At 60.0% G+C, this 57,004-nt stretch carries 55 protein-coding genes and 1 riboswitch (1 of these 56 cut by a window edge); of the genes, 16 read left to right on the top strand and 39 right to left on the bottom strand.

Annotated elements, in window-relative coordinates:
• From FHT29_RS30570 to FHT29_RS30560, 3 genes are all read right to left on the bottom strand, one after another.
• A protein-coding gene (locus tag FHT29_RS30570; protein ID WP_168595891.1) for an ABC transporter substrate-binding protein crosses the window boundary here: on the bottom strand, positions 1-1,416 show its 5' portion. The gene continues 279 nt to the left of window position 1, outside the view; the window shows 1,416 of its 1,695 coding nt (coding positions 1-1,416); the start codon lies at positions 1,414-1,416; its stop codon lies beyond the left edge, outside the window.
• A gap of 523 nt (positions 1,417-1,939) precedes the next feature.
• A complete protein-coding gene (locus tag FHT29_RS30565; RefSeq protein WP_113108377.1) occupies positions 1,940-2,335 on the bottom strand; it encodes a RidA family protein in 396 nt (131 codons plus the stop codon).
• 180 nt (positions 2,336-2,515) lie between these two features.
• On the bottom strand, positions 2,516-4,441 hold the full coding sequence (locus FHT29_RS30560; RefSeq protein ID WP_210255593.1) for a S9 family peptidase: 1,926 nt from the start codon (positions 4,439-4,441) through the stop codon (positions 2,516-2,518).
• A gap of 231 nt (positions 4,442-4,672) precedes the next feature.
• Here FHT29_RS30560 and FHT29_RS30555 point away from each other — a divergent pair, with 231 nt between their 5' ends.
• Both FHT29_RS30555 and ligD read left to right on the top strand, forming a co-directional pair.
• Positions 4,673-5,467 (top strand): SDR family NAD(P)-dependent oxidoreductase, encoded by a 795-nt coding sequence (locus FHT29_RS30555; RefSeq protein WP_168600863.1) that lies wholly within the window; start codon positions 4,673-4,675, stop codon positions 5,465-5,467.
• 90 nt (positions 5,468-5,557) lie between these two features.
• Positions 5,558-6,445, top strand: coding sequence for a non-homologous end-joining DNA ligase (gene ligD, locus FHT29_RS30550; RefSeq protein WP_047555842.1), 888 nt, complete (start codon positions 5,558-5,560; stop codon positions 6,443-6,445).
• On the opposite strand, the gene FHT29_RS30545 is transcribed toward ligD, so the two are convergent.
• The 5 genes from FHT29_RS30545 to FHT29_RS30525 form a co-directional block, all read right to left on the bottom strand.
• Positions 6,442-7,026 (bottom strand): isoprenylcysteine carboxylmethyltransferase family protein, encoded by a 585-nt coding sequence (locus tag FHT29_RS30545; protein ID WP_168600862.1) that lies wholly within the window; start codon positions 7,024-7,026, stop codon positions 6,442-6,444. The genes ligD and FHT29_RS30545 overlap by 4 nt on opposite strands.
• Entirely contained in the window at positions 7,023-7,760 is a 738-nt protein-coding gene (locus FHT29_RS30540) for a glutathione S-transferase (protein ID WP_168600861.1), read from the bottom strand. The genes FHT29_RS30545 and FHT29_RS30540 overlap by 4 nt, the downstream gene beginning before the upstream one ends.
• A 239-nt stretch (positions 7,761-7,999) precedes the next feature.
• Complete coding sequence (locus FHT29_RS30535) at positions 8,000-8,314, bottom strand: hypothetical protein (protein WP_037191651.1); 315 nt, start codon at positions 8,312-8,314, stop codon at positions 8,000-8,002.
• A 60-nt stretch (positions 8,315-8,374) separates the two neighbouring features.
• A complete protein-coding gene (locus tag FHT29_RS30530) occupies positions 8,375-8,548 on the bottom strand; it encodes a hypothetical protein (protein WP_167669566.1) in 174 nt (57 codons plus the stop codon).
• Positions 8,549-8,824: 276 nt separating this feature from the next.
• Positions 8,825-9,097 carry a DUF2934 domain-containing protein gene (locus tag FHT29_RS30525; protein ID WP_168600860.1) on the bottom strand — a complete coding sequence of 91 codons (273 nt, stop codon included), beginning with the start codon at positions 9,095-9,097 and terminating at the stop codon, positions 8,825-8,827.
• 349 nt (positions 9,098-9,446) lie between these two features.
• On the opposite strand from FHT29_RS30525, the gene FHT29_RS30520 reads away from it, so the two are divergent.
• From FHT29_RS30520 to FHT29_RS30510, 3 genes are all read left to right on the top strand, one after another.
• Positions 9,447-10,910 (top strand): phosphatidylserine/phosphatidylglycerophosphate/cardiolipin synthase family protein, encoded by a 1,464-nt coding sequence (locus FHT29_RS30520; protein ID WP_037191654.1) that lies wholly within the window; start codon positions 9,447-9,449, stop codon positions 10,908-10,910.
• A gap of 124 nt (positions 10,911-11,034) precedes the next feature.
• Positions 11,035-11,874 carry an endonuclease/exonuclease/phosphatase family protein gene (locus FHT29_RS30515; RefSeq protein WP_168600859.1) on the top strand — a complete coding sequence of 280 codons (840 nt, stop codon included), beginning with the start codon at positions 11,035-11,037 and terminating at the stop codon, positions 11,872-11,874.
• A gap of 170 nt (positions 11,875-12,044) precedes the next feature.
• Positions 12,045-12,842, top strand: a complete 798-nt coding sequence (locus FHT29_RS30510) for an NAD(P)-dependent oxidoreductase (protein WP_168600858.1) — start codon at positions 12,045-12,047, stop codon at positions 12,840-12,842.
• 28 nt (positions 12,843-12,870) lie between these two features.
• Here the strand turns inward: FHT29_RS30510 and FHT29_RS30505 are convergent, their stop codons facing one another.
• The 13 genes from FHT29_RS30505 to FHT29_RS30445 form a co-directional block, all read right to left on the bottom strand.
• Positions 12,871-13,917 carry a sulfate/molybdate ABC transporter ATP-binding protein gene (locus tag FHT29_RS30505; RefSeq protein WP_168600857.1) on the bottom strand — a complete coding sequence of 349 codons (1,047 nt, stop codon included), beginning with the start codon at positions 13,915-13,917 and terminating at the stop codon, positions 12,871-12,873.
• 11 nt (positions 13,918-13,928) lie between these two features.
• Positions 13,929-14,801 carry a sulfate ABC transporter permease subunit CysW gene (gene cysW, locus FHT29_RS30500; RefSeq protein WP_037191662.1) on the bottom strand — a complete coding sequence of 291 codons (873 nt, stop codon included), beginning with the start codon at positions 14,799-14,801 and terminating at the stop codon, positions 13,929-13,931.
• A complete protein-coding gene (gene cysT, locus FHT29_RS30495) occupies positions 14,791-15,648 on the bottom strand; it encodes a sulfate ABC transporter permease subunit CysT (protein WP_037191664.1) in 858 nt (285 codons plus the stop codon). Before cysT ends, cysW begins: the two co-directional genes overlap by 11 nt.
• Positions 15,649-15,654: 6 nt before the next feature.
• On the bottom strand, positions 15,655-16,683 hold the full coding sequence (locus FHT29_RS30490; RefSeq protein WP_037191666.1) for a sulfate ABC transporter substrate-binding protein: 1,029 nt from the start codon (positions 16,681-16,683) through the stop codon (positions 15,655-15,657).
• A gap of 161 nt (positions 16,684-16,844) precedes the next feature.
• Positions 16,845-17,300 (bottom strand): PTS sugar transporter subunit IIA, encoded by a 456-nt coding sequence (locus FHT29_RS30485; protein ID WP_037191668.1) that lies wholly within the window; start codon positions 17,298-17,300, stop codon positions 16,845-16,847.
• Between the two features lie 101 nt (positions 17,301-17,401).
• Positions 17,402-18,094, bottom strand: a complete 693-nt coding sequence (locus tag FHT29_RS30480) for a response regulator transcription factor (protein WP_037191670.1) — start codon at positions 18,092-18,094, stop codon at positions 17,402-17,404.
• A complete protein-coding gene (locus FHT29_RS30475; protein WP_168600856.1) occupies positions 18,091-20,802 on the bottom strand; it encodes a sensor histidine kinase KdpD in 2,712 nt (903 codons plus the stop codon). The genes FHT29_RS30480 and FHT29_RS30475 overlap by 4 nt, the downstream gene beginning before the upstream one ends.
• A 59-nt stretch (positions 20,803-20,861) precedes the next feature.
• Complete coding sequence (locus FHT29_RS30470) at positions 20,862-21,467, bottom strand: K(+)-transporting ATPase subunit C (RefSeq protein WP_047555476.1); 606 nt, start codon at positions 21,465-21,467, stop codon at positions 20,862-20,864.
• Positions 21,468-21,478: 11 nt separating this feature from the next.
• A complete protein-coding gene (kdpB, locus tag FHT29_RS30465) occupies positions 21,479-23,566 on the bottom strand; it encodes a potassium-transporting ATPase subunit KdpB (protein WP_168600855.1) in 2,088 nt (695 codons plus the stop codon).
• A 47-nt stretch (positions 23,567-23,613) separates the two neighbouring features.
• The gene (locus tag FHT29_RS30460; RefSeq protein WP_156143622.1) at positions 23,614-23,775 is read right to left on the bottom strand and encodes a hypothetical protein; all 162 of its coding nucleotides are present in this window, start codon (positions 23,773-23,775) and stop codon (positions 23,614-23,616) included.
• Positions 23,776-23,787: 12 nt separating this feature from the next.
• Positions 23,788-25,491, bottom strand: a complete 1,704-nt coding sequence (gene kdpA / locus FHT29_RS30455) for a potassium-transporting ATPase subunit KdpA (RefSeq protein WP_037191684.1) — start codon at positions 25,489-25,491, stop codon at positions 23,788-23,790.
• Positions 25,492-25,523: 32 nt separating this feature from the next.
• On the bottom strand, positions 25,524-25,613 hold the full coding sequence (gene kdpF / locus FHT29_RS30450) for a K(+)-transporting ATPase subunit F (protein WP_034509905.1): 90 nt from the start codon (positions 25,611-25,613) through the stop codon (positions 25,524-25,526).
• Between the two features lie 315 nt (positions 25,614-25,928).
• A complete protein-coding gene (locus FHT29_RS30445; protein ID WP_168600854.1) occupies positions 25,929-26,837 on the bottom strand; it encodes a TIGR03571 family LLM class oxidoreductase in 909 nt (302 codons plus the stop codon).
• A gap of 241 nt (positions 26,838-27,078) precedes the next feature.
• On the opposite strand from FHT29_RS30445, the gene FHT29_RS30440 reads away from it, so the two are divergent.
• Complete coding sequence (locus FHT29_RS30440; RefSeq protein WP_047555473.1) at positions 27,079-28,098, top strand: LacI family DNA-binding transcriptional regulator; 1,020 nt, start codon at positions 27,079-27,081, stop codon at positions 28,096-28,098.
• Positions 28,099-28,148: 50 nt separating this feature from the next.
• Here the strand turns inward: FHT29_RS30440 and FHT29_RS30435 are convergent, their stop codons facing one another.
• The 6 genes from FHT29_RS30435 to FHT29_RS30410 all read right to left on the bottom strand — a co-directional run bounded on the left by FHT29_RS30435 (position 28,149) and on the right by FHT29_RS30410 (position 34,304).
• Positions 28,149-29,159: a zinc-dependent alcohol dehydrogenase family protein gene (locus tag FHT29_RS30435; protein WP_047555472.1), complete on the bottom strand. Its 1,011-nt coding sequence runs from the start codon at positions 29,157-29,159 to the stop codon at positions 28,149-28,151.
• A gap of 110 nt (positions 29,160-29,269) precedes the next feature.
• Positions 29,270-30,331 carry a carbohydrate kinase family protein gene (locus FHT29_RS30430; RefSeq protein ID WP_168600901.1) on the bottom strand — a complete coding sequence of 354 codons (1,062 nt, stop codon included), beginning with the start codon at positions 30,329-30,331 and terminating at the stop codon, positions 29,270-29,272.
• A 2-nt stretch (positions 30,332-30,333) separates the two neighbouring features.
• A complete protein-coding gene (locus FHT29_RS30425) occupies positions 30,334-31,002 on the bottom strand; it encodes a D-lyxose/D-mannose family sugar isomerase (RefSeq protein WP_168600853.1) in 669 nt (222 codons plus the stop codon).
• Positions 31,002-32,156 (bottom strand): Gfo/Idh/MocA family oxidoreductase, encoded by a 1,155-nt coding sequence (locus FHT29_RS30420; RefSeq protein ID WP_047555836.1) that lies wholly within the window; start codon positions 32,154-32,156, stop codon positions 31,002-31,004. Before FHT29_RS30420 ends, FHT29_RS30425 begins: the two co-directional genes overlap by 1 nt.
• A 21-nt stretch (positions 32,157-32,177) precedes the next feature.
• The gene (locus tag FHT29_RS30415) at positions 32,178-33,002 is read right to left on the bottom strand and encodes an aldolase (protein ID WP_047640870.1); all 825 of its coding nucleotides are present in this window, start codon (positions 33,000-33,002) and stop codon (positions 32,178-32,180) included.
• A gap of 309 nt (positions 33,003-33,311) precedes the next feature.
• Complete coding sequence (locus FHT29_RS30410; protein WP_168600852.1) at positions 33,312-34,304, bottom strand: Tim44 domain-containing protein; 993 nt, start codon at positions 34,302-34,304, stop codon at positions 33,312-33,314.
• Between the two features lie 490 nt (positions 34,305-34,794).
• On the opposite strand from FHT29_RS30410, the gene FHT29_RS30405 reads away from it, so the two are divergent.
• Complete coding sequence (locus FHT29_RS30405) at positions 34,795-35,511, top strand: hypothetical protein (RefSeq protein ID WP_168600851.1); 717 nt, start codon at positions 34,795-34,797, stop codon at positions 35,509-35,511.
• Between the two features lie 49 nt (positions 35,512-35,560).
• Here the strand turns inward: FHT29_RS30405 and FHT29_RS30400 are convergent, their stop codons facing one another.
• Positions 35,561-35,782 carry a hypothetical protein gene (locus tag FHT29_RS30400; RefSeq protein ID WP_037191705.1) on the bottom strand — a complete coding sequence of 74 codons (222 nt, stop codon included), beginning with the start codon at positions 35,780-35,782 and terminating at the stop codon, positions 35,561-35,563.
• A gap of 375 nt (positions 35,783-36,157) precedes the next feature.
• Between FHT29_RS30400 and FHT29_RS30395 the strand changes: the two genes are divergently transcribed.
• The gene (locus tag FHT29_RS30395; RefSeq protein WP_037192047.1) at positions 36,158-36,436 is read left to right on the top strand and encodes an HU family DNA-binding protein; all 279 of its coding nucleotides are present in this window, start codon (positions 36,158-36,160) and stop codon (positions 36,434-36,436) included.
• A 125-nt stretch (positions 36,437-36,561) separates the two neighbouring features.
• Here the strand turns inward: FHT29_RS30395 and FHT29_RS30390 are convergent, their stop codons facing one another.
• The 5 genes from FHT29_RS30390 to FHT29_RS30370 are packed head-to-tail and all read right to left on the bottom strand — an operon-like array spanning position 36,562 to position 40,814.
• Positions 36,562-37,533, bottom strand: a complete 972-nt coding sequence (locus tag FHT29_RS30390) for a biotin-dependent carboxyltransferase family protein (protein ID WP_047555467.1) — start codon at positions 37,531-37,533, stop codon at positions 36,562-36,564.
• A complete protein-coding gene (locus FHT29_RS30385; protein ID WP_168600850.1) occupies positions 37,523-38,398 on the bottom strand; it encodes a carboxyltransferase domain-containing protein in 876 nt (291 codons plus the stop codon). Before FHT29_RS30385 ends, FHT29_RS30390 begins: the two co-directional genes overlap by 11 nt.
• Positions 38,398-39,783, bottom strand: a complete 1,386-nt coding sequence (locus FHT29_RS30380) for an acetyl-CoA carboxylase biotin carboxylase subunit (RefSeq protein WP_047640876.1) — start codon at positions 39,781-39,783, stop codon at positions 38,398-38,400. The genes FHT29_RS30385 and FHT29_RS30380 overlap by 1 nt, the downstream gene beginning before the upstream one ends.
• Positions 39,780-40,022, bottom strand: a complete 243-nt coding sequence (locus FHT29_RS30375) for an acetyl-CoA carboxylase (RefSeq protein WP_037191710.1) — start codon at positions 40,020-40,022, stop codon at positions 39,780-39,782. The genes FHT29_RS30380 and FHT29_RS30375 overlap by 4 nt, the downstream gene beginning before the upstream one ends.
• Positions 40,023-40,031: 9 nt before the next feature.
• Complete coding sequence (locus FHT29_RS30370; protein ID WP_168600849.1) at positions 40,032-40,814, bottom strand: 5-oxoprolinase subunit PxpA; 783 nt, start codon at positions 40,812-40,814, stop codon at positions 40,032-40,034.
• A gap of 281 nt (positions 40,815-41,095) precedes the next feature.
• On the opposite strand from FHT29_RS30370, the gene FHT29_RS30365 reads away from it, so the two are divergent.
• Entirely contained in the window at positions 41,096-42,022 is a 927-nt protein-coding gene (locus FHT29_RS30365; protein ID WP_168600848.1) for a LysR family transcriptional regulator, read from the top strand.
• Positions 42,023-42,073: 51 nt separating this feature from the next.
• Here the strand turns inward: FHT29_RS30365 and nrdF are convergent, their stop codons facing one another.
• The 6 genes from nrdF to FHT29_RS30335 all read right to left on the bottom strand — a co-directional run bounded on the left by nrdF (position 42,074) and on the right by FHT29_RS30335 (position 50,099).
• On the bottom strand, positions 42,074-43,048 hold the full coding sequence (gene nrdF / locus FHT29_RS30360) for a class 1b ribonucleoside-diphosphate reductase subunit beta (RefSeq protein ID WP_047555831.1): 975 nt from the start codon (positions 43,046-43,048) through the stop codon (positions 42,074-42,076).
• 25 nt (positions 43,049-43,073) lie between these two features.
• Positions 43,074-45,284, bottom strand: a complete 2,211-nt coding sequence (gene nrdE / locus FHT29_RS30355) for a class 1b ribonucleoside-diphosphate reductase subunit alpha (protein WP_168600847.1) — start codon at positions 45,282-45,284, stop codon at positions 43,074-43,076.
• Positions 45,272-45,667: a class Ib ribonucleoside-diphosphate reductase assembly flavoprotein NrdI gene (gene nrdI / locus FHT29_RS30350; protein ID WP_168595872.1), complete on the bottom strand. Its 396-nt coding sequence runs from the start codon at positions 45,665-45,667 to the stop codon at positions 45,272-45,274. The genes nrdE and nrdI overlap by 13 nt, the downstream gene beginning before the upstream one ends.
• Positions 45,668-45,678: 11 nt before the next feature.
• Complete coding sequence (nrdH, locus tag FHT29_RS30345; protein ID WP_037191719.1) at positions 45,679-45,900, bottom strand: glutaredoxin-like protein NrdH; 222 nt, start codon at positions 45,898-45,900, stop codon at positions 45,679-45,681.
• A gap of 252 nt (positions 45,901-46,152) precedes the next feature.
• Positions 46,153-46,374: riboswitch (cobalamin riboswitch) on the bottom strand.
• 259 nt (positions 46,375-46,633) lie between these two features.
• Positions 46,634-47,779 (bottom strand): acyltransferase family protein, encoded by a 1,146-nt coding sequence (locus FHT29_RS30340; protein WP_168600846.1) that lies wholly within the window; start codon positions 47,777-47,779, stop codon positions 46,634-46,636.
• 583 nt (positions 47,780-48,362) lie between these two features.
• Positions 48,363-50,099, bottom strand: a complete 1,737-nt coding sequence (locus tag FHT29_RS30335; RefSeq protein ID WP_168600845.1) for a hypothetical protein — start codon at positions 50,097-50,099, stop codon at positions 48,363-48,365.
• A gap of 395 nt (positions 50,100-50,494) precedes the next feature.
• Between FHT29_RS30335 and FHT29_RS30330 the strand changes: the two genes are divergently transcribed.
• The 7 genes from FHT29_RS30330 to FHT29_RS30300 form a co-directional block, all read left to right on the top strand.
• Positions 50,495-51,304: an AraC family transcriptional regulator gene (locus FHT29_RS30330; RefSeq protein ID WP_168600844.1), complete on the top strand. Its 810-nt coding sequence runs from the start codon at positions 50,495-50,497 to the stop codon at positions 51,302-51,304.
• Positions 51,305-51,549: 245 nt separating this feature from the next.
• Positions 51,550-52,653 (top strand): HD domain-containing phosphohydrolase, encoded by a 1,104-nt coding sequence (locus tag FHT29_RS30325; RefSeq protein ID WP_168600843.1) that lies wholly within the window; start codon positions 51,550-51,552, stop codon positions 52,651-52,653.
• Positions 52,650-52,976 carry an STAS domain-containing protein gene (locus FHT29_RS30320; protein WP_092574250.1) on the top strand — a complete coding sequence of 109 codons (327 nt, stop codon included), beginning with the start codon at positions 52,650-52,652 and terminating at the stop codon, positions 52,974-52,976. The genes FHT29_RS30325 and FHT29_RS30320 overlap by 4 nt, the downstream gene beginning before the upstream one ends.
• On the top strand, positions 52,973-53,341 hold the full coding sequence (locus FHT29_RS30315) for a response regulator (RefSeq protein WP_034509986.1): 369 nt from the start codon (positions 52,973-52,975) through the stop codon (positions 53,339-53,341). Before FHT29_RS30320 ends, FHT29_RS30315 begins: the two co-directional genes overlap by 4 nt.
• On the top strand, positions 53,338-55,371 hold the full coding sequence (locus FHT29_RS30310; protein ID WP_168600842.1) for a chemotaxis protein CheA: 2,034 nt from the start codon (positions 53,338-53,340) through the stop codon (positions 55,369-55,371). The genes FHT29_RS30315 and FHT29_RS30310 overlap by 4 nt, the downstream gene beginning before the upstream one ends.
• On the top strand, positions 55,368-55,880 hold the full coding sequence (locus FHT29_RS30305) for a chemotaxis protein CheW (RefSeq protein WP_037191739.1): 513 nt from the start codon (positions 55,368-55,370) through the stop codon (positions 55,878-55,880). The genes FHT29_RS30310 and FHT29_RS30305 overlap by 4 nt, the downstream gene beginning before the upstream one ends.
• A 24-nt stretch (positions 55,881-55,904) precedes the next feature.
• Positions 55,905-57,004 (top strand): HAMP domain-containing protein (locus FHT29_RS30300; RefSeq protein WP_168600841.1); only part of this gene is annotated, 1,100 nt, incomplete at its 3' end.

The raw sequence follows: 57,004 nt of genomic DNA, 5'->3' as shown, positions 1-57,004 counted from the left end.
GGCGACGGTGAGCTTACCGGCATAGTCCGTCGACAGGCTCTGGTAATAGCCCTGGAACGGTGTGGCGCTGTCGGCGCGCGAGTTCATGACGACATCGAAGCTGCCATCGAGAAGCTGCTTGCGCCACTGCTCGTATTCAGGCGTGGCGACCGAGGCATTGATGCCGATGGCCCGCAGCCCTTCAACGGCGATCTGCACGGCGTCGATCCAATCCGTCCAGCCATTCGGCACGATGACAGGGAAAGCGATCGGCTTGCCGCTTGGCGTGGTGCGGAAACCGTCGGCGCCCTTCTTGTAGCCGGCGTCGTCGAGAATCTTGTTCGCCTTGTCGGTGTCGAAGCCCATGAAGGCATCCTTGTCGCCTTCGGCAGCCTTGTTGCGCCAGGATTCGAAACGCGGTGGCAGACCGCTCGCATGCAGGTTGACGACCGGATAGCCGAAGCCGGCAATATCGACCATCGACGTGCGGTCCATCGCCAGGCTGAAAGCGTGACGGAAGTTCAGATCCTTGAAGGCCTCCAGATTGCCGACATTCGTGGACTTGAAGTTCATCTGGAAGGCGACGGTTTCCGCCGGCGGCTGCCAATAACCGTTATGCTGCGGATCGAGCGCGACGAAGGTCTTGTCTATCTGCGGCAGGAAAGAACCGATCCAGTCGACCGTGCCTTCCGGCAGCAGCGCCAGCATCTGGTCGTTGCCCGAGATCTGCGGCAGGCGCAGGCAATCCACATGCAGCGACGCCGCATCCCAATAATTCGGATTGCGGCACTGCTCATAGACCTGCGGAGTAAAGCGGCGAACCTCCGTCATCGGCCCGGACCCGATGGGCTTCTCATTCTTGTAGGCGACCGGATCGGCAATGTCCTTCCAGATATGCTCCGGCACGACGGCAAGGTCGGCCAGGGATTCGGGGAATTCCGAATTCACGGCCTTGAGGTTGATCTTTACCTGGGTCGGCGAAGGCGTCTCGACGGAAGCGACAGTCTGGCCAACGCCGACGGTGTCGACAGCCGGGTTCTTCAGCATCAGGTCGATCGTGTATTTCACGTCGGCCGAGGTCAGCGGCTGGCCATCCGACCACTTCACGCCGGGACGCAGCTCATAGGTGATCGACATCAGATCATCGGAGAACTTGTAGCTCGTCGCCAGACGCCAGACCGGCTTGCCGCCGTCATTGGCGTTGAAGATGACCAGCGGCTCATAGATGAAATCCATCGTGCTCTGGCGGCGACCGGCCAGATCGAAGGGATTGAAGTTACTGACCCAGCTGGTCTGCTCCTCGATGTGCATCGTCAGCACTGATTCGGCGGCCGATGCGACACCCGAACCGAATGCCAGCGTGGCGCCCAATGCCGCCGTCGCAAGCCATGGAGCCCGGTGCAAAAGATTACGCAATCTGCTTTTCTTCATTCCCATTTTCAGTTCCCTCTCGTTTATTTCGAGTAGTCAATCAAATTGATTTAATCTTGAGTTTGCGCACACGTCAATCCGCTGATTGGAAATCAACAGGCATTGGCGTGAGCAATCACGCGCAGCCGCCGCCGACTGAACGGCGATCTGTCACAATCGAAATTATGGAGAGACTCGCGGGCTGTCCGGCTCACTCCGGTCATATGCCGACAACGGGGCGTTGGCCGGTTTGGACTCTTGTTCAACAGGGAAACGCCCGGGAACAGACGTTGTCCGCAGAGAAATGGCCGCAGCGCCGCCGGGACGAGTGGCCAGAGCAATTCCAGGAAAAGTGCGTAGCGGTTTTCCGTCCGGAATTGCGTAAAAACAATAGCATACAGCGGTCAGGCGATTCCGTGAAACGCGTAACCGCTCTAGAATACGGATCGCGGCGCCGCAGGCGCGCACCGCAATCCCTTCATTGCAAGACAGCTTCGCTTTGGAAGCCGCACCTCAAAACGGAGCTTCTAAATAATCAAGGAGCGTCAGTTCAGTCGAGCGGCTTGTAGGCGATGACGTCCATCTCGACCTTTACATCGACCATCATGGGCGACTGAACCGTCGAGCGCGCCGGCGGATGGTCGATGAAATGTTTCTGGAAGACCGCATTGAAACTGGAAAAATCGCGTGCGTCGTCCAGCCAGGCATTGACCTTCACCACATGCTCGAGGGTGCAATCGGCCAGGGCAAGAACTTCCTTAATATTGGCGATGACCTGCTCGGTCTGCGCGACGATATTGCCGACCACGACCTCGCCGTTGATGGTCGGAACCTGACCCGAAACATAGACGAAATCTCCGGCACGCACGGCCTTGGCAAAAGGACGCCGCTGGCCGCCGGCCTGACTATCGGCGATATCGAAACGGATCAGCTTGTTCTTGCTCATGATATATTCGGTCTCTCTCTGTTATCGAAAGCCGCAGTCGCCATCGCTTCATTATCAATGAGGGCCAGGCGCTCGACTCCATTGCCATCTTCCTTATCCGCCGTGACACGGCGACGCCAGAGGCCTCTTCCCGATCCTTGCCGAGGTTCACGCATGGCCGTGCGCATCATGGCGGCGGTCTTATTGATCTTGCAAACCAGGTATGAGGCCCCGACCCGCCTTGAACTCGAGAGACGAGCCCTCGAAGGCATCACCTAAGGGCTCGAACCGACCGCCCAGATGCGCAGCGAGAAACGCCTCGGCGACTGCGGCAAAGGACCGGCGGTTTTCCGCGTGCCCGAGGCCGTGACCTTCGTCGGGATAGGAAATGTAAGTAACGGGAATGCCGTGCTTCTGCATCGCGGCGACGATCTGATCGGATTCCGATGCCTTGACGCGAACGTCGTTGGCTCCCTGAGCGATCAGGAGCGGCCGCACGATTCGGTCCGCTCTGTTGAGCGGCGAGCGTTCCTCTAGAAACTGAAGGCCCGCGGGCGTATCGAAATCTCCCATCCGGGTCTTCCACAGCGATTTCCAGGGCTTCCAATATTCTGGGATCGTGTTGATGAAAGTGACCAGGCTGGATATTCCGACGAGGTCGATGGCGCAGGCGAATTTCTCCGGCGTGAACGTCAGCCCGACAAGCGCGGCATATCCGCCGTAGCTCCCACCCATGATCGCAATTCTGGAAGGATCGGCAATGCCTTCGGCGATCGCCCAGTCGACCGCATCGATCAGGTCGTCATGCATTTTCCCGGCCCATTCCAGATTCGCGGCATTGACGAAGGCCTTTCCGAAGCCGGTCGAACCGCGGAAATTGACGCTCAGAACCGCGTAGCCGCGATTGGCAAGCCATTGATGATTTGCAGAAAGACCCCAGGCATCCCGGCTCCAGGGGCCACCGTGAACCAGCAGCACCATCGGCAGCTTTGCGCCGGCCTCCGCTCCATCCGGCAGTGAAAGGTAGCAATGCAAGTCCAGCCCGTCGCGCGAGCGGATGGTCGACGGCGTCATCGGAACCAGCGGCGCGTTCTCGAGAGCCGGCACCGAGCCGAACAGCCGCCGTTTGTGCTTTGCGACGTGGTCGTAGTGGAAATATTCAAGCGGCGCATCGTCGTACTGGTAGGCGTAGAGGATATGTCTCCGGTCCTGCGACATGCCTGCAAACAGTAAGTCCCCGCGAGAATCCTGCGTGAGGAACGCCAAAGTCTCTTCGAATTCCGGATCGAGGGCCTGCCACTCGATCCGCTCGAACTGGCGTGCGGCGGCCAGCGGGCGCCGAGTGATTGGATCCAGCACAACGGACACATAATCGGATTGCTGGTCTTCAGCGAGGACGCGTGATTGTCCGCCGCTCAGATCCTGAGCGACAACCGCCGCTGTATTACGCCCGCGGCTGTCCAGCCAATAGAGCTCGCGGCCATTGCTGCTGTATTCAATCGGTCGGGTGGTGAGGGCGTCCTCAACGTCGATCAGCGTGAACCGTTCCCACACTCCTTTCCCATTCCTTTGAAGATATTCGGTCGCACCATTTTCGGTCTGGTGACTTGCGAACCGAACATGGAATTGATCGTCGGTGAAAAAGCCGCCGAACTCTTCATTGAGGTGCACAAGAGCAGCGTCACCACTGGCTATATCGACGCGATAGAGATCGACATAGCGCTTGTCGCGCTCGTTATGCGCAATAAGCAGCTCAGCCGGAAAATGCAGCGATCTCTGTTGGATGTAGGCAGTCACTCCTGGGCTTGGCGTTAGGTATCTCGATTCTCCCGTCTCGACATCAACCCTCCAGATCTGCCAGTTCTCGTCGCCTGCTTGGTCGCGGGCATAGACGACATAGCGGTTGTCATGCGTCCACAGATGCCATGCCGCAATATTTCTGTCCCTGACTTCAGTCACCGGCCTGGCGTTGCCCACATCGTCGAGCGGTGCGATCCATATGTTCAGTATGCCGTCCAAGGGCGCCTGGAAGGCAACGTGCGTCCCGTCGGAGCTGATGCGAACCACACGTCGCTCAGGGTCGGAGAAAAGACGACGGCGAGAGATCAATTCGGGAGGGGTGTCCAAGGCGAGGCTCCTATCGCAGCGATCCGATGGGAACGTAGTTCAGGAGCTGCAACCGGCAATACCGCTCGAAGCAATCAATGGGAGAAGTTTTCGCTCAACGGGATTGCCTGCCTGCCCTTCCCGAAGCCGCGTCTTTTTGTCGGTCCCGCCTCGATTGCCTTGCCGCGCCTGTGCCTGCTAAGACAGAACCGATTTCGTCATATGATTGATTGATGTTCAGGAGGAGTCGTCATGACAGAACTTGCGCAGTCCCTTGCGTCCATTCGTATTCCCGATCTTGCCGGCAAGCGTGTGCTGATCACCGGCGCCTCTACTGGTATCGGAGCAGCGCTTGCACTCGCCTTCGCCGCGCAGGGCATGAAGGTCGGCCTTCACTTCAATGCCAGCCGCGAACCGGCCGAACGGCTGGCTGCCGAGATCAAGGCCAGCGGCGGTACGGTGCATCTGATCCAGGGCGATGTCTCGCAGGATGGCGAGACGGAACGCGTCGTCAATGAAGCCGCCGAAGCTCTTGGCGGCCTCGACGGGTTGGTGAACAATGCAGGCGGTATGCTCGGACGACTGCCGACCTCGGCCATGACCGACGAGCACTATGAGCGTGTGATGAACTTGAACGCCCGCTCGGTACTCGCCGCGACCCGCGCCGCCCACCCTCACCTCAAGAAGCAAGGCGGCTTCGTCATCAACACCACGTCGATTGCCGCCCGCAACGGCGGCGGCAATGGCGCGATCCTTTATGCCGCCTCCAAGGGCTTCGTCTCGACCATTACCCACGGTCACGCCAAGGAATTCGTCAACGACAAGATCCGTGTCAATGCGGTCGCGCCGGGCGTTATCGCAACGCCGTTCCACGAGCGCTATACCAATGACGAGCAGATGGAATTGCAGCGCAAGACCATTCCCATGGGGTTCGTCGGCACTCCGGAGGATTGCGTCGGCGCCTATCTGTTCCTCGCGTCGCCGACACTGTCCGGCTACATCACCGGCCAGGTCATCGAGGTGAATGGCGGCCAGCTCATGCCGTAAGGCGCCAGAGGTGATCGACTTTTTGCGCCGGGCAATGGTAATCTTTGCTCGGCGCGGCTTTCGCGCCGAAAGAAGATGGAGCGCATGCGAATGGCAAAGACGCCCATTGAGAACCGGATCGAAACCTCCGTTCAATTGACCCACCCCGAGCGGATCTACTGGCCTGACGACGGTGTCAGCAAGCAGGATCTCGTCGATTATTACGCATTGGCCTGGCCGCGCATGGCGCCTTTCGTCGTCAATCGTCCCCTGGCGCTGCTGCGCTGCCCGGATGGCATAAGCGGGCCGCGCTTCTTCCAGAAACATGCCTGGAAAGGCATCAATCCGCATATCGAAGAAATCGCCGATCCCGAGGACAAGGACGGCGCCAAGCTCCTGAAGATCGCGGATTTCGACGGCCTTGCGGCACTCGTCCAATCCGCGGCGCTGGAAATACACCCCTGGGGCACCACCACCGATCATTGGGAAAAACCCGACATGATCATCATGGATCTCGATCCCGGCGAGGATGTCGCTTGGGCCAAGGTCATCACGGCTGCGAAGGAAATACGGGAGCGTTTTTCTGCGCTGGGGCTTACCTCCTTCATCAAGACCTCCGGCGGCAAGGGTCTGCATGTGGTTGCCTCCCTCAAGCCCAAGGCGGACTGGCCGCAGGTCAAGGATACAGCCGAGGCGATTGCGCATTCTATGAGCGCCGATAGTCCTGACGCATATCTGTCGGTCGCTAGCAAGGCAAAGCGGACCGGCCACATCTTCATCGATTACCTGCGCAACGGCCGCGGCAACACCGCGGTCGCACCCTATTCGACGCGCGCAAGGCCGGGTGCACCGATTTCGATGCCGTTAGCCTGGGAAGAGTTGACCAATAAGATCGGGCCCGCCTCGTTTACGGTAAGGAACGCGACCTCGCGCCTGAGCAAGGCCAGCGGCGATCCTTGGGCCGACTTCTTCGATGCCGCTTCACCGCTGAAGACCTAATATCGCACGACAAAGGGGATCAGTGCCGGCGTGCTGGCCTTGTAGTCGGCATAGTCGCGACCGAAGGTCTCGCTCATCCAGCGTTCCTCGATGCCGACACGGCGCAGAACGGCATAGAGCATGAAGGCGAACGCGAGCAACGCAGCAATATCGCCTCGAGCCAGCACTGCGCCGAGGATGGCCAGTATCAGGCCGGAATAGATCGGATGGCGGACGATGGCGTAGGGGCCGGTGCGGATCAGCGCGTGATCCTCCTTGACCGTGATCACTCCGCTCCAGTTACGGCCGATGTGATAGCGCGCCCAGACGGCGAAGCCGAGCCCGATGACGGTTAGCACCGCGCCGATGCCGTAATAGGTCAGATTTCGCGGGACGAGCCGGAGCGACAGGGGACCGAGCCAGGATGAAGGCACCACCAGTAGAAAGGCGCAGATCCAGATCGGGGCGGTATTCGACAGTCGCGACCATGGATCCTCGTGGCGCGTCGCCTTCTTGACACCGAACGATGCCACAAACCAGATCAATGCCCATATGCCCCAGCAGACTGGAAAGAATAACGTCAGCAGTCTTCCTTCGCTCACGCCTCGCTCCTGTCCAGCTCCGGATAGTGCCGGAAGATGCCATCCTCGTTGAAGGGAATACGACGGTCGGATTGAAGATAGCGAGCAATATTCGGCCGTTTCATGACAGCGGCGTGCAGAGCTGCAAGATGGGGATAGCGGTCCGCCAGATGCGCGGTGGCGCGCGGAAATGCGTAACGCAATCCCTCATAGACCTGAAATAGCGACAGATCGACATAGGTAAGCCCGCTGCCGAAAACATGCGCCGGCCCACGCGGGTTCTGCTGCAGGACGCGCTCGAAATAGCCAAGGTATTTTGGGATGCGATTGTCGATGAACTCAGCCGAGCGAGCCTTGGCCTCTTCCTTCTGCTCCTCATAATATTTCGAGGTGGCGATTGGGTGATGTGTGTCGTGCACTTCCGCGACGAGATCGGTGATCGTCAGTTGCAGAGAGTTCAGCTCATGACGCTGCGCTTCATCCCTGGGGGCAAGACCAAGTGTCGGCCCGAGATACATCAGGATGTTCGCCACATGGGAAATGATCAGATCGCCATCCTTCAAAAACGGCGGCGCGAACGGGATGCCAGGCTCGGACTTGCTGCCCATAATAGCCAACATGGCGCGTGTACCCTGCCCCTTGCTTGCCGGACCGCGGCAAATATCGACATAATCGGCGCCAGCCTCTTCCAGCGCCAGCCGCACGAATTCGCCGCGGCCCTGGATGCCGTCCCAGTAGTAAAGCTCATAAGGCATGCGGTTTCCCTCCCATGGGACCATCGATACACCGGCTCGTGCAGGAGTCTGGTCCTTTGGCTGATCTGCCTTCCCGGCCGACCGGCCGGTCCAGCTTCGACTCTCTCCATGCCGAATTTAGCATCGGCGCAACGGAACGGAAGGGCGGACCCTGCGGCATTTGCACCGCCTATCAACGACCTTGACAGCAGGGCTTCAAGGGCGCCTCAATGGAAAAGCGAAGCCCGCATGCCGGTTCTTTAAGAATGAGCGCGCTGTTCGTTGCGTTTGCGGGTTGCGGCCGCCTTCTTTGCGGATGCTGAACGCTCCGCAGCCGGACGTTTCGCGGCCGCACGTCCGCCGAGCTTGCCGCCCTTTTCCGACGATTCATGATTTTCAGGATGCCCCCGGCCCGAGCCGGATTTCTTGCCGCCACCGCTTTCCTTGTTCACGGTCGCCCACGCGCGGCGCTCGGCCTCATCCGCGGAAACGCCGCGATCTTCATAGCCTTCCTCGATATGCTCGGCCTTGCGCTTCTGCTTGTCGGTGTAGGCGGATTTGTCTCCTCGTGGCATGGTTCTTCTCCTCGTTGCGGATGAAAAACCAACCCATCATCACGGAAAAGGTTCCGTTGTCTAACCCGAGGAATCGTGGCTCGTCGGCGATAACCGTACCCGACGGCCATGCTGCGGCTCGGCGCGGTGCTTGGCCGAGGCAGGGAAGAAGACACCGACAGAGCGGTCGATGATCAGGATCAGCACGAGTGCCGCCAAAAGATAGAGGCTGGCGAGAACGAGCAGCGATGTCATCGCATCACCTCGGCACGATCCGCTGAGGATAAAGGACAGCGCGCCACGACGATCGTCGAAACGACGACTTTCAGATAAAGGATATAGCTATTGCACATCGCGAGGCTCCCTCCTCGCTCGTTAGCACCGATGTGTGACATCTGTTTCGCGCCGGCACGCAAACTGCCGAAATTGCTGCAGATATTTCTGCCGCCGCAGCGTTAAGAAGCAAACGGCCCGATGCTGAGCATCGAGCCGCTTTGTCCCCGCCACATTCTTGAGAAGAGCACGCCTGCTCTACACCTTGGCTACCGCCGCCTTCTTCGATGTCAGTTTCGCAGCAGGCTTGGGCGCAGGTTCACTTGCAACAGCAACCACGGCAACCGCCGGCTTGCGCTTCGCTTTGGACTTGGCGCTGATCTTGACATCCTTGCCGTCGCTTTTTTCGAGCGCGATGCGCTCGTTGCTCGCCTGTTCCCAATGCATGGTATCGCGACCGGAAGGATAGCCCTCCTCCTCCCAGATCGCGTATGCGCGTTTCTTGATCCATTCGTCCCGAGATTCCAACATCTGCTGTCCTCCGTTCGCATCATTGAACATGGTTGGTGACCAATGCCCGTTCTGAAATGCGGGCTTCTTGCCTCCCCTGAGCAGCCAAGACACCATGGCCGTGACAACGCCATGGCACGATTCCGCGAGTCTCGGCTCTCGAACCGCAGTGGCGCCTCGCACAAGAAACATGGGTACCGTGGGGGACGGTAGCGAAGCAGCCGAAGCACCATCAATATGAAGGCAGCAAGAATGCTGTTCAATTAAAAATATCTAATACGACGGGTTTTCGCACTGCTATCGGCCGGGCATAGCCGTTTGGCAGGACGGCCGAGATTGCAGCTTTCGCGGGTAAAGATATACTTGCGCCATGTTTGACCTTCTGGTTGCCCATTGGGGCCAAATTCTTGCCGTCCTGTCCATTGCCATGGGTGCGGCTGCCGCAATTCATGCGGCCATGACGAAAGAGGATGTGCGAGCGGCAATCGGCTGGGTCGGCGTCGTCATCCTGTCGCCGATCATCGGCGCATTGCTCTACATGTTCGCCGGCATCAACCGCATCCGTCGCGCTTCGCTGAGTTCGCAGCGCGACGCCCTCTTTCGCAAGGATGCGAGCGGCGACCTTGCCAGTTTCGACGCAGACGACGACCAGGTGCGGCGTAATTTCGGCGAACGCTTTGCCTCGATGAAGACGCTCGGCGACCGTGTCGCCCGCTACACGATGAGCACCGGCAATACGATCGAAATGCTGACGAGCGGCGATGCGGCCTATGCGGCGATGAAGGCCGCTATAGACGGCGCGGAACGCAGCATTCTCATGGAAACCTATATATTCGACCGCGACCCCATCGGCCTGCGCATGGCCGACGCGCTGATTGAAGCGGTCAAACGCGGTGTCAGCGTTCGCGTGCTGATCGACGCCGTCGGCGCCCGCTATTCCGTGCCGAGTATCATGGGCTATCTCAGCCAAGGAGGCGTCGACGTCGACGTCTTCAACGGCAACGTCATCATCGGGCTCAGATTGCCCTATGCCAATCTGCGCACCCACCGCAAGATCCTGAGCATCGACGGACGGATCGCCTTTACCGGCGGCATGAACATCCGGCAGGGCTTCACGCGCGAATTCGCCACCGACCATTGCGCCCGCGACATGCATTTCTGCGTGACGGGGCCTGCAGTCGCCGATCTCTTCAACACGGCGGCCGAGGACTGGCGCTTCACGACGGGCGAAGTCTTGAGTGGAAACGAGTGGCGGATTGCAGCGCCATCCAACGAGCCGGGAGCGCCGGTCTTCATGCGGGTTGTCACGTCCGGCCCCGATCGCAGCATCGAAACCAACCACAAGATGCTCATCGGCGCGCTTTCGGTCGCACGCAAGTCGATCCGCATCATGTCGCCCTATTTTCTGCCGGATCGGGAGCTCATCAGCGCGTTGGTGACGGCAGCACGGCGTGGTGTCGAAGTCGATATCATCGTGCCGACAGCCAACAATCTCGTGCTCGTGGACCGCGCCATGACGGCGCAGTTCGACCAGATGCTGAAGAGCTACTGCCGTATATGGCGTGCCGAAGGTCCGTTCAACCATTCCAAGCTTTTGGCGATCGACGGCACATGGGCCTATGTCGGCTCCTCCAATCTCGACCCCCGTTCGTTGCGGCTGAACTTCGAAGTGGATCTGGAGGTCATCGACCGCGGTTTTGCCGGCACGATCGACGCGCATATCGGCGCGATACTCGAAACGGCGCAACCGGTGGACCTCGAAAAGCTCCGGGCGCGGCCTTTTGTCGTCAGGCTGATCGAGAAGATCCTCTGGCTCGGCTCGCCCTATCTCTGACAAAGGCTCCCTCGGCCAATCTGCGTTCATCGCAGCCTTTTTACATGACAAGGCCGGTCTTCGCTTCCTATACTCATACCCATACGCCCGGCGTGGTCTGGTCAAGGGAACGGTCGACGGACATATGCGGAAAAAGAAAGAAAGTCTTCGTGCGAGCATCCTGGAAAGCCTGAAGAGCAGAAACAAATCGAGCCCCAAGCAAGCCGGCAAACCTGCCCGCCCAGAAGGCACCCTGATCGCCTCCTACAATGTCCACAAATGCGTCGGCGCCGACCGCCGCTTCGATCCGGAGCGGACCAGCCGGGTCATCCATGAAATCGATGCCGACGTCATCGGCCTGCAGGAGGCCGATACGCGTTTTGGCGAACGCACGGGCCTGCTCGATCTGCGCAGGCTCGAACGCGAGACCGGGCTCATTCCCGTGCCGATCGCCGGCGTCACCAAGGCGCATGGCTGGCACGGCAATGTCGTGCTGTTCAAGCAGGGCACGGTGCGTGACGTGCATCAGATAAAATTGCCCGGGCTGGAGCCGCGCGGCGCCTTGATTGCCGAGATAGAACTGGCGCGTGGCGGAAGCATCAGGATCATCGCCGCCCATCTCGGCCTGTTGCATCGCTCGCGTGCCCAGCAAACGCGCCTGATCGTCGAGCTGATGAATGACGGCGGCTCAATCCCGACAATCCTGCTTGGCGACCTCAATGAATGGCGGCTCGGCGACCGTTCGTCGCTCAGTACCTTCCAGGCCGCCTTTGGGCCATTGCCTCCGGCCGTGCCGAGCTTCCCCGCGGCGCTGCCGCTTCTGGCATTGGATCGCATCATGGCCAACCGGCGCGGCATGATCTCAGCGGTCGAAGTCCACGACTCGCCATTGGCGCGCGTCGCGTCCGATCATCTGCCCATCAAGGCCGTGATCAGTTTGGAAACATTGGACGGTGAAGCCCAGGCGCATACGCGCACTGCCTAGAGATCGCCGGCGTCGCGGCTTGCTTGATCAGACATTCCCGCCGAACGGCCTGATATAACACCAGATTCCGGACTTCCTCGCTTTTAAATAGGCGCTCCGCAGATATATGGTGACTGCCGAAAGACCATCTTATAACGTCCCCACCGACTAGACCGATCCGGGAGATAATCATGCTGAAAACTCTGCTGCTGACTGGCGCTGCCGGTGGCGTCGGCCAGGCGCTCAGGCCGCTTCTGTCGCAGATTGCCGAGACTGTCGTGCTGTCCGATCTCACGCCCATAAACGACCTTCGCCCGAGCGAACGCTTCGTTGCCTGCGATCTTGCCGACCGCAGCGGGGTCGAGGAATTGCTCAGGGGTGTCGACGGCGTCATTCATCTCGGTGGGATTTCGCTTGAAAAGCCCTTCGACATGATCCTGCAGGGAAACATCGTCGGCCTCTACAATCTCTACGAGGCTGCCCGTGCTGCCGGCAGACCGCGCATCGTCTTTGCCAGTTCGAACCACACGATCGGCTTTTATCGCCGCGACGAGCGCATCGACAACACGGTGCCGACACGACCCGATTCATTGTACGGCGTTTCCAAGGTGTTCGGCGAGGCGGTGGCGAGCCTCTATTTCGACAAGTTCGGCCAGGAAACGCTGTCCGTGCGCATCGGCTCGTGCTTTCCCGAGCCGCGCAACACGCGCATGCTGGCAACCTGGTTCAGCGTCCGGGATTTTCTCTCCCTCTGCGGACACGCCTTCGAAGCCCCCAGGCTCGGACATACGATCGTCTACGGCGTCTCCGACAATGACGAACAATGGTGGGATAACGGCAATGCCGCCTTCCTCGGCTGGAAACCGCAGGATAACGCCGCCCATTGGCGGGCCGAAATTCTCGCGAGGACACCCGAGGAAGATCCGAACGATCCGGCCGTCATCTTTCAGGGCGGCGGCTTTGCTTCAGCCGCTCACCCGGAAGACTGAGGCGCAATTATAAACACGGCGATCGATTTCAGCTGCCGTTGCGAAACAGCTTCCAGCGGGTCGGCCTGAATGCGATGCGGTTGCGGTCGAGAGCATCCGCCTTGTTCGGCGGCAGCTCGATCTCGATAGGATCGTGGCTGGCGCCGATATTGATTTCGAGATGGCGCGTGCCGGCGACACGCCTGCTTCCAACGAGCAAGCCGGCGATCGCACCACCATCGCCTTCATGAAGCTCGATGTCGTGCGGACGAAAATAGAGATGGGCCTCGCCATCCGGCTCATGCGGCGTACTCAAACCGAGCGGCCTGTCCTCGAACCATATCTCGCCGCTGGTGATGCGCACCTTGACGCGGTTGGACTGGCCGATGAAGCCATAAACGAACGGGGAATTCGGCGTATCGTAAATCTCGTCTGGTGTGCCGACCTGCTCGATCGCGCCCTTGTTGAGAACCACGACCCGATCGGCAAGCTCCAGCGCCTCTTCCTGGTCGTGGGTCACGAAAACCGTCGTATGACCGGTGCGGTCGTGAATTTCCCTGAGCCACTTACGCAAGTCCTTGCGCACCTGCGCGTCCAGGGCGCCGAAAGGCTCGTCCAGAAGCAGCACGTTCGGCTCGACCGCCATGGCGCGCGCCAGAGCCACGCGCTGGCGCTGGCCGCCCGAAAGCTGCGCCGGATAACGCTTCTCCAGGCCGTTGAGCTGCACCAGTTCCAACAGTTCCGTAGCGCGCCGATGAATTTCGGCACGTGGCGGGCGACGCGATGCAGAGCGGACCTTGAGGCCGAATGAAATGTTCTCCAGCACGGTCATATGCCGAAACAGCGCATAATGCTGGAACACGAAGCCGATATTGCGCTGCTGCACGGTCTTTCGCGAAGCATCCTCTTCGCCAAAGAAAATCCGACCTTCCGTCGGCGTCTCCAGCCCGGCGATCAGCCGCAGAAGCGTTGTCTTGCCGGAGCCGGACGGCCCGAGAAGCGCAATCAGTTCGCTCGAACGAATATCCAGGGAGACGTCATGCAATGCGGGAAAGCGACCGAATTCCTTGCGCAGGTTTTGAACGCGAACTTCCATCAAAAATTCCTTCAGTGACGCCGGCTGGCTGCGATCTCTTCGCTATAGCGCATTTCCAGCAACGTCTTCAGTATAAGTGTGACAAGGGCAAGCATGGCCAGCAGCGTGGCAACGGCAAACGCTCCCGAGAAATTATAGTCGTTATAAAGGATCTCGACCTGCAGCGGCATGGTGTTGGTTTCACCGCGGATATGACCGGAGACGACCGAGACGGCGCCGAATTCACCCATGGCACGGGCGTTGCAGAGCAGAACGCCGTAAAGCAGACCCCATTTTATGTTCGGCAGCGTGACATACCAGAAGGTCTGCCAGCCATTGGCCCCGAGCGAGAGGGCCGCCTCCTCGTCCGCGTTCCCTTGCTCCTGCATCAGCGGGATCAATTCGCGCGCGACGAAGGGGAAAGTCACGAACATCGTCGCTAGGACGAGACCGGGAACAGCAAACAGGATCTGGATACCGTGGCTCTGCAGCCAGGGACCGAGCGTGCTGTTGGAACTGAACAGCAACACGAACACCAGACCGGATATGACCGGCGAGACGGAGAAAGGCAGATCGATCAGGGTCGTCAGGAATGCCTTGCCCTTGAACTCGAACTTGGCGATCGCCCAGGCTGCTGCGACGCCGCAGACAAGATTAAGCGGCACGCTGATGCCGGCAACGATCAATGTCAGCTTGATTGCGGCAAAAGTCTCGTCGTCGACCAGGGCATCGAAAAATGCCTCTATGCCCTTGCGGAAGGCCTCAACGAAGACGGCCGCCAGAGGCAGCAGCACCATCAGCGTCAGAAAGACGAGCGAGATCACCACGAAAATAATGCGCGCGACCCGGCTTTCGGTAATGACGGGATGCTCTACACCGGAGGCGGCAGAAAGATCATGTGCCATAGCCGTACCTCCCCCTGCTCCAGGCCTGAATGAGATTGATGATCAAAAGCATGGTGAAGGAGATGAACAACATCACCGTCGCAATCGCCGTTGCCGCCGCGTAGTTATATTCCTCGAGGCGGATGACGATAAGCAAAGGCGCAATTTCCGAGACATATGGCTTGTTGCCGGCGATAAAGATGACCGATCCGTATTCGCCGGCAGCGCGCGCAAAAGCCAACGCAAAACCGGTGAGCGCGGCAGGCGCCAGTCCCGGCAACAAAACCCTGGTGATCGTCTGGAAACGGGTCGCTCCCAAGGTCGCTGCCGCCTCTTCGACTTCGCGGTCGATTTCCTCCATGACCGGTTGGGCGGTGCGTACCACGAAGGGCAGGCCGACGAAAATCAGCGCGATGACGATGCCGACCGGAGTGAAGGCGATCTTGATGCCGAGCGGCGTCAGAAACTGTCCGATCCAGCCGGTCGGTGCATAAAGCGTCGTCAGCGCGATACCGGCAACTGCTGTCGGCAGCGCGAATGGCAGATCGACCATGGCGTCGATGATGCGCTTGCCGGGAAAACGGTAACGCACCAACACCCAGGCCAGAATGAGCCCGAGAACGGCATTGACGAGCGCCGCGATGAAGGCACCGCCAAAGCTCATGCGCAGCGCGTAAAGCGTGCGCAGATCAAGAGCCAGGGCCCAGAATTTCTCCCAACCAAGAGAGCTGCTCTTCCACAGCAGTCCCGACAGCGGGATGAGAACGATAAAGATGAGCCAAGCCAAGGTAACGCCGAGCGCCAATCCGAAGCCCGGAATGACACTCGGCTGCCGAAACCGCCACCGTTTGCGGGTTATGGAATGCATTCAGACTTATTTTCCCGGCTTGTAGACCTGATCGAAGACGCCACCGTCGTCGAAGAACTTCGGCTGAGCTTTAGCCCATCCACCGAAATCGTCAATCGTTGCGAGCTTCAAAGCCGGGAAACGGGCGACATCCTTGGGATCGGCCGCTGCCGGCTTGATCGGCCGATAATAATGCTTGGCGGCGATCTTCTGACCATCATCCGAGTAGAGATAGTTCAGATAGGCTTCCGCGATCTTGCGGGTCCCCTTTGCGTCGACGTTGCCGTCGACGACTGCGACCGGCGGATCAGCCCGGATCGAGAAAGACGGGGTCACGACCTCGAATTTATCAGGACCGAGTTCGTCGATCGAGAGGTAGGCTTCGTTTTCCCAGGCAAGCAGGACATCGCCGAGGCCGCGCTGGACGAAGGTCGTCGTTGCGCCGCGCGCACCGGTATCGAGAACCGGTACATGCTTGAGAAGTTGCGTGAGATACTCTTGCGCCTTTGCGTCGTCGCCGCCATTGGCGTGCTTGGCCCATGCCCATGCCGCCAGAATATTCCAGCGCGCGCCACCCGATGTCTTCGGGTTCGGTGTGATGACCTCGACACCATCCTTGACCAGATCCGACCAGTCCTTGATGCCCTTCGGATTGCCCTTGCGCACCAGGAAGACGATGGTCGAGGTATAGGGAACGGAATTGTTCGGGAACTTGGTTTTCCAGTCCGCGGGGATCTTATGCGTCGCCTTGGCGATCGCATCGATATCGCCCTCGAGCGCCAGGGTGACGACATCTGCATCGAGACCGTCGATGACCGAGCGGGCCTGCGCGCCGGAACCACCGTGCGAAGCCTTGATATTGATGGTCTCGCCGGTATCCTTCTTCCACTTCGCCGCGAAGACGGCGTTGAAATCCTTATATAACTCGCGCGTCGGATCGTAGGACACATTCAGAAGCGTCTTGTCCGCAGCCCATGTCGGCGCAACCGCCGCAATCGAGAAACTGCCGATCAGAACTGCGGTGGCGAGCAGCCGGGAAAGCTTTATCGTCTGCATGGATGGACCCCCTTCGTTTGTCCCTAAACCCTATCAACTTGGTCGTATAAAGTAACGAAGACCGTTCCCGTTTTGGGGAATTCCAGAGAACAGCATCCCATAGAATCTAGAAAAGTGAAATCACATTCCCGCTTGGCTACAACACTCCACAATCACCGGTATCAGGCGACGGAGTCGGACATGAAAACGGAATAAAGTTCGTCGGCGCTTTTTGCCTGCCGCATTGCCGTCAGAACGCCCTCCGTCCTCAGTCTCCTCGCAATCGCGGAAAGCACGTTCAGATAGTCGCTGCGCCCCCCCTCCCCGAAAAGCAGCACAAAGGCCCATTCGGTCGGGATATCGTCGATAGCTTCGAAATCCACGGGATGAGAGAAGCGGACCAGCAGGCCACGCGGCCTGGTCATGCCGGCGATCGCGGCGTGCGGAACCGCAACGCCATTGCCGATACCGGTTGTTCCAAGCCTCTCGCGCGTTTCCAGCGCCCGTAGGACCGTCGCTTCATCCAGGCCAAAACAGCTGGCCGCCTTCGACGACAGCATCTGCAGCGCCCGCCATTTGGTCGGGGCCGACATTCCGATGAAGACATGCTCGGGCAGGATGATGGTGGAAAGGGCCATGGTCGCTCTTGAGGGTCGGACAATCGATAATGCTGGCATGATACTCATCGCGACACCCGTTTGGATGGGAGCGCCTCATCACAGGAACCGAATCCTTCGCCTCACTCCGGTTCGCGTAGGCGGTAGCCGACGCCGGTCTCGGTCGTGATATAGTGGGGCTGATCGGGAATCTGCTCGATCTTCTGCCTGAGCTGGCGGACATAGACGCGCAGATATTGCACATCCGCCGCCGGCCCCCAGATCTGCTTCAACAGGAACTGGTGGGTCAGCACCTTGCCGGCATGCTGGGCGAGCACACGCAGAATATCGTATTCCTTCGGCGACAGCTTGATCTCCTTGCCCTCGACCTTGACGATGCGCTTGACGAGATCGATCGAAAGGCCGCCGGTCTGGAAGATCGCCTTTTCGCCCTGCTGCTGCAGCCGGTGGCGCAGCGCGACGCGAATGCGCGCCGCAAGCTCGTTGACGCCGAAGGGCTTGGTGACGTAGTCGTCCGCTCCGCTTTCCAATGCCTTGACGATGCCGGCCTCATCCGTGCGGCTCGACAGAATGACGACCGGAATCTGCATGCCATCCTCACGCCATCCGATCAGCAGATCCTGGCCCGACTTGTCGGGCAGTCCGAGATCGAGCACGATCAGGTCAGGCCGGTCCTCGTCGACGGAGGCCTGGGCTGCGGCGGCATTGTGCGCCTCATTGACGGTGTAGCCCTGGGCACCGAGACCGACGCGCAGCAACTTGCGGATCGGCGGCTCGTCGTCGACAACGAGAATCTTGACGGCAGTCGTGTTCATTTCAATTCATCCAGCTTCGGGATATCCGTTGGTTTGGGCAGGCGGATGGTGAAGACCGCCCCCTGACGATCCGTTCTGTTGCCGGCGGCAATGGTGCCGCCCATGGCCTCGATGAAGCCGCGGCAGATAGAAAGGCCAAGACCGGTGCCGGCCCGCACCTGATCGCCCTTGCGCACGCGGTAGAAAGTATCGAAGACGCGCTCGAGATCGGCGGGTGGGATGCCGGGACCCTCGTCCATGACCCTGAAAACGATGTTGTCGATGTCGGCCCATGCCTCCAGGCGGATAGCCGAGGTCTCAGGCGCATATTTGGCGGCATTGTCGAGCAGATTGAACAGCACCTGCTCGAACAACACGGGATCGACCCGCACCATCGGCAGGTCGACCGGCATCTGCGCCTCGACGCGATGGCGGCCCAGTATCTTCGCTGCGCGCCGAAGGGCGCTGCCGACGATATCGCCGGCATAGTGCAGGGCATAGTTCGGCTCCATCGCGCCGGACTCGATTTTCGTCATGTCGAGCAGATTGGCAATGAAGCGGTTCAGCCGTTCGGATTCATCGATGACAGTCGCCAGAAGATCGACGCGATCCTCATGCGGCAGCGTCTCCAGGTAATCGCGCAGCGTTCCGGCAGCGCCCAGGATGGCGGCAAGTGGCGTCTTCAGATCATGGGAAATCGACGTCAGCAGCGCCGAGCGCAGCCGGTCTGCCTCGACGGCGAGCTTTGCCCGGTCGACGTCCGCCACCAACTGCACGCGCTCGATGGCAAGCGCCGCCTGATCGGCCAGGGCATCGAGCAGCCGCTGCTGTTCCGGCGTCAGCAGCGGCCCGTCGCGGCGATCGCTGTCGAGACCGATGACGCCGACAGCGGTGCGGCCCGTGCGCAGCGGAACGTATAGACGTTTGGCGCCGGGCAAGGTGTCGGCGCCGCGACCGGCCGCATGATTGTGCTCCCAGGCCCAACGCGCCGCGGCGATGTCGGCGTCGTCGAGCGTATCGTCTGGCGGATAGCCGGCCTTGACCGCTATCGTGCCGCTCTCGGGCAGAAGCAGCACGACCCGCAGCTTCAGCATCGAGGCCAGCTGAAAAGCCGTCGCCCACAATACGTCATCAAGCGTGCCGGTGCCGGCGAGCTTCTTGGAGAACAGGTAAAGATCTTCCGTCGTTCGCGCCCGCTGGCGCGCGGCGGCTGCTTGCCGCTGCACGGTCGCCGTCAGATTGCTGGCGATGACCGCGACGCCGAGGAAGAAGAAGAAGGCGAGCACGCTTTCCGGATCGCTGATCGTCAGGGTGTAGCGCGGCGGCAGGAAGAAGAAATTGAAGGCGAGTGCGCCGAGGATGCAAGAATAAAGCGCCGGACGCAGCCCTTGCGTCACCGCGGTCGCCAGCACCGCCATCAGAAAGACGAGTGCCAGATTACGGACGTCCAGCACCTGATCGAGGATGACGCAGAAACCAAGCGCGACGGCGACATAGAGCGTTGCCAGCACATAGCCGCGCAACTGGAAGGGGGTAGGAGCAGGCGCCGACCGGACGCCGCGGCTCGCGGCCTGGGCATCCGCGTCGTTGCCGGAAATGACATGGACACTGATCTCGCCGGCCTTGCGGATCAGGTCATAGGAAACCGAGCGGCGCGACCAATCACGCCAGGACCCCAGTTTCGGCGAGCCGATGACGATATGGGTGACGTTGTTGCTGGCGGAATGACGGATCAGTTCCTCGGCCACCTCGCGGCCGGGAATGGTGATGGCCTCGCCACCGAGCTGTTCGGCCAGTCGCAGCGTTGCGGCGATCGTGTCGCGCTGCGGCTCCGTCAGGCTGATAGAGCGGTTGGTTTCGACATAGACCGCAGCCCAGGGCGCGCGCAGGCGGGAGGCCATGCGCGCGGCATAGCGCACCAGCGAGGCCGAGCGCGGGTGATGATCGATGGACACCAGCACGCGCTCGCCTGCAGCCCAAGGGCCCGAAATCGCATGCGCCTGCATATGGGTGAGCAGCTGATCGTCGACGCGCTGCGCCGTGCGCCTGAGCGCCAGCTCGCGCAGCGCCGTCAGATTGCCGGGTGTGAAATAGTTGGTCAGCGCCCGCTCGGCCGTATTCGACACGTAGACCTTGCCATCATGCAGGCGTTTGATCAGGTCGTCGGGCGTCAGGTCGATGATCTCGACATCGTCGGCCAGATCGATGATCGAATCCGGCACGGTCTCGCGCACACGGACACGGGTGATCTGGGAAACAACGTCATTCAGGCTTTCGACATGCTGGATATTCAACGTCGTATAGACGTCGATGCCACGGTCCAGGAGTTCCTTGACATCGAGATAGCGTTTCGGATGGCGGCTGCCCTGCACATTGGTATGGGCAAGCTCATCGACCAGCACCAGCTGCGGCCGGCGCTTCAGAATGGCGTCGAGATCCATTTCCTCGAGTGCCCGCCCCTTGTAGTCGACCTTGACACGCGGGATGATTTCGAAGCCCTCGATCAGTGCCTGCGTCTCGCGTCGGCCATGGGTTTCGACGACGCCGACAACCACATCCACGCCATCGGCGATCTTCGCCTTGCCGGAGATCAGCATCTCATAGGTCTTGCCCACGCCCGGCGCCGCACCCAGAAAGATTTTCAGCCGACCGCGTGCCTCGGCCCGCGCCTTTTCAAGAAGCGCATCGGGCGAAGGCCTGCTCAGTGTGTCGCGGCTGTCATCTGCCATATGCGGATCGTCTTTCCTGACGAGGTTGAGACGGCAGCCGCCGTCTCAACCTGCTCAACTTATTGATTCATAGAAGCATCGAGCGCGCGGTTCAATGCCAGGACGTTGACGACTGGCTCACCGAGAACACCGAGCTCGCGCCCCTCGACTGTGGCGTCGACGATCGTGCGGAGCTTTGCCTCATCCATGTTGCGAGCCTTGGCGACGCGCGGGATCTGGAAGTAGGCGTCATCAGGCGAGATATCCGGATCGAGACCGCTGCCGGAGGTGGTCACCAGATCCATCGGAACCGGCATGTTCGGGTTCTGCGCCTGCAAGGTCGCTACGTCGCCCTTGATGCGGGTGATCAGGCTCGCACTGGTCGGGCCGAGATTGGAGCCCATGGAATTGACGGCGTTGTAGGGTGCGGCAACTGTTTTGGTTGCATCGTTCGGGTCTGCACCGGTTGTCGCCGACGGGCGGCCATGGAAGTAGCGGTCACTGGTGAAGCTCTGGCCGATGAGGGCCGAGCCGATCACCTTGCCGTCCTTCTCCACCAGGCTGCCGTTTGCCTGGTTGGGGAAGAGCGCCTGGGCGGCGCCCGTCATGGCGATCGGATAGAGAAGGCCTGTCACGGCGGTGGTGACCACGATCATGACGATGGCCGGTCTGATTTGATTCAGCATGGAAAAGCTCCTTAAACGAGGCCCATGGCGGTAATCGCCATGTCGATGGCCTTGATGCCGATGAAGGGAACGATGATACCGCCAGCGCCGTAGATCAGCAGGTTACGGCTGAGCAGCGCACCGGCGCCGATCGGGCGATAGCGAACACCCTTCAGCGACAGCGGGATCAGCGCAACGATGATCAAGGCATTGAAGATAATGGCCGAAAGAATGGCGCTTTGCGGGGTCGCCAGCCCCATGATGTTCAGCGCCTTCAGCTGCGGATAGAAGGCGATGAACATCGCCGGAATGATGGCGAAGTACTTCGCGATATCGTTGGCGATCGAGAAGGTGGTGAGCGCGCCGCGGGTCATCAGCAATTGCTTGCCGATTTCGACGATCTCGATCAGCTTCGTCGGGTCGCTGTCGAGATCGACCATGTTGCCGGCTTCGCGTGCAGCGACCGTGCCGGTGTTCATGGCGACACCGACGTCGGCCTGGGCAAGTGCCGGGGCGTCGTTCGTGCCGTCGCCGCACATGGCGACGAGCTTGCCCTTGGCTTGCTCTTCGCGCATCAACGCCAGCTTCATTTCCGGCGTCGCCTGGGCGAGGAAGTCATCCACGCCGGCTTCCGCGGCGATGGCGGCCGCCGTCAGCGGATTGTCGCCCGTGATCATCACGGTGCGGATACCCATGCGGCGCAATTCTGCAAAGCGCTCGCGGATGCCGCCCTTGATGATATCCTTGAGGTGGATGACGCCAAGGAGACGACCATCGCGGGCAACCGCCAGCGGCGTGCCGCCGGCCTTGGCGATCTCGTCGGCGATCGACTGCAGCTCACGGAGCGTCTCGCTGGTAGTGCGCGAGATCACCGCGGTGCCATCGCTGCCGCCATTGGCAGCACCGTCCACATAGGCAAGCACCGCATCGACCGCACCCTTGCGGATCGACGAACCTTCGAGGTCGACACCACTCATGCGCGTCTGGGCCGTGAAGGGCACGAAGGTTGCCTTCAGGCTCGTCATATCACGGCCACGGATCGCATACTTCTCCTTGGCGAGCACGACGATGGAGCGTCCCTCAGGCGTTTCGTCGGCAAGCGAGGCGAGCTGCGCCGCGTCGGCCAGATCCTGTTCACTCACACCCCGAACCGGGCGAAAGGCGGTTGCCTGGCGGTTGCCAAGCGTGATCGTACCTGTTTTGTCGAGCAGCAGCGTGTCGACGTCGCCGGCAGCCTCGACGGCGCGGCCGGACATGGCGAGCACGTTGAAGCGTACCAGGCGGTCCATGCCGGCGATACCGATGGCCGACAGCAGCGCGCCGATGGTGGTCGGGATCAGCGTCACGAACAGGGCGACGAGCACGACCGTCTGGATGGAGCCGCCGGCATAGGCCGCAAAGCTCGGGATCGTCACCGTGGCGAGCACGAAGATCAGTGTCATGCCGGCGAGCAGGATATTGAGCGCGATCTCGTTCGGCGTTTTCTGCCGTTCGGCGCCTTCTACGAGTGCGATCATGCGGTCGATGAAGGTTGAGCCGGCTGCTGCCGTGATGCGCACGCGGATCTCGTCCGACAGCACTTGCGTGCCGCCTGTCACCGCGGAGCGATCGCCGCCGGATTCGCGGATCACCGGGGCCGATTCACCAGTGATCGCCGCCTCGTTGACCGAGGCCACGCCTTCGATGACTTCGCCGTCCGACGGGATGATGTCGCCTGCTTCGACGAGCACAACGTCACCGACTTTCAGGCTGGTGCCCGGCACCATCTTGTAGTCGGTGCGGCTGCTGCCACCCAGAAGCTTTGCCTGGGTTTCGGTGCGCGATTTGCGCAGCGAATCCGCCTGCGCCTTGCCGCGGCCTTCGGCGACCGCCTCGGCGAAGTTGGCAAACAGCACCGTGAACCACAGCCAGATATTGATCTGCAGGGAGAAGGCGAGATTGTCGCCGCCGGTGAGGAGGTCGCGCAGAAAGAGAACGGTCGTCAATGCCGAAACGACCGCGACCACGAACATGACGGGGTTCTTGGCAAGCGTGCGCGGGTTCAGCTTCTTGAAAGCAGCGCCGACCGCCGGAACGAGGATGCGAGAATCCAGAATACTCGCTGATTTTAACTGGCTCATAAGAGGCTCCAGCGTGAAGAGGAAAACGTCAGATCGGAACGCACCGATCAGCCGATTAAGAATCCGAAGACGACGAGGCCGAGGAACAGGGTGACCATCGCCAAGAGAATGGCGTCGGAGGCACAGGTCGTCCCGGCTGGGCCACGCCCCCTGTCGAAGGGGCGTGGATCGATAACTTTTCTAAGCTTGGTCAAAAGCGAACCGCTCATGACATCAATCCTTTAAAAGGCCTGGCCTGCGATCATCGACAGATGTTCGACGATCGGTCCGAGCGCGAGCGCCGGGAAGAAAGTCAGGCCACCGACGATCAGGATCGTGCCGACCAGCAGGCCGACGAAGAGCGGACCATCCGTCGGGAAGGTGCCAGCGGAAGCCGGGACTGTCTTCTTGGTGATCAACGAACCGGCAATCGCAAGCGCCGGCACAATGACGAAGAAGCGGCCGATCAGCATGACGATAGCGAGGGTGACGTTATACCAGGGCGTGTTGCCGGAGAGACCTCCGAAGGCCGAGCCGTTGTTTGCCGCCGCCGAGCTGTAGGCATAGAGGATTTCCGAGAAGCCGTGCGGACCGGGATTGCCGATGGAGGCCACGGCCGACGGCAGCACGACCGAGATCGCCGTGAAGATCAACATGCCGAAGGGCAGGCACAGGACGGCAAGCATCGCCATCTTGACTTCCTTGGCCTCGATCTTCTTGCCGAGATATTCCGGCGTACGCCCGACCATCAGGCCGGCAACGAAGATGGCGATGATGACGAACATCAGGATGCCGTAGAAGCCGGCACCGACGCCGCCAACGATGACTTCGCCGAGCTGCAGGTTGATCAACGGGATCATGCCGCCGATCGCTGTGAAGCTGCCATGCATGGCATTGACCGCACCGCAGGACGCCGCCGTGGTAATGACCGCGAAGAGCGACGACAGCGTGATGCCGAAGCGGACTTCCTTGCCTTCCATATTGCCGCCCTGGACGCCGAGCGCATGCACCAGCGGATTGCCGGCAGCTTCAGCCCAATAGGTGACGATGACGCCGGCGATGAACAGCACGCCCATGGCACCGAGGATTGCCCAGCCCTGACGCTGATTGCCGACCATGCGTCCGAAGACGTTGGTCAGCGCAGCGCCGATCGCGAAGATCGCCAGCATCTGGATCAGATTGGAGATCGCATCTGGGTTTTCGAAAGGATGGGCGGAGTTGGCATTGAAGAAGCCGCCGCCATTGGTGCCGAGCATCTTGATGGCAAGCTGCGAGGCGACCGGGCCGACGGCAATTGTCTGCTGCGCGCCCTCAAGCGTCGTGGCATTGACATAGGGCCCGAGCGTCTGCGGCACGCCGAGATAGACGAACACCAGCGTCAGAACGATACAGATCGGCAGCAGCACATAGAGCGTCGCCCTGGTCAAATCGACCCAGAAATTGCCGATCGCCTTGCCGGAAGCGCGAGAGAAGGCGCGGATCAGCGCAATGGCGAGCGCAATACCGGTGGCGGCGGAGGCGAAATTCTGGACAGTAAAACCGGCCATCTGCACGAGATAGGACATCGTGCTTTCGCCGCCGTAATTCTGCCAGTTGGTGTTGGTCACGAAGCTCGCGGCGTTGTTGAACGAAAGCTCCGGGCCGATCGAGGTCATGCCTGCCGGATTATAAGGCAGGCTGGCCTGGAAGCGCTGCAGGATATAGAGCACGAAGAAGCCGGCGAGGCTGAACAGAATCATGGAGATCGAATAGGTCGTCCAGTGCTGCTCTTCGCGCTCATTCGTGCCGGCGAGACGATAAAGTCCCCGTTCCAACGGACCGAGGACATAAGAAAGAAATGTGCGCTCGCCGGTGAAGACACGCGTCATGTAACCGCCGAGCGGTTTGACGAGCAGAAGAAGGATCCCGATGTAAATGAGGATCTGAAGCCATCCGTTGAAGGTCATGGGGGTAACTTTCCCTATCCAGCGCTATGGAATTAGAAGCGCTCGGGGCGAATGAGAGCGTAAATCAGGTAGGCGGTGAGAAAAAGAGTCACGCCGCCACCGAGAATGTAATCGAGAAGCATTGCCGTCTCTCCGACTAGAGGCTGTCGCAGGCCTTGGTGTAAGCGACACAGAGGAGGAAAAATAAAACGCCGATCCCGACAAGAATAATGTCCATCATCGATCGCGATTCCTTGATTGTTCTTGTTGATTGCGAAAACCATGCAGGGCGCTCTTGGTGAGAGCGCCTCTTTTATTTCCGCACAGAGAGAAGATCACCTCGCGTGTATCTTCGCCGTATAACATGCGCCCAAACCGCATTAAGGTTCGAGACGGCGGGAATGCGGAAGATATAAAAATCTTATAAATGCCGGTGCCAGTAGCGCCGGCCGTGCGGCCTAGCTCAAAGCGGGCATCACATCCCCGGCGATTTCGTCCATGACGTCGTGTGGCGGCCTATCTCCCGAAACGAGATTGAACGCGACGTGATGGATACCGGCTTCACGCATGGCCGATAGCGCGCCGATCAGCCCTCGCCTGCCCGTTCTGCCGCCGAGATTTATCTCTTCGTAGGCCGCATCGGGCCTATCGACGAGCTCCAGCACCATCGACTGGCCGAAGCCGCGGAATTCCGTCGTCACTTTCGCCTGGGCATTATGCCAAAGCGTCAGCCGGTCCCTTTGGACGGGCAATTGCCTGTAATATGTCATCCATGCGGTCGCATGCCGGGCGATCCATTCGAGCGACTGCGACGACGAACCGACAGCCACCAAAGGAATGGGTGCTTGTTGCAACCTCGGTCTGACGGCGAATTCTCTTCGCGCCTGGCCGTTCTCGTCCAATATCTCCTGATCCGGGCGAAGCACGGCAGCCAGACGCTCCCAATTGTCCTGAAAGATCGACTTCCGCTTCTCCAGATCTTTCCCGAATACCTCGTATTCCGTCGGTCTGTCTCCCGACCCAAGACCAAGAACGAGCCGCCCCTGCGAGAGGAGCGCCACCGAAAGCGCGGCCTTGGCAATGTGCAGAGGATGTCTCAAAGGCAGAACGATCGCGCCTGTCGCCAGGCCGATGTTCGAAGTGACCGCCGCCAGTGCTCCAAGGAAGACCCAGGGATCGGCGTGTCCGACCGGATCCGGATAGCTTTCGCTGTTCAGCGGCACATCCCGGACCCAGAGCGCATCGAAACTCAATTCGTCCGCATGGCTTGCAAGCTTCAACTGGGCATCGAACTCGACATCGGCAGAGGTTCGCGGTTGCGCCGGCAGGACGATGCCAAATGAAAGTCGATCTGGATGAAAAAGCACATCGCGCCCCAACAGATATTGCGTAGCGCTGAGATAAGGATGTTTGCGGATGATAAAAGAGCCTGAGGCTCTTTGCGCATACCTGATAGGATCGACGCCGACGTTGCCGATCGCTGTCAATGATCGCCCCTATTGCGCTTGATGCGACGTGCCGCCGGTGATTTAGTCGGTGCCGACATAGAGTTGAACATCTACAACCATCTGCGGAATGATCGGCCGCCAGACAAAGAAATGCGAGCAAGTGACGACCAGTATCAGACATATCGCCAAGCTTGCAGGAACATCGGTCTCTTCGGTCTCGCGCGTGCTCAACAACAGCGGCTACGCCTCCCCGGAGCTCAGGCAACGCGTGGAAGCCGCGATCCGCACGCTGAACTACACACCGAGCAAGGGCGCGCGCATGCTGCGGGGTGCGCCGAGCCGGATGATAGGGCTGATGCTGCCGTCGATCGACGTGCCTTTCTTTGGGATTCTCGCCCATGCCATCGAGCAGGAATTGTTCCGGCACGGCTACCAGACGCTGATCTGCAGCACGGCGGAAAACATGGAGCACGAGGCGCGCTACATTTCCATGCTGCTGTCCCAGCGCATCGACGGCGTCATCGTGGCCAGCGCCTTCGGCAGTATCGAGCATTTCGAGGCGCTGCGCGATGCCGATATTCCGATCGTCGCCATCGACCGCGAACTGGGCGGGATCGCAAACGATGCCGTCATGGCCGATCATGAGGAAGGCGGGCGGCTGATGGCGCGCCATCTGATCGGTCTCGGCCACCGGTCGATCGCCATTGTCGGCGCGCCCGCGCATAGCCAACCCGTCCAGCTTCGCCTTGAGGGCATGAGGGCGGAAATGGCGAAGGACGGAATCACGCCTGCCGTGGTGGCGATGGCGGAGGAGCATAGCTTTGCGGCAACCTATGAGCTTGCGCGTGAATTGCTCACGTCCCGGCCGGAAGTGACGGCGATCGTCGGCACAACCGATATTTCGGCGATCGCAGTCATCCATGCCGTCCAGGATCGCGGCTTTTCCGTTCCGCGCGACTATTCGGTGATCGGCTTCGACGACTTGCCGGAAGCTGCCTATGTCTTTCCGCGATTGACCACCGTCGCGCAGCCGATCCGCGAGGTCGGTGAGCGGGCGGCGCAGCGATTGAAGGCGTTGATCGAGGAGCAGCAAGCGGGGCACGAGCCGCGACAGGGTATAGTCGTCAAGATCCCCGTGACGCTGATCGAACGCGATTCCACGGGACCTGTCCGCGGCTGAGGCGAGCGGCATGTACGCGACCGGCAAGATAGACCGGTGATTTCCTAAAGCTAGGGTCGCACGATGACCTTGATTTCGCCCGGCAATGGCGCGCTGCCGACTACGCCTGCAACCTCTTCGAGGCCTATGGCTTTGGTCACCAGGGAGTCCAATTCGAGCGCTCCGCTCGCGACCATTGCCGCGGCCCGGGAATGCGTGAACGGGTTGAGATAGGCCGGCCTGACATCAACCTCGTTGACGAGCAGGTCGAAGGGCAGAACGGGCACTTCGATGCCGGCCGGCGTCACGCCGAACAGCACGAAAGTGCCGCCGCGCCGCGTCATCCTCAGACCGGTCTGCAAGGTGTCGGCGACACCGGCACACTCGATGACGACGTCTGCGCCGCCTTGGGTAGCATCTCGAACGGAAGCGACCGTATCCGAAGATGCTGGATCGAAGGCGTGCGTGGCGCCCAGGCGCAGCGCAGCCTCGCGCCTCGATAGCTGTCGCGTGATCAGGATCACCTGGCTGGCGCCGGCCAGGCGGGCCAATTGCACCATGAGCAGGCCGATCACACCTCCGCCCAGGATGGCGACGCTATCGCCCGGTCGGATGTCTGCCTTGTCGATGGCGTGAATGCAGCAGGCGAGCGGTTCGCAGAAGGCGCCATGCACGGGATCGAGATCGGACGGCAGCGTGAATGCCTGACCGCACGGCACCGCCACATAGTCCGCAAAGCCGCCGTCGCGTGTCACCCCGATGGCCGTCAGCCTTGCGCACAGGTTCGGTCGCCCGCGCCGGCAGGCCGCACAGGTGCCGCAGGCGATATTCGGGTCCACGGTGACGAGTTCTCCGCCGGCAAATGATGGGATTCCATCGCCGACCTCCTCCACGATGCCGCAGAATTCATGTCCCAAGGTAACGGGGATCGCTGTCGGATACTCGCCCTTGTACATGTGACGATCGGAGCCGCAGATGCCGGCAGCCAGAACCCGGACGATGAGCTCGCCAGGTAGGGCAACCGGTTTCTCAACGGTGCGCATGATCATGGACCCGATCGATTCCAAGCGTACGGCCCTCATTCTTCTCCTCCAACCCTCAGATTCCGTTGATCATCGCCGCATGATGAGCCAATCCCCACGGTACACTACCATCAATCGCCAACAATGCTGACGACCTGATGAGCGATGCTCTATGCCGTAAATGCCGGGTGCATTTCCTTCGCATCATCGACGAGGATCGCCATGTCGGGGATGCCATCCGTCGCCGTCGCGCCTCCCAGGCAGCGGGCGGCGGCGGCGTGGGCAACGGCGCAGATGCGCCCGACCGGCCAGTTCTCGTGCAGGCCGTAAAGCACGGCGGCGCAAAAGGCGTCGCCGGCACCGACGGTGCTGACAATGTCGCTCGGATTGACGGGCCGCGAACGTGTGACGACAGGCGAAGCGCCAGGCGCAAACCAGAAGCAGATCTCCGGCGCATGGATGACGGCGCCCTTGGCCACACCCGCCGCAAGCAGACGCTCGCCCGCAGTCAGAATTCCCGCTTCGATCAGGTCTCCCCGCGCATCGCGCACAGCCACGCCGGTTGCACGACCCGCCTCGACCTCATTGATGATCAGGAAATCGCAATATGGCAGCGAAGCACCGACCTTGGCGGCGAATTCCGGATCCTCGCTCGATACGAAATCCACACAGGTCGTAAGGCCCGCTCGACGGGCGGCTTCAAGCAGGCGCGACGCTCCCGAGCGGCCGTCCGGACCGAGCCGGTCGAGACCGGGCAACAGCATCAGATAACCGAGATAGAACAGCCGGTAACCGGCGCTCGCGAAGACCTCGGGGAAGACGAGCGCATCGGTGACCGCATCGTTGGCACCGCCGTGATAGAAGAAAGTGCGGTTCTCACCCGGCACATTCATGACATGGGTGTGCGCCGTCGCCCGGTCGGACAGCACCATCAGCCCGCCGACATCGATGCCGGCATCGACCAGGCGCGACTTGACGATCTCTCCGTCAATATCGGCGCCGACACATCCCGCTGCCGCCAGCTTTCCAGGAAAGCCGAGCGAGGCGAGGTCGGTGACCACATTGGCGGCTCCGCCCCCTACGCCCAGATCCTGATGCAGGATATGAGCGAGATTACCCTGTTTCGGCCAGTAGGACAGTGTGTGAACGCGGTCGACGATGAAATTTCCCGCGCAAACGATGCCGCCCTTATCCTGCCTTTCGCTGCCGCGAACCTCCTCCCCTGTCCGCATCATCAGCCTGCCTCGTTCCACAAGGGTCTGAGAGGTGGTTCATCCTCCTCGATCGCGGCAAAGCGCCCGATCGGATCCAGGAAGAAGTTATCGCTATTGTCGTCGTTGACCTGGCTGACCTCGCCGACGAGGACGGGGCCACCGCCTCTTCTGCCGTAGAAACGATGATAGAGCCCGGTGCGGATCGTCACGCTCTGGCCGGGTGAAAGAACCAGCGGTTCCCATGCCGCGAGCTTGCGCGGCAGTCCGTCCAGCGGAACGGTGACATCGTCCTTCAGCACATTGCCGTCGGCGTCGGCCGCGGCGAATTCGATGACGAGATCGCCGCCGGCTCGATTGATGATGTCTTCCATCTTCGCTGCATGACGATGGGTCGGCGTTACCTGGCCTTCCTCTACGAAGAGGAGTTTTTCCGCATACGTGCGCTCGCCCTCGACGCTAACGATGCCGTTGCGCAGGCAGAACAGCACCAGACCGCATTCGGCAAACCGGCCCGAGCCGAAATCGGTGACGTCCCAGCCCAGTTGATGGGCGCGCAGATAGGCCGTCGCCTGCGGATCGGCGGCGAACTCCGCCGCAGTCCAATATCCCCACTCCGGCAGCGCCCACCGCCAGTGCTTGAGGGTCTTCATTGCCCGCAGCAGCGCTGCGTTGATCTCCGAGCGCTTCATCAGATCGCCGCCCCCTCATAGTCGACCGGCACCACGATGTTCTCGCGACCGGATTTGAGAGCCGCCGTCAGCACCGCGTGATGTGCCTGCGCTTCGGCCGGGGTGGCGCAGCCAAAGCCGTTGGCGTTCCCGCCTGCCAGCTCATCGACGAAGGCAGCCCACATCTGCTGGATGGCATCGGCAAAACCGAACTCGAAAATCTTGCCCGTTATGGCCGGAAACAGCGAGCCATAGCCGAGGTCCTCGGTGCTCCAGGCCTGCGTGCCGCCGGTATAATCCATCCATTGCCACTGGCGCGGCGACTTGGTGCTGAAGAAGGCGCTCTTCTTCATGCCGAGAATACGGATGTACCAGGTGTTGGATTCGCCCGGCGCGATGCGCCACGTTTTGAGTACCATCGGGAAATCCTGATCCCCGGCGCGCACGCGCGTGCTGATGGTCGCATTGTCCCAGGTGGTGCAAGGCACCATTCCGCCCTTGCCGTCAGGACGCTCGGTGACCTTCTTGACGAGTTGCGCATGCAGGGTCGTCGGGCGCCAGCCGAGCCGCAACGGCACGTGCAGGACATGCATGCCAAGATCGCCCATGCAGCCATATTCGCCGTTGATCTCAGCCATGCGCTTCCAATTAATCGGCTTCTGCCGGTCAATGTCAGAGGAGTGCAGGAAACCGGCCTCGACCTCGAGGAGGTCGCCCATCTCGCCGCTTTCCGCAAGCGCGATGACCTTCTGTGCACCGGGGAAGAAAGGCATTTCCGACGAGCAGCGAACCAGAAGGTCCGGGTGTTCGGCAAGAACCGTCATGATCTCGCGGTTCTGGGCCGCATCCATGCCGAAGGGCTTTTCGCCGAGCAGATGCTTTCCGGCCTTCAAGATATCGATATAGAATTGCTGGTGCAGCACATGCGGCACCGCGCAATAGATCGCATCGATCTCTGGATTGGCCAGAAGCTCCTTATAGTCGCCGGTAAACTGGCGCACGGTCGGCACGTGATCCCTGAACCAGTCGAGCAGCGTCGCATTGGTGTCGCAGACAGCGACGATTTCCGGTCGCGCCTTCACGTCGGCAAGATGCAGCCAGCGCGCCGCGGCACTTGCGAATTCGCGCCCCATCAGGCCGCAACCGATGACGCCGAAGCGGAATACCCTTGTCATGTCCATTCCTCCCAGAATGCGTCAGGCGAGATGCCGCGAGGCTTCCTCTACGGAAGCACCGTCATGGACGATCGCCATCAAGGCGCGCGTCATGCCCGCAGGATTTTGGTGCTGGATGACGTTGCGGCCATAGACGATGCCGCGCGCGCCCTGCCCCATCAGCTGCTTGGTGCGGCTCAGGATTTCCTGATCAGAAACGCGCCCACCGCCGCGCACCAGCACCGGAAGGCCCTGGGCGATCTCGATGACACGGTGATATTCCTCGACATTATCGCACGGGTCAGCCTTGATGATATCGGCGCCGAGTTCGGCGGCCTGACGCACCAGAGGCAGGATTTTGTCGATCGCACCATCGACCATGTAAGCGCCCTTGGAATTATCCTGCATGACCAGCGGCTCCACCATCAGCGGCATGCCATAGATCTCGCATTCACGCTTCAGGCTATTCACGTTGCGCACGCAGGCACGATAGACTTCTGGCTGGTTCGGTAGCATCAGGAGATTGACGACGACGCAGGCCGCGTCGAGCGCCACGCCCTGCTCCACCGCGCGGTCGATCATTTCGGAAAACAGCGCTGATGGCAGGGGATTGCCATAGATGTTGGCGATATCCGTGCGCAGGACCAACGCCGGGCGATGCTTGCCGGGGATCGCCTGCAAGAGTGGCGCGGTCCCCGGTGGAAGCTGGATGGCATCGGGGGCGGCGTCGGCGATCACCTGGACGGCCGTCTTCATGTCCTCGATGCCGGCGAGGAAGGTCCGTTCATTGAACATGCCATGATCGATGGCGACATCGAAGCAATTGCCGGACACGCCAAAAAGGCGGTTGAGCCGCGCGGATTTCATCCAGTTCCTCCCCAGTATGGTAACGTTTCCACATTGAGATTAATGGACTCATCCGATGAGTCAAGACGGATGCGGTATCGTTTCCACATTCGTCTCATGAGTGTCTTGGGAGATTCCAAAGGGTAGCCCGATAGGGCCCGTCCTCCCTCATTCGGTTCGCAGCAAGTCCGACGCAGACACCAAGGTGCCGGCTTGAAGGTCTTCATCGAGGAGTTGCTGAAGCGCTTTGGGAGAGTGGGTAGATCTCTTCGACAAGCGCCAGCGATTGCCCTCGATCTTTCGCGAGGGCAATCTTTGCCGAATGCGGGTTCAGGCGCCGTGAGGCCCTGTCCCCTGGATCGCGGAGAGCTTCCAGTCCGAACCCGGCCTGCGCACGAAGGTCCAGATCTCGGTGGTTTCCGAGGGATTGCGATCGTCGCCATCCACGAGCTTTCCCGTCGTACGATCGACCATCGCGTCGATGCTCGAATAGCGCATGGCGAGCGTCGCGTATTCGGCACTGTCCTCGCGCCAGGCTTCGGCGATATCGCCCTGCAACAGGCGAACATCGGAAACGCTGTTGCGGACGCCATTGGTCGCGTTCTCGCCAAGCTCCTCGGCAAGATAGGACATGGCTTCGGGTGTGCTCAGCTGGCGCAGCGTGGCGTAATCCTCCGACCCGTAGGCCGTTTGAATTTTGGTGAGAAGCTGCTCGAAGCGTTCGAGATCGGGCTGCTTCAGCCCGATCTCGTCATTCGCCTGCCGCGCCGCCGGCTTCGCGTTCGCCGCGCTGCCACCGATCGGAGGGATCGAGAAGGAGGGACGCTGCGAAGCATTCATGCTGTTTGTGTTATAGGATGTGCCCGGCGCCGATGCCGCATAGTTCGTTCTTTGGCGGTTAGCGAAGAAGCGCATGGCAAAGCTTATCGCCGCGATGATCAGGCCGATCTGCAGCAGCATGCCGAGGAAGCCGAAGCCGCCGCCGAAACCATGACCGATCAGCATGCCAAGCAAGCCGCCGGCGATCAATCCGCCGATCATCGACCCGCCGAAGCCGCCAAAAAGGCCGGGACGAGGCTGCGCGTTGATCGGCGGCTGCGTCGCGGTCTGCGTCTGGGGTGTCATCGTCCGGTCGATCGGAGCGGCCTGGGTTGGCGCTGTCCGCGTAATGGCAGGCGTGTCGAAAGTCCTGGTTCCGCGGCTGCCGAATCCGCTGGAGCCAGCACGGCGAGCATCAGCATCGCTAAAGCTCGCAAGGCACGATGCGGCAGCGAGGACGACGATGGCTGCGATCTTGGCGAAACGCGGAACTGCACTGAACATTGGTTCTCCTGTCATTGGGCAGAAAGACAATCTGTCGATCATATGGGGATGCCAAATAGCGATTGTAAGTTGGCACTGGAACAGAGCCGCCAGAAAATACGCGCCTTCGATAAGGACTGCGTCGTTATCACAGTCGCGAAAAGCAACCTTGTCCGGTGCGTCACCACCTATGGCGATCCCGTGCCTTTTGGCATTCAGGCGCTTTTGAGTGTTGGTGGTGTACGGAAGCGCGCTTGCCCTTGTGGCGGCGCAGATCGCCAAGGGCGGCTTCCGGCGGTGCCTCGGTCGACGCCGATGGTCGTGGGTCTGGTCGTTCGCTACACTGCGCCACTCATTGCCACGATCGAGACCATTGTTCGCTCTGGACCTTGCCGCCGGGAAAGCCCTCTCCATCTATGCCGCCATTGAGCTTGCAAGCATGGCCTTTCAAGAGGTTAGATGCGTCAATTCTGATCGACAAGACATATTCATATAGAGGATTTCCTTTCCCATGCCTTTTCGCCTTTCGACATTCGTCCGGGTCGCAGCTCTTGCCGGCTCCGCGGCCGCCATGCTGTCGGCCCACGCTTTGATGGCTCAGGATTCAGCCGCTCCGTCGCAATGGCCCGACACCCCGACATCGCGGGTGGAAGCCCTTGCAGTCCTCCAGACGCTGAATGCCAATCTCCTCAGCAATGCCAGCGCCACTTTGACGCTCGACCGCTGGTGTGCCTCGCATAAGCTTGCGCCGGCGGGCTCCAAGATCCTGGCGCAGCGCGTGCATGGGCAGGATAAGCCGGCCGACGCCCATATCCGTGAGCTGCTGGCTGTGGGGCCGGATGTTCCGATTGCCTATCGTCGCGTTCGTCTCGCCTGTGGCGATCGCGTCCTGTCGGAAGCCGATAATTGGTATGTGCCGGCAAAACTGACGGCTGACATGAACGAAGCGCTGAACACATCCGATATCGCCTTTGGCCGAGCCGTTCAGTCACTCAACTTCACCCGCACGAACCTGTCAGCCAAATTGCTTTGGTCACCTCTTCCCGAAGGGTGGGAGATGAAAGCCGATCTGCCGTCCGCCGGCACGGGACAACTGACGCTGCCCCCGTTTCTTCTCGAACATCGCGCAGTGCTGAAGTTGCCGGATGGTACACCATTCAGCACGCTGGTCGAAACCTACACGAACAGCGTTCTGGATTTCCCGGCTCCGCCCGCGCATCGACCATGATGCGTGAGCATTCGGCCCCTCGCTGGCAGCGGGATGCCAGCGCTCCGGCCTAGTCTTCATCCGCACCATCGAGCAAACCATCGTAGACTTCCATGAGCGCGTTGGTGATCGCCTGCCCGAGGGCGCCGCCGGCTACGCGGACATCTTCGTCCGTACCATCTCGGGCTGCCTTGGCGAGGCCGAAACCTTGCTCACTGACGATCTGCTTTGCAACTTCGATGGCCCACAGACCGAAGTCACCGCGGTTATCTATCTTGATCGCGTCTTCCATTGCTTGTTCCCGTTATTTGTCATCATGAGGCATCTATACCGTCACCGGCCCCATGACCAGCATCGCTGGCATAACGCGGATCGAGACGTGATTGATCCATCATTTTGTCCATCCAGATTATGCCTTTTGGCGAGACCGCCGTGGTGCGTGCCCGGAGGGAAGAATCAGCAAAAGTAGAAAGAAGGAGGTGTCGCGACAGAACAACAAGCGGCACCGCATCTCCTGGAACCAGTAGGGAAAAGCCCGAAAATGAGGCTCTTCCCATCGGAAATTGTGGAAATGCCGGTGTATGAGCCCTCTGAGACCCGGGCAGCTCGTGACATTGGGCGATTACGATGGAAATGATTCAACCGTAAACAACCCGGGGGAAGCATGATGACCACCACCAACGAAATCGCAGACAAGATTGCCGCAGATCACAAGCTGACAAAGGCTCAGAGCAAGGCTGTCGTCGAAGCCGTCTTCGCCGCCATCACCGGAGCTGCAACCTCCGGCGCCGAGACATCGATCCCGGGCTTTGGCAAGTTCAAGGTCAAGGACACGCCGGCACGGGAAGCACGCAATCCATCGACCGGCGCGACCATCAAGGTGGCCGCCGCAAAGAAGCTCACCTTCACGCCGGCCAAGGCGCTGAAGGATGCGTTGAACAAGTAAGAGCGGGTTACGGCCTCGTTGTGCAACGATGAAAATGCCGGCCCTATCAAGGGCCGGTGTATTTGTCTTGCGAGCTCTTGGATGACGCACCCATTGGCAGTTTAGAAGCCGAAACGGGCAGATGCTCAGTTAAACGTGGATCTGAGCTTGGCGAGCAGCGAAGCCCGGTGCTTTCGTGCAGCCAAGGCCTCGTCCATCGAAACCTCGATGAATCGTGTCGGCGTATGCGGCTGAAGCTGCCCGATCAGATCCATGTCGGCTGAAATCACGGTGCCGACCATGAAATAGCCGCCGCCCGAGACCGCATCACGATGCAGGATGATTGGCTCCGTGCCGCTCGGGATCTGGATGGAACCATAGGGATAGCAGCTGTCGACGATGTTGGACGGATCGGAGCCCGCTCCGAACGACTGCTTGCGCTCGACGAACTCGATCTTGCGACCGCCGCGAAAGCGATATCCCATGCGATCGGCCTCCGGCGCCACCTTCCAGGTGTCGGCAAAGAAGTTCGCCTTCGCCGCGTCCGTCAGCCTGTCCCAGTAGAGGCCCGGCAGCACGCGAAGTTCCGCCGGCGCTCCCGGTTTGCGGCGCAGGTCCTCAGCAATGGTGCGCCCCTCGCCGTCAAGGCCGCCTTGGCCGACCGGCAGTTCGTCTCCCGGCGCAAGCGCCCTGCCTTTGTAGCCGCCAAGTGCGCCGATCGGATAGGTCGACCGGCTGCCAAGGGCGATCGGCACATCGATGCCGCCGGCAACCGCGATGTAGATGCGGGCGCCGGACTTCAGAAAATCGAAGGTCAGGACCTGACCGCTCTTCACTTTGAAAGCAGTCCAGCCGGGGACCGGTTCACCATCGAGCTTGGCGGGCATGTCCGCACCGGTGACAGCGACGAGCGCGTCTTGCGTGAACTCGAGCTTCGGCCCCATGAAGACCGCCTCGAGGCCGGCCGCACCCTCGTCGTTGCCGACCAAAAGGTTGGCTGCCCGCAACGCGTAGCGATCCATGGCGCCGCCCATCGGAATGCCCAGATGAAAATAGCCCGGGCGGCCGAGATCCTGAACGCTGGTGGAAACGCCGTGATGTATGACCTTAATGGGCATAGAGCGTGCCCTCCAGCTTGGTGTTGTAGTCGTCGATGTCCTTCTCGAATTCGCGAAGATCGAAAGTGACCTCGCGGATCGGCGGCGAAAACCTGCCCCTGTCGACATCCTCGACCGCCTGGTCATAGGCGGCACGATCGATAGGCTTGAACTTCACGATGTCGCCCGGGCGGAAAAAGACCATGAAATCGCGGAGATAGCTCGTCGTCTGGCTGGAATCGAAGATCGGCATGGGCGTGATGCCGAACATCTGATAGCCGCCGGCGCCGCGCACCGAATAGATGCAGCCGAAGCAACCGCCATGGCCGACCGTCAGCCGCGGCGTATCGGTTCTCGGGCGCAGATATTTCGGCACCTCGATCTGCCGCTGACGCTCGACCATCTGATACATGAAGGGAAGGCCGGCGACGAAGCCGACCATGGAAACGAACCACGGCGAGCCGTGATGGGCCTCTATGAAGCTGCCGACGGCATCGTAGCCATTGATCCTGGCGGCGTAGTCGAGATCGGTGCCCTCAGGCTCCTGGTGCCGCTCGCGAAAGCGCATCAAGGTCTCATGGGTCCAGGGATCGTTGTAGAAGACGGGGATTTCGACGATCCGCGTCTTGAGCACGGGCTCGGCCTTTTCGGCATCGACCTCGATCGCCCTGACTTCCTTCAGCATGTCGTCGGGCTTGATGATATCCGGGTTGAACTTGACCTGAAACGAGGCATTGGCGGGGCAGATCTCGGTGACGCCCTTGATCTGGCTTTCCCGCACGGCTGTTGCCATCGACAGGCTCTTGAAGAAGGCTTCCAGCGACATCTCATCGCTGCATTCGATGAAGAGGTGTTCATCCCCTCCGAAACTATAGCGCGCGGGCATCAGGCGACCTCCGATCGAATATGATTTTTGGGAGAGAATTCGGTTTCAAGCCACCCTTCCAGGAAGCGCGTATGGAAGGCCGCAATTTGCACGGCCGAAGAGCGGACGAGTGCCTGATGCAGCGGAATGGTCGTCGCCAGCCCCTCGATCACAAGGTTGTCGAGCGCTCGACCAAGCCTTATCAGGCATTCGCCTCTTGTCTCACCCCAGACAATGAGCTTGCCCAGCAGGGAATCATAGAAGGGCGGAACGGTATAGCCTTCGTAGAGCATGGTATCGAAGCGGATGCCGTCTCCCTCGGGAACCACCAGGCGCCCGACAAGCCCTGGAGCCGGCGCGAAACCCTTGAAGGGATCCTCGGCGTTGATGCGGCATTCGATGGCATGTCCGCGCGGGCGGATATCGTCCTGCGTGACGGAAAGCGGCGCGCCGCCGGCGACCCTGAACATCTCCTGGACAAGATCGACGCCTGTGATCATCTCGGTCACCGGATGCTCGACCTGGATGCGCGTGTTGACCTCGATGAAATAGAATTCGCTGCTATCTTCGTCGTAGAGATATTCGACCGTGCCGGCGCCCTTGTACCCAACCTCTCTTGCCAGCGCGACGGCACTCTCGCAGAGCTTCTGGCGCACGATCTGCGGCAGCAGGAGCGACGGGGCCTCCTCCCAGACCTTTTGACGGCGGCGCTGCAACGAGCATTCACGCTCATGGAGATGGATGAAATTCTCCCCATCGCCGAAGATCTGCACCTCGACATGACGCGCACGGGAAATGACCTTCTCGATATAAAGACCGCCATCGCCGAAAGCGGCCAGCGCTTCAGCCGCGGCAAGCGGAAACTGCTTGTCGAGATCCGCAAGCGATTCCACGATGCGGATGCCGCGGCCGCCACCGCCGGCGGCGGCCTTGATCATCACCGGGAAGCCTATACGCTCGGCAATCTCGTGAGCCTCAGCGAGATCGAAAATGCGCCCGCCGCTGCCGGGCACGGTCGGCACGCCGGCGCGCTTGGCAACCTCGCGCGCCGCAACCTTGTCTCCGAGCAGGCGAATGGCATCGCCACTCGGGCCAATGAACGTCAAACCGGCCGCCGCGACGGCATCGGCGAAATCGCCATTCTCCGATAGGAAGCCATAGCCGGGATGCACCGCATCGACATTCGCGGCCTTGGCAGCCGCGATGACGGCCTCGATGTTGAGATAGGATTTCTTCGGCGCCGGCGGTCCGATATTGATCGCCTCGTCCGCCAGCCGCACCGCCAGCATATCGGCATCGGCGGCGCTGTGCACCTGCACCGTGCGGATACCGAGGGCCTTGGCGGCCTTGATGATGCGAACCGCGATTTCGCCGCGATTGGCGATGAGAACGGAGCTGATCGTCACTGTTCTACCTCCGCGATGACCTGGCCGGCCATGATCGGCTCTTCGTTGTCGATGAGGAAGGTGATGTTCCTTCCGGAAAGCCCCGCCGGGATCTCATGAAAGGTCTTCATGACTTCGATTACGCCGACGATGTCACTTTCCGCGACGTCCTGACCATCGGCCTTGAATGGAGGAGCATCCGGCGACGAGGCCCTGTAGAAGGTGCCAGGCAGCGGTGATCTGATTTCAGCTTTGCTCATGATAGCCCCTCATTTTTGCTGTTCTAATATCTGGGAAACAGGCGCGATCCGAATTCCTTCGGCCACCAACGCCTCGCGCATCTCGCGGACGATATCCAACGCTCCGAGCGTATCGGAATGGAAGCAGATGGATTCAAATTCGATTGGGATGTCTCTTCCCTGGACGGTGCGCACTTTTCCTTCGGTGCAGGCGCGCAAGACCTTCCTGGCGATCGCCTTGGGATCGGGCCGCCCGGCATCGCGGGTAAAGACGATCCAGCCATTGTCGTCGTAATCGCGATCAGCGTAGAGTTCCCTGACGACCGGATGGCCGAGCAGCTTGGCAGCCTCGTAGGTCGCTGAGTTCCACATGCAGAAAATGGGCGCATTGGGTGCGGTCGTGCGCATGTACTCGATGAAAGCGTCCGACAGCTCCGGATTGGCTGCAAGCTCCATGTAGAGAGCGCCATGCGGCTTGACATGCTGCATGCTGGTGCCGTGACGCCTGCAGAACTCGCGAAGCGCACCGACCTGGTAGACGATGTCGTTGACGATTTCCTTGTTGCTGCCCGAGATCTTTCGGCGTCCGAAACCTTGCAGGTCGTTGTATCCCGGGTGCGCGCCGACCGCGACGCCGTGCTCAGCGGCTAGTTTTACCGTGTCATTGATGAGATTGGGATCGCCGGCATGAAAGCCCGCCGCTATGTTGGCGGAGCTTATATGCGCTATGAGGTGCTCATCGCTGGTATCGCCGATACGCCACCGGCCGAACGCCTCCCCCATATCACAGTTGATATCCACCGTTCGCTTCAAACCCGCCATCCTCACTGGTAGATCGGTACCGAAGGCATCCCTCGGCGGGCGCCTTCCTCATCAGTACGGTAGGGTCTAATTGGCAGCTTGAAAAATAGATTCTTTTGAGCAGTAATATCTGAAAATATGATAATGATGCGTCGGAGTGATGCGGAAAAAATCGCGATAAAATATATAGTTACAAGGCATGCTCAAAAATTGCTCTTGAAGATGATGCAGTTTTGACCAGCATTATTCATTTTTGCAGTGCAGCAATCTGAATTTATTGGAGGGACGGTTCGGTGGCTCTCAGCATTCGCCAGCTTCGCTATTTCGTCGCGACCGCAGAATATGGGCAGGTTTCCCAGGCGGCGATCAGCCAGAATATTTCTCAATCCGCCATAACCGCGGCCATCAAGGAACTCGAGCAGATCGTCGGCGTTCCGCTCTTCGCCCGCACGGCGCAGGGGATGGAATTGACCTCGTCAGGACGGCAGTTCCTGTCGCATGCCTACGAGATCCTCGCCAAGATCGACGAGGCGATGCAACTCAACTTCATCAACACCGATGTCGAGGGCGAACTGGTCGTCGCGGCCACCTACACGGTGATCGGCTATTTCCTGCCGATGCACATCGAGCGGATACGCCGGCTCTTCCCGAAACTGCGGGTGCAACTCTATGAACTGAACAGGGAATCGATCGAGGAAGGTTTGCTGACCAACCGCTACGACCTTTCCGTCCTGCTCACCTCGAACATTCTCAACCCGATGATCACGACAGAGACGCTGTTGAGCTCGGTGCGCAGGCTCTGGGTTCCGGCGCAACATCACCTGCTGCGGCGAAAGGGCGTGGGGCTGCAGGAAATATCGCAAGAGCCCTACATCATGCTGACGGTGGACGAAGCCGCCCAGTCATCGCTCAAATATTGGAGCAAGACCCCCTACCAACCGAATGTCACGCTTCGCACTTCATCGGTGGAAGCCGTTCGGTCCATGGTCGCGAACAACCAGGGCGTCGCCATCCTCTCCGACATGGTATATCGGCCGTGGTCGCTCGAAGGCCGCCGCATCGAGACGATCAACATCCAGGAAACCGTACCGGCCATGGACGTGGGACTTGCATGGCGTGCGGGTAACGCCTTGACGCCTGCGATGCAGGCATTTCGGAACTACTTCCAACAGGCTTTCGGCTTGCCGGGAGCGGCCGGCGGGAAACCGGCGTCCGAGTAGGCCCACGGCGTCAGGGCGACCCCCGACGCCGTGCGGACGGATCACCCAGTCCTAGAAATTCCAGTCTTCATCTTCGGTCGCGACTGCCTTCCCGATCACATAGGACGAGCCGGAGCCGGAGAAAAAGTCGTGGTTCTCGTCCGCATTCGGCGACAACGCCGAGAGGATCGCCGGATTGACCTTGCAAGCCTCCGCGGGAAAGAGCGCCTCGTAGCCAAGGTTCATCAGCGCCTTGTTGGCGTTGTAGTGCAGGAACTTCTTGACGTCTTCGGTCAAGCCGACACCGTCATAGAGTGACTCGGTGTACCTAGCCTCGTTATCATAGAGTTCGAGCAGGAGGTCGAAGGCGAAGTCCTTGATCTCCTGCCGGCGCTCCTCCGGCAGCCGCTCAAGCCCACGCTGGAACTTGTAGCCGATGTAATAGCCATGCACCGCCTCATCGCGGATGATGAGGCGGATCATGTCGGCGGTGTTGGTGAGCTTGGCACGGCTCGACCAGAACATCGGCAGGTAGAAGCCCGAATAGAACAGAAAACTTTCGAGGAAGACGCTGGCGACCTTCTTCTTCAGCGGATCACCGGAAGCATATTGCTCCATGATCAGCGTCGACTTGCGCTGCAGGAATTCGTTCTCTTCCGACCAGCGATAGGCATCGTCGACATCCGGCGTCGAGCAGAGCGTCGAGAAGATCGATGAGTAGGATCGAGCGTGCACGGCCTCCATGAAGGAGATGTTCGACAGCACCGCCTCTTCATGCGGCGTGGCGGCGTCGGCCATCAGCTTCACGGAGCCTACTCCGTTCTGGATCGTGTCGAGCAGGGTCAGGCCAGTGAAGACGCGGATGGTGAGCTGCTGCTCCTCCGGCTTCAGGGTTGCCCAGGACGGGATGTCGTTCGACAATGGCACCTTTTCGGGCAACCAGAAATTTCCGGTCAGGCGGTTCCAGACCTCGAGATCCTTGTCGTCCTCGATACGGTTCCAGTTGATGGCGCGGATACGGCTTACCGGCTTGAATTGCATGTTCACGGAAATGTCCTTTTCAAACCGGAAATCAAAGGGCGCAGGAAACGCAGCCCTGCACCTCGGTGCCGGACAGCGCCATCTGGCGAAGGCGGATGTAGTAGATGGTCTTGATGCCCTTCTTCCAGGCGTAGATCTGCGCCTTGTTGATGTCGCGCGTGGTTGCCGTGTCGCGGAAGAACAGCGTCAGGGACAGGCCCTGATCGACATGCTGGGTGGCGGCCGCATAGGTGTCGATGATCTTTTCCGGCCCGATCTCGTAGGCGTCCTGATAATAATCGAGATTGTCGTTGGTCATGAAGGCGGCCGGATAATAGACGCGGCCGATCTTGCCTTCCTTGCGGATTTCGATCTTGGAGACGATCGGATGGATCGAAGAAGTCGAGTGGTTGATATAGGAGATCGAACCTGTGGGAGGCACGGCCTGCAGGTTCTGGTTATAAAGGCCGCCCTTCATTACGGCCTGCTTCAGCTCCGCCCAGTCCTTCTGCGTCGGGATGGCGATGCCGGCCGTTTCGAATAGTTCGGCCACACGTTCGGTCGCGGGCGCCCACGCCTGATCGGTATATTTGGCGAAGTATTCGCCGGAGGCGTATTTCGAGTTCTCGAAGCCCTTGAAGCTCTGCCCGCGCTCGACCGCTAGGAGGTTCGAGGCACGGATGGCGTGATAGGTCACAGTATAGAAATAGATGTTGGTGAAATCGACGCCTTCCTCGGAGCCGTAGAAGATGCGCTCGCGGGCAAGATAGCCGTGCAGGTTCATCTGGCCGAGGCCGATGGCGTGGCTGTCGTCATTGCCCTTTTCGATCGAAGGCACCGACGAGATATGGCTCATGTCGGAGACTGCCGTCAGCGCGCGGATCGACATTTCGATCGTCTTGCCGAAATCGGGGCTGTCCATCGCGGCTGCGATGTTGAGGGAGCCGAGATTGCAGGAGATGTCCTTGCCCATATGCGTGTAGGAAAGGTCGTCGCTGTATTCGCTCGCTTCGCTCACCTGCAGGATTTCCGAGCAGAGATTGCTCATGGTAATGCGGCCGGCAATGGGGTTGGCGCGGTTCACCGTGTCCTCGAACATGATGTAGGGATAGCCGCTCTCGAACTGGATTTCGGCAATCACCTGGAAGAAGTCGCGCGCCTTGATCTTCTTCTTGCGGATGCGGCTGTCGGCCACCATCTCGCGGTACTTTTCCGTCACCGATATTTCCGTGAAAGGCACGCCATAGACGCGCTCCACGTCATAAGGCGAGAACAGATACATGTCGTCATTGTTCTTCGCGAGCTCGAAGGTGATGTCGGGAATGACGACACCGAGCGACAGCGTCTTGATACGGATCTTCTCGTCGGCATTCTCGCGCTTGGTGTCGAGGAAGCGCATGATATCAGGGTGATGGGCGTTAAGATAAACGGCGCCCGCGCCCTGCCTGGCTCCGAGCTGGTTGGCGTAGGAGAAGGAGTCTTCGAGCAGCTTCATCACCGGGATGATGCCGGAAGACTGGTTCTCGATGTGCTTGATCGGCGCGCCGGCCTCGCGGATGTTGGTGAGCGACAGCGCCACGCCGCCGCCGCGCTTGGAAAGCTGCAGCGCGGAATTGATGGCGCGGCCGATCGATTCCATGTTGTCTTCGACGCGCAGCAGGAAGCAGGAAACCAGCTCGCCGCGCTGCTTCTTGCCTGCGTTGAGGAAAGTCGGCGTCGCCGGCTGGAAGCGGCCGGAAATGATCTCGTCCACCATGTTATGGGCAAGCTGCTCGCTGCCGCGCGCCAGCGCCAAGGCTACCATACAGACGCGGTCCTCATAGCGCTCCAGATAGCGCTTTCCGTCAAAGGTCTTCAGCGTGTAGCTGGTGTAATATTTGAAAGCGCCGAGGAACGTCGGAAAACGGAACTTCTTCGCATAGGCATGATCGAAGAGATCGCGCACGAAGTTGAAGGAATATTGGTCCAGCACCTCCCGCTCGTAGTAACCCTCCGTCACTAGGTAATCGAGCTTCTCCCGCAGGTTGTGGAAGAACACCGTGTTCTGGTTGACATGCTGGAGGAAGTACTGCTTGGCCGCCAAGCGGTCCTTGTCGAGTTGGATACTACCCTGCTCGTCATAGAGGTTCAGCATGGCGTTGAGGGCGTGATAGTCCAACGCCGTTTCCGTGACCTTCGATGGCCGGTCGCTCGCGGGATGAGAAAAAGTGTGAAGCGGTTTTTCGGCGGCGTGCCGCGACAAAGAAGAGCTTAGCGTGTCCAAAATCGTTCCAATCCGTGTCTGACATTCACGACATCCTCTTCCGTGCCCAAAAGCTCGAACCGATAGAGAAACGGCACCTGGCATTTGGTGGAGATGATGTCGCCGGCGATACCAAACGTCGCCCCGAAGTTGCTGTTGCCCGCGGCAATGACCCCGCGGATGTTTGAACGGTTATCCGCATCGTTGAGGAAGCGGATCACCTGCTTGGGCACGGCACCCTTGCCCCCTTCACCACAATAGGTAGGGACAATGAGAACGTAAGGACGGGCCGCTCGAAGCTCTTCACCCGCGCCGAGCGGAATGCGAGCGGCCGGCAAGGCAAGCTTGGCAACGAAGCGATGGGTGTTCTCAGATCTGCTGGAGAAATAGACGATCTCGCCCACCGCCCGGTTCCTCAGGCGAGCGCGCTGATCATGTCGGGACGGAAGCCAGCCCAATGCTGCTCGCCGGCGATAACGACCGGGACCTGACGATAGCCGAGACCCTGCACCAGCTCGTAGGCTTCAGTATCGGTGGACACGTCGACGATGGTGTAATCGATACCCTGGCGGTCGAGGGCGCGTGTGGTCGCGGTGCACTGGACGCAAGCGGGCTTGCTGTAGACGGTAATGCTCATGGATGTCCTCGTATATATGACAGGCGTGCGAGATCGTCCGGGCGTCGGGCGACACCCGTTCGGCAATCTGAAAAATGGCGGCGGGCACAACCGACTGCCGGACGCTTAGGCGGCCGTCAGTCGTGCAGGCAGATAAGGATACTCAAAGACATGGACTTCACACCTCGAAGTAACCTTTGCGGGCCTTTCGGGGAAAGCGACGACAACGGCGACCTGCCGCAAACCATCGCTCGCCATCCGGACACCCCGCCCGTGGACGCTATTGCTCGAGGCAGGTCTCCTGGCTTGCGGGTCGAAGTATTTGCTCTTGCCTTCCCGAGGCATATATTCCTCAGTGGCACATGCAGAACAAATACTCGCCGCTCACAGTTGCGGGGGCAGCTACGGCTTGACGAGCATCATGCTCATCGACCGTATTCCCATCTTAGCCTCCAATCCTTGCGAATCGAAGGAACCTCGAACACTATATATAGTAGACGAGGTTAAATTTGCGTCAACAGGTTCCGTCACCGATCCTTCATTTAAGATGTTGATAAGGCCTGCGGCTAAGTCCCGAAGACGCTTTCGCGGCAAGGACAGAAGATCGGTCATCTTCTCGACCTCGGGAATGTGCGGCGAGTGGATATCAGGAAAGCCGGGGCCGATTGTCGGCGCACCGGACGCCCTCTTAACCCTGAACCGGAGAGATTGCTCCAGGGAGCCCATGCCGGGTGAACATCGAGATATCCATGCGTCAGGCAATGCCAGCGCGGATCCTGGCTTTCCAGGAGATTTCCAGGCGTCGTTTCAGTTCGTAACACAACGCACAGACGGCGAGCGTCGCAACCACGATCGGGATGAAAGACGAGGCGGACATCAACCCAAACTCACGCAACCAGTAGGCAATAACCAACATGACCGTCTGGTGAAGCACGTAGTAGGTCAGCACTGCCCTGTTCAGATAGCGGACAACGGCGTTCTCCGAATTCAGCCAGATCTTTGCGTATCCGAGAATTGCGACGATCGCACACCATTGGAACGTGCCGGCAAGCACCCTTCCCGAAAATGCCTGCCACATGTCAGGCTCGCCGGCAGGCAGGCCCGGAAAGAGCATCGTCAGAAGCACCGCACAACCCAGCGCAAGGATCAGGGCGGGTTTTCGCGCGTCGACGACCGCCTCCCAGTATTCGCTGCGCATGGCCATCACGACACCGAGCAGAAATGACATCAGATAGATACTATGGCTGTACCAGTCGGTGAGGATATTGAGTGTCGGGGGGAAGGCCGGCCGCAGCGTGAGCCTGAGCAAGATGAACAGTATGGCGGGAAATATCAGTATCCACTTGCCCGCCAGCCGGGGCGCCAGCCGATCCCCCGCGAGGGGCAGCAACTTCGGCCAGGCCGATACGACAAGCGTCAGGATTGCGGTGTAGGTCCAGAGATAGGCGAGGTACCACAGGTGCTGCATCCAGAAGAGATTGACCTCACGTCCGTTGGGCAGCGGAATGGGCGTCAGGGTCAGATAGTGCCAGAAGACGTCTCGGAGGCTGATGTCGACCCCCAGGCTGGTATTTAGGCAGACATACATTTGGGGAGGGATCAGAAACAGCATTCCAATCAGCAGCGGAACCAGCAACTGCCTCGTTCGCGCCTTCCTCAGCACCTCGGGAGTTTGCCGTGTCAGCAATATCCCCGTGACGACGCCTGAGATCAAAAACAGCAGCGACATGCGCCAAGGGTGGGTCCACAGATGGATGATGTCAAAGATGGGAGAGCTGTCCGGTGCCTTCAGAAGAAAGCCCCTGGAGTTATACATCAGGCTGACATGATAGACGATCAGCAGCATGAATGCTGCGACCCTGATAAAATCCAGATCATGCCGACGTGACGTTGCCTCCATGGTTCACGCTATAAGGCGTAATCTTTAAGATCAGGTTGAGTTGTCGATTAAAAAACTCAACCTATAGAGGATAGTGATCTCGAATGCTTTGCAGCGATGCTGCTACGCCCGCTCGCAACCACCACCAAGCGGGACTTCTGGGCACGACCCGGCCATCAACATACGGCGAATTCGTTTGGCTCTTATTGTGACAGCTGCTCCGCCGCCACTGCGACAGGATCTTCCGCCTCCTCGAGCGCACGCCAACCTACCTGCGGAAACGGTCGATCAGAGTCGATAATTTTCGACAGCTTAAAAAGGACGACGGAATTTGAGGGCCGCAGATTGTGGCATTTGCCTGCGGGGCTGTCGGTATATGGCGAACCGCGCGATCTACAAGTTGCAAGCGCCATCGCCTTCCGGGAAGATCGCTCGTCACCCCCAGGGTTCGCGCGCGCCCCTCTAGGACTGCGCGGCAACCACAACAGCGGTGATGGATCTACTTCTTCGCAACATCATCGTCCTGCTATGCGGCAAAGTGGACGAGCGCGTCAAACTCCTGACCGGCGGCAGGACGTATTCGGTGATTTCCAGACCTGACTGATCAGAAGAGAGCCTCTGCAAACAACTCCTCATCATTGCCAGTCGTCGGTCCGTGACTGGCCGGAGCTGTCGCCACGCCAAAAACACTCGCATGTATCTCGCGTTCTGCCGCCATCGTATAGATCTTCGCGATGCGCTCCGAAATGGCAGCTAGCGGCGCTTCGAGCCCGATCAAATCCTCGACAGCGCAATAATCACGACCGGCTTCCTCCGTGCAGGATGCGAGCGTTTCGCCGATTCCCGCCCGGAAATCCAGGCTGTTGACGACCTCGGCGACCTTGGAGGTCATATCCTCGCCACAGCGGCGAAGCTCCTTCACGTTGACATCCATGGATGCGCCAGCCTCGGTAATGTGCAGCAAAGCGGCATCGATATGCGCCCCGGAACCCGACGAACTATCCTGGTCATCGCTCTGCCGCCAGTCCTTCAGGCCGGCAGTCTGGCCCTCAAGCATGCCCAACCCGATAAGGATTTTTTCCGCATCTTCATCGAGAAGCGCTGCGAACGAGCGCAGCTCTCCGGCGACCACGTTGATTGCCCGCCCCTCTTCGCCAAGCTTGCCGCAGCGCAGGTTGGTGTTGAGCGCCATGTATTGGATGTCCCGACGCACGAGCTGGATGGTCAGAATGCTCGTGGTCAGCTCCTTGACCATCTCGCTCGTCTTTTCGCTGAGCCGATTTGCTCCGGCCGCGGCGACATCAATGCGATCGACGACTGCCCGGGCGGCGGAAAGATCACCGCGCAGCGAATTGATCGGGCTGCGCCCGTCCTGCCCGCTCTGCGACATCATGGTTTGATAGAGGTCGAGCAGGGTGCCGATATCGTCCCTGAAGCTACGGATGTTGTCGACGATTTTTGCGGTCTCGCGGTTGAAACCGTCCGTTGTCTCGCTGAGCAGCTCGAAGACGAGGGTCGTCGTCAGAGCCGTGATGCGATTGCGATCAGTCGCGGAAAGATTGAGGGACGACTGGGAGGCAAGATAGGCATCCGTGATCGAATAGACGGCCTGGCAATGCTCAACCCTTTGCCGGGTGATATCGCCGATCTGCATCGCGGAGAGGGTGTGGGCGACCTTGTTCTGAATCCGGCGCGCAAGCCCGGCAACGGTATCGGCCAATGTCGACAGACCGCGGCGCTGGGTCTGGATCTCCTGTGCATTCGACAGAAGGCGCTGGACGATGGACGGTATGTCATCCAGATATTGTCCGAGCGAGCCGTCCTCGCTTGCCGCCGCTGATTTTATCCCGTTTTCAAGCACGCGGATCTGCCCCGAAAGTGCTTTGACCTCGCCGGTGGCGAACTCGATGCGTTCGACGATCTCGCTGGCAAAACTGGAGAAATCCGGGATTCGCGCGCCCGCAATTTTCGCTGTCGCAGCAAAGGTTCTGAGGTACCGCAGGGTTTCTTCCATGGAAAGGACCTGCGTGGCGAGAAGCCGCCCGGTTTGACCAATAGAGACCACGCACTCCTGACGACGAACTTCCGCGGGCGGCAACTTGTTGAGCAGATCGACTGTCTGAAGCAGCCGGGCGGTCGCTTCGGCTGCGTTTTCCTCCTTCAGCGAGCCGCCGATATCTTCCAGCAGATTGACCAGCTTGGCCAGAACTTCTGTCACCGTGAGAAGGACGGCGCCGCCGTCCAGAAAACGCTGCTCGATCTGCAGCCGGGCGCCTTCCAACCGACCGATGACATCATCCTCGGGAAGAGTAAATTGCCGGCTTGTCGCTGCATGCACCATAATTCTTTTGGACTCCGCCTAAGACCGCTTACCGCAAACTAAAGCGAACAAAGAAATACGGAGTTAACATGACGTGTGAAATGGGCCGATCAGCAACCTCAGCTTTCGGATTGAGAGCGCTAAAGCTTTGGGCAAGACCCGGGGAGTAGACATTACCTCGAGAGCGCCAGTACCTTTTTCAGGCCATCGGTGCCGATTGCGATTTACCCGCAAACAAGCCCGTCGAAGCTGATTGAACGAAGATGAATGTTGCCGTCGACAAATATGCATGGTCGTCCTGCGAGCCTGCGGAGCTACAGGAAAGCCTGAGGGCAACCAACATATCGGTTTCCCTGAACCGGGGATCTGAAGCATCGGATTTTCACATCGACGTGACGCTCGCGATGATTCGGAAGATGACGGCTTGGAAGATATTTTCCGAAACGGGTTATGAAATCCGTTATCTGTTTCGTCACAGCGACCGCATAGAACTGCACTTCGTCGAGAGCGGCACATTTCAGGTTGAAACGGAGGATCAGAAGTTCACGGCAACGGCCGGAACGACGTTCATGTTGCTGTCTCACGGCTTCATAGGGCTCAGAGCCTCGCGCGACGCCCGCAAGATCGCACTTGCAATACCACGCGCGCTCTGCCTGCCGCTGATAGATGTGACGGACGAAGATCCTGAGTTGTTCTTCGGACGTTTCGACAGAATGGCCGACATCGCCGACAAAGGTGTGCGAACGCTCTATCGAATGGCAGACCTGCTTCTGGAGCCGGATGATCATCTCTTTGCCGGCTCGCCGCTTGGTGCCTCCCTCTTCAAGGAGGCGATTGTTGCCACTTTCGTGCAGTCATGGCCAAGATCGGCGGCAAAAGCCACGCCACAGACGGCGCGCCCTCGCAATTTGAAGCGGGCGCTGGATTGGATCCGGGCGCACCTGGGGGAAGAGTTCACCGTTCTTGACATCGCAAGGAACGCCGGACAAAGCGTCCGCGGACTGCAGATGTCCTTTCGGCAGAACCTGGGCATGAACCCCTTGAGCTATGTGCAGCGATTGCGGTTGCAGCAAATCCACCATGATCTGCTTCATGGCAATGCAGACGAGAACATATCCGATATTGCTGCTCGCTGGGGCTTCAGTCACATGGGATATTTTGCTGCGCGCTATCGCGCCCTATACGGCGTTTCGCCGTCTTCAACACGCACTGGTCGTCATCGTTGATACTCCAGCGTGCATTTTATATCAGAAAAACGCAACGCTATCACTTTATCGCAGTTAATTGCAAAGTCGCGCACTGGTTGAAGCCGAGTTTAACGCACCGTTAGCCATTTAACGATTTCGTTACCTGAGCCAAGACTCACAATCATTGTGACGCGGCCCTTTCATCCGAAAGGTCATCCAAACATCCAAGCCGATAATCGTGAGCGGATCCGCGCGTGACAACGCGGACGCTTAGCGGGGTCACTATGCGCATCTTCGTAATAGACGACAGTCCTTCCGTTGTCGCCAAGCTTTGCCAAGCGGTCGAAGCGATCAGAGGCAGCGAGGTCCTGTCGTTCTTGGAGCCGAGAGAGGCTCTCAAGCGGCTTGATGACCAAACGCCCGACCTCATTCTCGTGGACTATATGATGCCGGACATGAACGGTATCGAAGTAATCACCCATGTCCGTAGGAATGCGCTTACGGCCCACGTTCCCGCTATCATGATCACATCCCGCAAGGAGACTGACATCAAGCTGGCTGCGATGCAGGCAGGCGCCACCGAATTCCTCACCAAGCCGATCGACGAGACGGAGCTGACGATACGCGTTCGCAACATTCTCAGCATCGGAGAGGAGCGGCTGGCACTCGCAGCCAAGGCGGCAAGCCTGCAGCGCGATTTCGACGCAGCGATGAAGACGGTAGAGCGGCACGAGGAGGAAATCATCTGGCGCCTCTCCAAGGCGATCGCCGCCCGCCACGGCGAGACGGCGGACCATCTGGACCGGGTCGCCATCGTCGCGCGGATGATCGCCGAGGAACTTGGTGTGGGCGCACGCCAATCCCGCATGATCTTTCTTGGCAGCGCCCTGCACGATGTCGGCAAGATCGGCTTGCCGGACGCCATTCTCTCAAAGCCCGGGCCCTTGAGCGCCGAGGAGCGCCGCCAAATGCAGCGGCACGCCGAATTCGGCAGCGAGATATTGAACGACAGCTCAAGCGAATTGATCCAGACCGCCCAAAGGATTGCCGAAAGCCACCACGAGAAATGGGATGGGACCGGATATCCCAAGGGAATCTCAGGATCCTCCATCCCGCTTGAGGCCCGTATCGTCGCCATAGCCGACGTCTTCGACGCACTCTGCTCCAAGCGCTCCTACAAGCCCGCCTGGCCGATTGCGGAAGCGTTCCGCGAGATTGTCAACAGCAGCGGAACGCATTTCGATCCCGCCTGTGTCGCGGCCTTCTGCCGCCGCTGGGCGGATATAAAGGGTCTTTTCGAGCTGCAGCTGTCCGACGGCGATCCCGTGACGCCGCAGCAGACGTCGAAAACCGCGCCCACATTTCAACTATCCCGAGGTTCGGCATGAGCGGACAAATGGAAATACTGCATCTTCGCGGTCCACTGACCATCAAGACGATCACAAACGCAAGGGACATCATCCAGGTCTACCTTCAGGAATCGGCATCGCTTAGCCGGTCCCTGATCATCGACATAGATGGCAACGCGGACATCGATCTCACCCTGCCGCAACTACTTCTTTCCGCCCGACACACGGCCGAGCGGGCGGGTGTGACGATCGCTTTGAACAAGCCGGCAGACGGCAATTTTCTGGCCGTCCTGCAGCGCGCGGGTCTCCTTTGCGGGGACCGGCAACAAGACAGTTTCTGGCTAGAAGGAAAAGCAGCATGAGCGCCAATATTCTCACCGTCGATGATTCCGCCAGCATTCGGCTGACCACGCGCATTGCACTCACCGGCGCCGGATATTCGGTCACCGAAGCGGTTGATGGCGCCGACGGCCTCAACAAGCTGAAGGCTGGCAATTTCGATCTGATCGTCACCGATCTCAACATGCCCAATATGGACGGGCTGACCATGATCCGCGGCCTGCGGCAATTGCCGGCCTATATGGGAACGCCGGTGATCTTCCTGACCACCGAGTCGGACGGCGACCTGAAACAGCAGGCAAAGGCTGCCGGCGCGACAGGCTGGCTGACCAAGCCTTTCGAGCCCGATACCCTCGTCAAGATCGCGCGCAAGGTGCTGGGCAGATGAACGATCTCGATCCGATCGCCGTCTTCAGGACAGAGGCCGCCGAACAGCTCGAACTGATCGAGGCCGGACTTCTCGATCTGATGCGCGACTTGAGCGACAGGGCTCAGATCGATGCGGTCTTCAGGGGGCTTCACACCCTGAAAGGATCGGGCTCCATGTTCGGCTTCGATCAACTGGCCGCCTTCACCCATCATTGCGAAACGGCCTTCGACCGGGTTCGCAGGGGCGAGGCTGCGGCCACCAAGGAGCTGGTGGCCGCCGTTCTCGACGCGCAGGGCCACATGCAGGCGCTCTTGGAAAATCCGAACGGCGATCATGAAGCCATGAGCTCCATTCTGTTGGAGAACCTGCGTAATGCAGTTGGCGCCACTGCCCCGCAAAATGCGCCCGCAGCGCCCGTTATCACGCCGCCGGCCTCGACCTCGATCAGCTCTGGCTCCATCGCCGGCGGGGCCAAGGCATGGCAGCTGAAATTCAGCCTCCCAGCCAACTCCATGGCCAACGGCACCAATCCGCTCGGTCTTCTGGACGAGTTGCGCGAGCTCGGGGAGTGCCGGATCGAGGCTGATATCGGGGCCATTCCGCCGCTTCAAGACCTCGATCCGCGCGATCTTCACATCGGTTGGACGATTCATCTGACAACCGAAAAGCCGCGCTCCGAGATCGAAGACGTCTTCATCTTCGTGATGGACGAGATGACGATGGAGCTCAAGGAGCATTCGGCTCCAAAACAACCCAATCCCACGCCCGCCGCCCTGAGCCCACGACAGTCGCCGGCGAGCGAGCCACCCAAAGCCGCAATCCCGCCGACGGAGGCAGGCAAGGTTCAGCCTGCCGATACAAAGTCGCAAAAGCAGGCGGACAATGTCCGCATTCCCGCATTGCGTCTCGACGAGATGATGGACCGGGTCGGCGAGCTGGTGATTGCCCAGTCGCGCCTCAGCCAGATGGCAAATTCGGCTGCCGATCTCGGCCTTCGCTCGGTCTCGGAAGAGATCGAGCGTCTGGCCGGCGAGCTGCGGGACACGATGATGGTCCTGCGCATGATGCCGGTCGCAAGCCTCTTCAGCCGCTTCCGCCGCCTGGTCCACGATCTCGCACGCGAGACCGGCAAGGATATCGAGCTTGTCACCGAGGGTGAAACTACGGAAGTCGACAAGACGGTCATCGATCGCCTCGCCGACCCGCTCGTTCACCTTGTGCGCAACTCCATCGATCATGGGCTGGAAGGCCCGGACGATCGTGCCGCAGCCGGCAAGCCCATGACCGGGCGAGTCATCCTCTCTGCGCACCAGACCGGCAGTGAAGTGGTGATCTCCATCAGGGATGACGGTCGCGGCATCGATCGCCAGAAGGTGCGTGCGAAGGCCGAGGCCAACGGGCTCATCCAGCCCGGCGCCCAGCTTTCGGACAAGGACCTGCTGCAACTCATCTTTCAGCCCGGCTTTTCCACGGCGGAGAAAGTCACCAACCTCTCCGGCCGCGGCGTCGGCATGGACGTGGTCAAGAAGACGATCGAGACGCTGCGCGGTTCGATCGATATTACGAGCGAATTCGGCAAGGGTTCCGATATCGCATTGCGGATCCCGCTAACGCTCGCCATCATCGATGGGCTTCTCGTGCGGGTGGGCAATGGGCGCTACGTCATCCCGCTTACCGCCGTCGAGGAATGCCTCGAGCTCTCGGTAGAACAGGATCTGCGGTCGCGCGGCCGCAGCTTCATCTCGCTGCGCGACAAGCTGGTGCCCTTCCTTCGCCTGCGCGAACTGTTTCGCACCGGCACCGAGCCGGACCCCTATCAAAAAGTCGTGGTCATCTCGACCGGCAGCGAGCAGGTCGGCCTCGTCGTCGATCAAATCATCGGCGACCATCAGACCGTCATCAAATCGATGTCGAAGCTCCACGACCAAGTCTCGACTTTCTCAGGCGCGACCATCCTCGGTGACGGCAACGTGGCTCTGATCCTCGATGTCGCGCATCTGATCGCAGCCGGACAACATCAGGAGGCGCAATTGCGGGCAGCAGGATGAGTGAGACAGGTTTGAAATCCGACTATCGCGCTGTCTGGAAAGACGCTGAAGAGCTTTCGGTTCTGACGTTCAGCCTCAATGGCGAAACCTTCGCCATCGACGCGGTCGTCGTACAGGAAATTCTGGACCTGCTGCCCGAAACCAACGTTCCCGGCAGTCTGCCCTTCGTCGGCAGCGTCATCAATTTCCGCGGCAAGGTAATCCCGCTGGCCGACATTCGTGTCGCTTTCGGCATGGAAGCGGCCAATGTCACGATCGACAGCCGCATCGTGGTGACAGAGTTGGAGCTCGACGGCGAGACGACGCTGATCGGCATCCGCACCGACAAGGTTCACGAAGTCACGCAGCTATCGCTATCCGCGAGCGAGCCGCCCCCCATCGTCGGCATGCGCTGGCGCGCCGATTACATCCACGCCCTCGTAAAGCGCGAACGCGAATTCATCATCATCCCGAACTTGCAGGCGATATTCTCTTCGCAGCGGGCAAGTGCGGTCAGAGCAACGGCATAATTTGTGGAACAAGGAAGCTAACAAATGCGGTTTACGATAAAGCTCAAGCTGCTTCTAACCTTTGCTGTCGTGATCGCCATGCTTCTTGGCACGGCCATCTACAGCATCACAACCCTCGGCCAGGTCAACAATAACTGGTCCGATACTCTGTCAGGACCCGCGGAACGTCTCCGGCTGGCCCAGAATCTGGATATCGCCGTTCTCCAACAGCTGAGGCAGCAGAAAAACATGCTGTCGTCCGGTTCGGTCGACGAGACCAAGAACTATATCGCAAAGAGCGATGCCGCGCGCACGACCTTTGACGCCGATTTCGCCAAGATCCTTGACAATACCACCGATCAGGACATGCCTCTCTGGTCGCAGATCAAGGATCTTAGCGCCAATTGGCGTGATGCCGACGACCGCATTCGCAGCATGATGCTTGCCGGCGACAGCGCCGGGGCGCTTCACGTTTCGTCCACCGCGGCGCGTGAAACGAGCGCCAAGATCGACAGTGTGTTGGCCCAGATATTCGAAACCGAACGCGCCCGGCTGAAGCAGGCCGACCAGGATGCTGCAAACGATTATGCAAACGCACGGTCCATCCTGATCGCCATAGCATCTGCGGCATCGATCATCGCGCTCGTTTCGGCAATCGCGATTATTCTTTCGATCAACAGGGGCATCAACCGCGCCGTCAACACGGTTCAAACGGTTGCCGAGGGCGATCTGACGGAATTCGCCAAAATCACCACCAGGGATGAAATCGGCGAGCTTCTTGGCCATGTCAACGCGATGATCGAGCGGCTGCGTGGTGTCGTCGCCGATGCGCTGTCTGCCTCCGACAACGTATCATCGGGCAGCCAGCAGCTATCGGCCGGGTCCGAGCAGCTCTCGCAGGGTGCCACCGAACAGGCCTCCTCCGCCGAAGAGGCCTCGGCCTCGATGGAGGAGATGGCCGCCAACATCAAGCAGAACGCCGACAATGCAGCCCAGACGGAAAAGATCGCCCGCCAGTCCGCCAGGGATGCCGAGGTCAGCGGCCAGGCCGTCGACCGCGCCGTCAACGCCATGCGCACCATCGCCGAGAAGATTTCCATCGTTCAGGAAATCGCGCGCCAGACCGACCTGCTCGCCCTCAACGC

The organism is Rhizobium sp. SG741, assembly GCF_012275435.1.
Lineage (GTDB): Bacteria > Pseudomonadota > Alphaproteobacteria > Rhizobiales > Rhizobiaceae > Rhizobium > Rhizobium lusitanum.
Note: the sequence above shows the minus strand (reverse complement) of the source record. Positions and strands in the feature narration are given on the sequence as shown.

Coding starts and splice junctions, on each gene's coding strand:
- FHT29_RS30530 (WP_167669566.1), bottom strand. CDS start 8,548: ATGACATCGCTGCTCGTTCTCGCCAGCCTCTATCTTTTGGCGGCACTC.
- FHT29_RS30390 (WP_047555467.1), bottom strand. CDS start 37,533: ATGCCCATTAAGGTCATACATCACGGCGTTTCCACCAGCGTTCAGGAT.
- FHT29_RS30400 (WP_037191705.1), bottom strand. CDS start 35,782: ATGGAAGACGCGATCAAGATAGATAACCGCGGTGACTTCGGTCTGTGG.
- FHT29_RS30320 (WP_092574250.1), top strand. CDS start 52,650: ATGAGCGGACAAATGGAAATACTGCATCTTCGCGGTCCACTGACCATC.
- FHT29_RS30315 (WP_034509986.1), top strand. CDS start 52,973: ATGAGCGCCAATATTCTCACCGTCGATGATTCCGCCAGCATTCGGCTG.
- FHT29_RS30415 (WP_047640870.1), bottom strand. CDS start 33,002: ATGAAATCCGCGCGGCTCAACCGCCTTTTTGGCGTGTCCGGCAATTGC.
- FHT29_RS30375 (WP_037191710.1), bottom strand. CDS start 40,022: ATGAGCAAAGCTGAAATCAGATCACCGCTGCCTGGCACCTTCTACAGG.
- kdpB (WP_168600855.1), bottom strand. CDS start 23,566: ATGAGCCAGTTAAAATCAGCGAGTATTCTGGATTCTCGCATCCTCGTT.
- FHT29_RS30385 (WP_168600850.1), bottom strand. CDS start 38,398: ATGCCCGCGCGCTATAGTTTCGGAGGGGATGAACACCTCTTCATCGAA.
- FHT29_RS30330 (WP_168600844.1), top strand. CDS start 50,495: ATGACGGCTTGGAAGATATTTTCCGAAACGGGTTATGAAATCCGTTAT.
- FHT29_RS30480 (WP_037191670.1), bottom strand. CDS start 18,094: ATGAACACGACTGCCGTCAAGATTCTCGTTGTCGACGACGAGCCGCCG.
- FHT29_RS30475 (WP_168600856.1), bottom strand. CDS start 20,802: ATGGCAGATGACAGCCGCGACACACTGAGCAGGCCTTCGCCCGATGCG.
- FHT29_RS30340 (WP_168600846.1), bottom strand. CDS start 47,779: ATGGAGGCAACGTCACGTCGGCATGATCTGGATTTTATCAGGGTCGCA.
- cysW (WP_037191662.1), bottom strand. CDS start 14,801: ATGGCACATGATCTTTCTGCCGCCTCCGGTGTAGAGCATCCCGTCATT.
- nrdH (WP_037191719.1), bottom strand. CDS start 45,900: ATGAGCATTACCGTCTACAGCAAGCCCGCTTGCGTCCAGTGCACCGCG.
- FHT29_RS30520 (WP_037191654.1), top strand. CDS start 9,447: ATGTTTGACCTTCTGGTTGCCCATTGGGGCCAAATTCTTGCCGTCCTG.
- ligD (WP_047555842.1), top strand. CDS start 5,558: ATGGCAAAGACGCCCATTGAGAACCGGATCGAAACCTCCGTTCAATTG.
- FHT29_RS30325 (WP_168600843.1), top strand. CDS start 51,550: ATGCGCATCTTCGTAATAGACGACAGTCCTTCCGTTGTCGCCAAGCTT.
- FHT29_RS30540 (WP_168600861.1), bottom strand. CDS start 7,760: ATGCCTTATGAGCTTTACTACTGGGACGGCATCCAGGGCCGCGGCGAA.
- kdpA (WP_037191684.1), bottom strand. CDS start 25,491: ATGACCTTCAACGGATGGCTTCAGATCCTCATTTACATCGGGATCCTT.
- FHT29_RS30305 (WP_037191739.1), top strand. CDS start 55,368: ATGAGTGAGACAGGTTTGAAATCCGACTATCGCGCTGTCTGGAAAGAC.
- FHT29_RS30485 (WP_037191668.1), bottom strand. CDS start 17,300: ATGGCCCTTTCCACCATCATCCTGCCCGAGCATGTCTTCATCGGAATG.
- FHT29_RS30555 (WP_168600863.1), top strand. CDS start 4,673: ATGACAGAACTTGCGCAGTCCCTTGCGTCCATTCGTATTCCCGATCTT.
- FHT29_RS30425 (WP_168600853.1), bottom strand. CDS start 31,002: ATGAAGCGCTCGGAGATCAACGCAGCGCTGCTGCGGGCAATGAAGACC.
- FHT29_RS30395 (WP_037192047.1), top strand. CDS start 36,158: ATGACCACCACCAACGAAATCGCAGACAAGATTGCCGCAGATCACAAG.
- FHT29_RS30405 (WP_168600851.1), top strand. CDS start 34,795: ATGCCTTTTCGCCTTTCGACATTCGTCCGGGTCGCAGCTCTTGCCGGC.
- FHT29_RS30430 (WP_168600901.1), bottom strand. CDS start 30,331: ATGCGGACAGGGGAGGAGGTTCGCGGCAGCGAAAGGCAGGATAAGGGC.
- cysT (WP_037191664.1), bottom strand. CDS start 15,648: ATGCATTCCATAACCCGCAAACGGTGGCGGTTTCGGCAGCCGAGTGTC.
- FHT29_RS30505 (WP_168600857.1), bottom strand. CDS start 13,917: ATGGAAGTTCGCGTTCAAAACCTGCGCAAGGAATTCGGTCGCTTTCCC.
- kdpF (WP_034509905.1), bottom strand. CDS start 25,613: ATGCTTCTCGATTACATTCTCGGTGGCGGCGTGACTCTTTTTCTCACC.
- FHT29_RS30565 (WP_113108377.1), bottom strand. CDS start 2,335: ATGAGCAAGAACAAGCTGATCCGTTTCGATATCGCCGATAGTCAGGCC.
- FHT29_RS30435 (WP_047555472.1), bottom strand. CDS start 29,159: ATGAGGGCCGTACGCTTGGAATCGATCGGGTCCATGATCATGCGCACC.
- FHT29_RS30470 (WP_047555476.1), bottom strand. CDS start 21,467: ATGCTGAATCAAATCAGACCGGCCATCGTCATGATCGTGGTCACCACC.
- FHT29_RS30335 (WP_168600845.1), bottom strand. CDS start 50,099: ATGGTGCATGCAGCGACAAGCCGGCAATTTACTCTTCCCGAGGATGAT.
- FHT29_RS30535 (WP_037191651.1), bottom strand. CDS start 8,314: ATGCCACGAGGAGACAAATCCGCCTACACCGACAAGCAGAAGCGCAAG.
- FHT29_RS30490 (WP_037191666.1), bottom strand. CDS start 16,683: ATGCAGACGATAAAGCTTTCCCGGCTGCTCGCCACCGCAGTTCTGATC.
- FHT29_RS30310 (WP_168600842.1), top strand. CDS start 53,338: ATGAACGATCTCGATCCGATCGCCGTCTTCAGGACAGAGGCCGCCGAA.
- FHT29_RS30410 (WP_168600852.1), bottom strand. CDS start 34,304: ATGTTCAGTGCAGTTCCGCGTTTCGCCAAGATCGCAGCCATCGTCGTC.
- FHT29_RS30510 (WP_168600858.1), top strand. CDS start 12,045: ATGCTGAAAACTCTGCTGCTGACTGGCGCTGCCGGTGGCGTCGGCCAG.
- FHT29_RS30460 (WP_156143622.1), bottom strand. CDS start 23,775: ATGAGCGGTTCGCTTTTGACCAAGCTTAGAAAAGTTATCGATCCACGC.
- FHT29_RS30420 (WP_047555836.1), bottom strand. CDS start 32,156: ATGACAAGGGTATTCCGCTTCGGCGTCATCGGTTGCGGCCTGATGGGG.
- FHT29_RS30525 (WP_168600860.1), bottom strand. CDS start 9,097: ATGTTGGAATCTCGGGACGAATGGATCAAGAAACGCGCATACGCGATC.
- FHT29_RS30515 (WP_168600859.1), top strand. CDS start 11,035: ATGCGGAAAAAGAAAGAAAGTCTTCGTGCGAGCATCCTGGAAAGCCTG.